We start from the raw sequence: 55,265 nt of genomic DNA on the forward strand, positions 1-55,265 counted from the left end.
CTTTCTAAGTCACCAGCTCTATTCGATATGCATAAACTAAAATGGGTGAACAACCAATACGTGAAAGCTCTTGATCTTGATCAGGTTGTGGCACTAACACTTCCACATCTTCAAAAGGCAGGCAAGGTAAGTGAGCAGCTGACTGAAGAAGAAAACACGTGGGTACGCAAGCTTATTTCTCTGTATCACGAACAATTAAGCTACGGAGCAGAAATTGTTGAGTTGACAGAGTTGTTCTTTAAGGAGCAAATTGAGTATAATCAAGAGGCAAAGGAAGTTCTAGCAGAGGAGCAAGTACCAGAAGTGATGGCATCTTTTGCAGGTCAGCTTGAACAGCTTGAGTCTTTCACACCTGATGAAATCAAGGCTGCCATTAAAGCGGTACAAAAAGAAACAGGGCATAAAGGCAAGAAACTATTCATGCCGATTCGTGTGGCTGTCACAGGACAAACGCATGGCCCAGAACTTCCGCAAAGTATTGAATTACTAGGTAAAGAAACGGTATTAAACCGCATTAAACAAATATAAAGAAATCGTTGCGAGGGAGAAGTACAATGTACTCGTCCATCACAGAAAGAGTCTCCACCGGCTGAAAGAGACTTATGGGCAGACATTGGAAATGCACCCTCAAGACCCTTGAGGAACACGTACGTTAGTATGCAAGGGCGGTACCCTCCGTTATGGGATTAAGTTGAGAAGGCTTCAAGATAAGTGGCTTTCTAAACAGAGTGGAACCGCGTTTTCAAAACGTCTCTGTCATTTGGCAGAGGCGTTTTTTATTTGTCCAAAAAAAGAGAGCAAGTCCTAAGAGAGATTCATGGGGAAGAACGGGGGGAGCATGTGTTTTTCAAAATGCTGAAAGAAGATATTGATACTGTGTTTGATCAAGATCCTGCTGCTAGAAGCTATATTGAAGTAGTGCTAACCTATTCAGGGCTTCATGCGATTTGGGCTCACCGTATTGCGCACGCATTTTATAAGCGGAAGCTGTATTTTATTGCGCGGATCATTTCTCAGGTCAGCCGCTTTTTCACAGGGGTGGAAATTCATCCGGCGGCAACCATTGGCAGGCGGTTCTTCATTGATCACGGCATGGGCGTCGTGATCGGGGAAACATGTGAAATTGGAGACAACGTCACTGTTTTCCAAGGCGTGACATTAGGGGGAACAGGGAAAGAAAAGGGAAAGCGGCATCCGACCATTTTAGACGATGCCCTCATTGCGACAGGTGCCAAGGTGCTAGGTTCCATTACAGTTGGAAAAGGAGCCAAGATTGGAGCAGGGTCAGTCGTGTTAAAGGACGTACCCGACCATTCCACCGTTGTCGGTATACCTGGGCGAGTCGTCGTTCAAAATGGAAAGAAAATCAATCGTGATCTCAATCATCAAGATTTGCCAGATCCAATTTCCGATCGTTTCAAAGAATTGGAACGAGAAATGGAAAAGCTAAAAGGTGAGCTGGCTTCATTGAGCAGAAAGGAAGAACAATCATGACAATCAATATTTATAATACATTGACACGTAAGAAGGAAGAATTTGTCCCGCTTGAGCCAGGAAAGGTCAAGATGTATGTGTGCGGACCAACCGTTTATAACTACATTCATATCGGGAATGCTAGACCTGCTATTGTTTATGACACTGTACGTAAGTATTTAGAATACAGCGGTTACGATGTGAACTTTGTATCAAACTTTACAGATGTGGATGATAAACTCATCAAAGCAGCCAACGAACTCGGAGAAGATGTGCCGACAATTGCTGACCGGTTTATCCAGGCCTACTTCGAAGACGTCAGTGCACTCGGCTGCAAAAAAGCAGACCTTCACCCGCGAGTGACGGAAAACATGGATGATATCATTGCGTTTATTGCCACATTGATTGAAAAAGGCTACGCCTATGAAGCAGATGGCGACGTGTATTACAGCACACGCTCATTTGAAGGTTATGGAAAGCTTTCTCACCAATCAATTGATGAACTGAAGACAGGTGCCCGTATTCGAGTAGGTGAAAAGAAACGAGATGCACTGGACTTTGCTCTTTGGAAGGCTGCAAAGGATCAGGAAATCTCTTGGGATAGCCCGTGGGGCGAAGGACGCCCAGGCTGGCACATTGAATGCTCGGCAATGGTCAAAAAATATTTAGGTGATACGATCGATATTCATGCTGGCGGACAGGATTTAACATTCCCTCACCATGAGAATGAAATTGCCCAATCTGAGGCTTTGACAGGGAAGCCTTTTGCGAAGTATTGGATGCATAACGGGTATATTAATATCGATAATGAAAAAATGTCAAAATCACTTGGCAACTTTGTGCTGGTGCATGACATTGTGAAAGAACAAGATCCTGATGTGCTTCGCTTCTTTATGTTGTCGGTGCACTATCGCCACCCAATTAATTACTCAATGGATTTATTAGAAAGTACAAAGAGTGCGTTTAACCGACTCAAAACATCGTATGCGAATTTACATCACCGTCTAGAGAGCAGCACAAATATCACGGAAGACAATGCTGAATGGCTGGCAAAAATTGAAGAGCAGCGTGCAACATTTATTTCCGAAATGAATGATGACTTCAATACGGCAAATGCGATCTCTGTTTTATTCGAATTAGCGAAACAGGCGAATTATTATATGGAAAATGATCATACTTCGGAGGAAGTGATCAAGGCATTTATCGGCTTGTTCCAAGAAATTACGTCTGTTCTCGGCTTCTCATTAGAAGAAAAGCACACGCTTGACGAAGAGGTAGAAGCGTTAATTGAAAAACGCAATGAAGCTAGAAGAAATCGTGACTTTGCCCTATCTGATCAAATTCGTGATCAATTAAAGAACATGAATATTGTGTTGGAGGACACTCCTCAAGGTACTCGCTGGAAAAGAGGAGAATAGGCAATGTTGAATTTTGAAAAGCTGAAAGACGGTAAACAGCTGAACGGACTTGCGCTGGCTTATATGGGTGATGCCATTTTTGAAGTATATGTGAGGCATCACCTCCTCCAAACGGGGGCGACAAAACCAAATGAGCTGCACAAACGAGCAAGCAAAATTGTTTCAGCTAAATCACAGGCTGCTATTTTATTTACGCTTCAGCAGCAAGGCTTTTTCACTGAAGCAGAAGAAGCGGTGCTGAAAAGAGGAAGAAATGCAAAATCAGGCACAGTGCCTAAAAACACAGACGTTCAAACGTATCGTTATAGTACAGCGTTTGAAGCGCTCATGGGTTATTTATTTATCGAAAAGCAGGACGAACGCTTAGAAGAGCTGATTGGTCAGGCGATTGAAATCGGAACGTCAGGGAGGAAGACAAATGAGTCAGCAACATGATTATGTCATTGGGAAAAATGCAGTGATTGAGACACTGAAGTCAGATCGGGAGTTATACAAGCTCTGGATGGCAGAAAACACTGTAAAAGGACAAGCCCAGCAGGTCATTGAACTCGCTAAAAAGCAAAATATCACCATTCAGTATGTTCCGAGGAAAAAGCTTGATCAAATGGTTACAGGTCAGCACCAGGGAATCGTTGCACAAGTAGCAGCATATGAATATGCAGAATTGGACGATCTGTATCAAATCGCTGAAAAGCGGAATGAGCAGCCTTTCTTTCTGATTTTAGATGAAATTGAAGACCCGCATAATTTAGGATCTATTATGCGTACAGCAGATGCTGTAGGTGCACATGGGATTGTCATTCCGAAAAGGAGAGCGGTCGGTCTAACAACAACAGTTGCTAAGGCATCCACTGGAGCAATTGAGCATATTCCTGTGGCAAAAGTGACCAATCTTTCAAGAGCCCTTGATGAAATGAAAGAAAGAGGAATCTGGGTTGCGGGAACAGATGCGTCTGCTAAACAGGATTACAGACAATTTGATGGCACGATGCCGCTGGCTCTTGTGATTGGCAGCGAGGGAAAAGGAATTGGCCGATTGATTAAGGAAAAGTGTGATTTTTTGATTAAACTGCCTATGGCCGGGAAGGTTACTTCGTTAAACGCATCAGTTGCCGCTGGTCTATTGATGTATGAAGTGTATCGAAAACGTTATCCGTTAGGAGAATAGAGATGGATATCCTCTTAGTCGATGGATACAACATGATAGGTGCATGGCCTCAGCTGCAGCACTTAAAGGAAAACAGCTTTGAAGAAGCCAGAGACGTGCTGATTCAACATTTAGCAGAATATCAAGCATACACAGGGTATCGAGTCATTGTCGTATTCGATGCCCATATGGTCAAAGGAATTGAAAAAAAGCGGACCAACCACCGAGTAGAGGTCATCTTTACGAGAGAGAATGAAACGGCGGATGAGCGGATTGAAAAGCTGGCGCAGGATTTGAATAATATACGAACGCAAATTCATGTGGCAACCTCAGATTTTACGGAACAATGGGCTATTTTTGGACAAGGAGCTCTTCGGAAGTCGGCTCGTGAGCTTTTAAGAGAGATTGAAGTGATAGAACGAAAGATTGAAACGAGGGTCAAAAAGATTACTTCTGATAAACCAGCATCTAAGATTGAATTGTCAGAAGATGTATTGAAAACGTTTGAAAAATGGCGGCGCGGGAATCTGGAATAGCTTGACGATATTTCAACCATTAATGTATAATATTTCTATCTAGGTGCGGTCGGGGGGATCGAAGTGAATCTAAACAACAGCAAGGGTAAGTCCATCAGAGAGCAATTTTGCCAGTTGGAAGATGAACAAGTCATTGAAAGGGTTCATGTCGGAGATAGTGATGCGCTAGATTATTTAATAACGAAATACCGCAATTTTGTACGTGCGAAAGCAAGATCTTATTTCTTGATAGGAGCGGATCGAGAGGACATTGTCCAAGAGGGAATGATCGGACTTTATAAGTCTATCCGCGATTTCAGAGAGGACAAGCTTACTTCATTTAAGGCTTTTGCAGAATTATGTATTACCCGCCAAATTATCACCGCAATTAAAACAGCTACTCGCCAAAAACATATCCCGTTAAATTCTTATGTATCATTAGACAAGCCGATCTACGATGAAGAATCGGACAGAACATTATTGGATGTCATTTCCGGTGCTAAAGCGCTTAACCCAGAAGACTTAATTATTAGCAAAGAAGAATTTGATGATATCGAAATGAAGATGGGTGAACTGCTAAGCGAGCTGGAAAGAAAGGTACTTGTGCTTTATCTTGATGGCAGATCCTATCAAGAGATTTCTGAAGATTTAAATCGTCATGTGAAATCAATTGATAACGCACTCCAAAGAGTAAAGAGAAAATTAGAGAAATATTTAGAGCTTCGCGAGATTAGTCTCTAATCAAACCTATATTGACAGCTTTTTCGACACTGTGATAAGGTACTAATGAAATGATGTCGAGAAAATAGGTGTAAATATGAGGAAAAAGATTACTCTAGCCTGTAAAGACTGCGGAAGCCGCAATTATACGACAATGAAAAGTGTTGCTTCAGCAGCTGAAAGATTAGAAGTTAAGAAATATTGCAAGACTTGTAATTCACATAAAACACATTTAGAAACGAAGTAAGATTTGCGTTCTTTAATCTGTGGAGGTCTTTTACATGCGTATTATCAGTTTCTTAAAAAGTGTCGGAAAAGAAATGAAAAAGGTCAGCTGGCCAAAGAAGAACGAAATGGTCCGCTACACAATCACTGTTATTTTAACAGTCGTATTCTTTGCCATCTTTTTCTCTTTTCTTGATATAGGAATCTCACAATTAATCGAATTAATTCATTAATACTTGAATAATGGTCTGCTGAACGTGCTATAATAGATCATAATATGACTTGCCAAAAAACCCGTTTTACGGGTTTTTTCAATTGCTTGAAAATATTTACCGTTACTCGAGATTCGTCAAATAGACATTATGAAATGTGGGGAGGGAAGGACTAAATAGTCCTGAACGAAAATGGAAAAGAATTGGTATGTTGTGCATACGTACTCTGGCTATGAAAACAAAGTAAAAGCGAATTTGGAAAAGCGTGTTGAATCAATGGGCATGCAGGATAAAATCTTCCGCGTCGTCGTACCAGAAGAAGAAGAAACGGATATTAAAAATGGTAAGAAAAAAGTCGTCAAAAAGAAAGTATTCCCTGGCTATGTCCTAGTGGAAATCGTGATGACTGACGACTCTTGGTATGTCGTTCGTAATACACCAGGTGTCACTGGATTCGTTGGATCAGCTGGATCAGGCTCAAAGCCGACTGCGCTGCTGCCAGGCGAAGCTGAAACCATTCTGAAGAGAATGGGTCTTGAAGAACGCAAAACAGAAATCGACTTTGAACTGAAAGAAACAGTTAAGGTCATCGATGGACCATTTGCTAACTTCACTGGCTCTATTGAGGAAATTGACTACGATAAAAGCAAAGTCAAAGTATTCGTTAATATGTTTGGTAGAGAAACACCTGTTGAACTTGAGTTCACGCAGATCGATAAATTGTAATTTAAAAGAGCTTGAAATGAGTGTATAGAAGTGGTAATATAGCAAAGGTACGTCTTGAGTTCACTCAAGATCGCTAGCTAGTTATTTCGTCATTCATATAAAGAATGAAGTTGTTGAGTGGGAGGGGGATTCCCCTATTACCACATCACGGACTTTAAGGAGGTGTGTCTCGTGGCTAAAAAAGTAGTTAAAGTTGTTAAATTGCAAATTCCTGCTGGAAAAGCTAACCCAGCTCCACCAGTTGGACCTGCACTAGGTCAAGCCGGTGTTAATATCATGGGATTCTGTAAGGAGTTTAACGCTCGTACAGCTGACCAAGCTGGTCTTATCATTCCTGTTGAAATTTCGGTTTTTGAAGACCGTTCATTTACATTTATTACTAAAACTCCACCTGCTGCAGTTTTACTTAAAAAAGCAGCTGGTATTGAGTCTGGTTCTGGTGAACCTAACCGTAATAAAGTGGCAACTGTTAAGCGTGATAAAGTACGCGAAATCGCGGAAACAAAAATGCCTGACTTAAACGCTGCTAGCGTTGAATCAGCTATGCGCATGGTTGAAGGTACTGCACGCAGTATGGGTATTGTCATCGAAGATTAATTTTTTGTCTTGTTGGGTTGCGAGTTTGGTTTTGACAAGTTCGCAACCCTTATTCGTGGGAGGTTATTCCGCTAAAACCACATAAGGAGGATTTTTATAATGGCTAAAAAAGGTAAAAAGTATGTAGAAGCTGCTAAGCTGATCGATCGTACTAAAGCGTATGATGTAGCTGAAGCTGTTTCTCTTACAAAAAAAGCAAATACAGCTAAATTTGATGCGACTGTAGAAGTTGCTTTTCGTTTGGGCGTAGACCCTCGTAAAAACGATCAACAAATCCGCGGTGCAGTTGTACTTCCTAACGGAACTGGTAAAACTCAACGCGTTCTTGTGTTCGCTAAAGGCGAAAAAGCAAAAGAAGCAGAAGCTGCTGGAGCAGACTACGTTGGAGATTCTGATTACATCACTAAAATCCAACAAGGCTGGTTCGAATTCGATGTAATCGTTGCGACACCTGACATGATGGGTGAAGTTGGTAAGATCGGTCGTGTACTTGGACCAAAAGGTCTTATGCCAAACCCTAAAACAGGAACTGTAACGTTCGAAGTTGAAAAAGCAATCAATGAAATCAAAGCTGGTAAAGTAGAATACCGCGTTGATAAAGCTGGTAACATCCACGCGCCAATCGGAAAGGTTTCTTTCGAGGACGAAAAGCTTGTTGAGAACTTTGCAACAATCTATGACACAATCCTTAAAGCAAAACCTGCAGCGGCTAAAGGTGTATACGTGAAAAACGTTTCTGTTACATCTACTATGGGCCCTGGCGTGAAAGTGGATCCATCTTCTTTCTCTGCAAAATAATTCTTGACTTATGACAACCATTTTGATAATATCAAAATGTTGTAAAATAGAATAATGTCCATTTATACCGTAGACAGCAGGGGCCTTATGGCTTAAATAACCCGCCGAGGTGTATATGTCACAGTCTTACGTTAACGTATGCTTGTATATACAGCCTCCATGTCTTAATGGAGGCTTTTTATATGGAGAACCGTTCGTTAGGAACGTGATGGCCTGATCGGTATAAGTGTTACACAAAGAATGTACAGGAGGTGTAACCATGAGCAATGCAATCGATACTAAAAAAGTTGTCGTTGATGAAATTACTTCTAAATTTAAAGATAGTATGTCTACTGTCATTGTAGATTACCGCGGTCTTTCTGTTTCTGAAGTGACTGAACTTCGTAAACAGCTTCGTGAAGCTGGCGTAGAATTCAAAGTTTACAAAAACACTTTGACTCGCCGTGCAGTTGAACAAGTTGAACTAACGGGTTTAAACGATTTCTTAACAGGTCCAAACGCTATCGCATTCAGTAACGAAGATGTTATCGCACCTGCGAAAATCATCAACGAATTTGCGAAAAGCCACGAAGCTTTAGAAATCAAAGCTGGTGTCATCGAAGGAAACGTAGCGACTGTAGAAGAAGTGAAGGCTCTTGCGGAACTTCCGTCTCGCGAAGGCTTACTTTCTATGTTGCTTAGCGTTCTTCAAGCTCCAGTTCGTAATCTTGCTCTTGCTACTAAAGCAGTTGCAGATCAAAAAGAAGAACAAGGCGCTTAATGCGTACTTTACGTTTACGTAAAAAAACTTAAAATGGAGGAATTACAAATGGCTTTAAATATCGAAGAAATCATTGCTTCAGTTAAAGAAGCAACTGTACTTGAGTTAAACGACTTAGTAAAAGCAATCGAAGAAGAATTTGGCGTAACTGCTGCTGCTCCTGTAGCTGTAGCTGCTGGTGGCGGTGCTGCTGCTGAAGAAAAAACTGATTTTGATCTAGTACTTGCTGGTGCTGGAGACCAAAAAATCAAAGTTATCAAAGTGGTTCGTGAAATCACTGGTCTTGGCTTGAAAGAAGCTAAAGAACTTGTTGACAACACTCCAAAACCACTTAAAGAAGGTATTGCTAAAGAAGAAGCTGAAGAACTTAAAGCTAAGCTTGAAGAAGTTGGCGCTTCTGTAGAAGTTAAGTAATCTTCGCCTAATCTTTTGGGAAAGCTCGCTTTTACTGGCGGGCTTTTTCTTTTCTAATCTCCTGAAACGATTGAATCCAGAGGAGGTCCATTCACCATGAGTGACCACTATTATACGGAAAAGCCATCAGTGAAAAGCAATAAACAGACATGGGACTTCACCTTGAGAAACCGTACCTTTACTTTTACAAGTGACAGTGGAGTGTTTTCTAAGAAAGAAGTCGACTTTGGTTCAAGGCTTTTAATTGAAGCTTTCGAAGAACCTGATTTGGATGGTGATGTCTTAGATGTCGGTTGCGGTTATGGACCGATTGGCTTATCGTTAGCAAACGAAATGACTAGCCGTACCATTCATATGATTGATGTGAACGAAAGAGCAGTCGAACTTTCAAAGGAAAACGCTAAACATAATCGCATTGATAATGTCCGCATCTATCAAAGTGATTTGTTCTCGAATGTTCATTCCTCAGCTGCTTTTGCCTCTATACTGACCAATCCCCCAATACGGGCAGGGAAGAAAGTTGTACATGCGATCTTTGAAAAAAGTGCTGATCATTTATTGCCGGAAGGTGAGTTGTGGGTGGTTATTCAGAAAAAGCAAGGTGGACCATCTGCGATTGAAAAATTAGAGCAGCTCTTTGAAGAAGTCGAGGTTGTGCTGAAAAAAAAGGGCTACTATATCATCAAAGCTAAAAAAGTTTGACGCAGTTTCCTAGCTGTGTTAACATTATAAAATGCCAATGTGTATATTTTGCTTGATAGGCTTAAAAAACAACTATTTTGTATAAATTATGCATACTTGGGAAAACTAATAAAATCGGTATTTGTTTTTGGATGTGGTTTTCTTATTTTAGAAACCCTTTTTTCTTTTGTCTTGTAAAAGTATTTCTTTACTGACATTTGAAAGACAGAAATACTTTTTACACATATAATACGCATGATTTGAGGGGTGAATCAGTTGACAGGTCAACTAGTTCAGTATGGACGACACCGCCAGCGCAGAAGCTACGCACGCATAAGCGAAGTGTTAGAATTACCAAATCTCATTGAAATTCAAACCTCTTCTTATCAGTGGTTTCTTGATGAGGGTCTTAGAGAGATGTTTCAAGATATATCCCCAATTGAGGATTTTACTGGTAACCTTTCTCTTGAATTCATTGATTACAGCCTAGGGGATCCTAAGTATCCTGTAGCAGAATCAAAAGAACGTGATGTAACTTACTCTGCTCCACTAAGAGTAAAAGTTCGTTTAATTAACAAAGAAACTGGAGAAGTAAAAGACCAAGATGTGTTTATGGGTGATTTCCCAATCATGACAGACACAGGTACTTTTATCATTAATGGTGCGGAACGTGTAATCGTTTCTCAGTTAGTGCGTTCTCCAAGTGTATATTTCAGTGGTAAAGTAGACAAAAACGGTAAAAAAGGTTTTACTGCGACTGTCATTCCAAACCGTGGCGCATGGTTAGAATACGAAACTGATGCGAAGGATGTAGTCTATGTACGCATCGATCGCACACGTAAGTTGCCGGTTACGGTTCTTTTGCGTGCTCTCGGCTTCAGCTCTGATCAAGAGATTCTTGACCTCATTGGCGAGAATGAATACTTACGCAACACGCTGGAAAAAGACAATACAGAGAATGCAGATAAAGCACTTCTCGAAATCTACGAGCGCCTCCGTCCTGGAGAGCCGCCAACTGTTGAAAATGCGAAAAGCTTGCTAGACTCTCGCTTCTTCGATCCGAAGAGATATGACCTAGCAAATGTTGGACGCTACAAGATTAATAAGAAGCTTCATATTAAAAATAGACTGTTCAATCAAAAATTGGCTGAAACGTTAGTTGACCCTGAAACAGGTGAAATTCTAGCAGAAAAAGGTCAAATTTTAGACAGAAGAGTTCTTGATAAAGTTCTTCCATACTTAGAAAACGGCATCGGATTTAGAAAGCTTTATCCTAATGGTGGCGTAGTAGAAGATGAAGTAGAACTTCAATCTATTAAGATTTATGCACCGACTGATCAAGAAGGCGAGCAAGTGATCAACGTGATTGGAAATGCATATGTAGAGGAAGCTGTGAAAAACATCACGCCTTCTGACATCATTGCATCAATCAGTTACTTCTTCAACCTTCTTCATGGTGTAGGTGACACAGATGATATCGACCACCTTGGTAACCGTCGTCTACGTTCTGTAGGTGAACTTCTGCAAAACCAATTCCGTATTGGTTTAAGCAGAATGGAGCGTGTTGTTCGTGAAAGAATGTCGATTCAAGACACAAACACGATCACACCTCAGCAGCTGATCAACATTCGTCCTGTGATCGCTTCTATCAAAGAGTTCTTTGGTAGTTCTCAGCTTTCTCAGTTCATGGATCAAACAAACCCGCTTGCTGAATTGACGCACAAACGTCGTCTGTCAGCGCTTGGACCGGGTGGTTTGACACGTGAGCGTGCAGGAATGGAAGTTCGTGACGTTCACTACTCTCACTATGGACGTATGTGTCCGATTGAAACACCAGAGGGTCCAAACATTGGTTTGATCAACTCTCTATCTTCATTTGCAAAAGTGAATCGCTTCGGATTTATCGAAACACCTTACCGCCGGGTTGATCCTGAAACTGGTAAAGTGACACCGAGAATCGATTACTTAACTGCTGATGAAGAGGATAACTACGTAGTAGCACAAGCGAACGCTCAGTTAGCTGATGATGGTTCGTTTATCGATGATAATATCATTGCTCGTTTCAGAGGGGAAAACACCGTTGTTCCTCGAAACCGCGTTGACTACATGGACGTTTCGCCAAAGCAGGTTGTTTCTGCAGCGACAGCATGTATCCCATTCTTAGAAAACGATGACTCTAACCGTGCTCTAATGGGAGCAAACATGCAGCGTCAGGCTGTGCCTTTGATGCAGCCGGAATCACCAATTGTTGGTACAGGGATGGAGTACGTATCAGGTAAAGACTCTGGTGCTGCTGTCATCTGCCGCTATCCAGGTGTTGTAGAACGTGTAGAAGCAAAAAATATTTGGGTTCGCCGTTATGAAGACGTTGACGGACAACAAGTCAAAGGAAACCTAGACAAATACAGCCTGCTGAAATTTGTCCGCTCTAACCAAGGGACTTGCTACAACCAGCGCCCTATCGTAAGTGTTGGAGATGAAGTCGTTAAAGGAGAAATTCTTGCAGACGGACCTTCTATGGAAAAAGGTGAATTGGCTCTAGGACGTAACGTTATGGTCGGATTTATGACTTGGGACGGTTACAACTACGAGGATGCGATCATCATGAGTGAGCGCCTTGTAAAAGATGACGTCTACACGTCTATTCATATTGAAGAATATGAATCAGAAGCTCGTGATACAAAGCTTGGACCAGAAGAAATCACTCGTGATATTCCAAACGTTGGGGAAGATGCTTTACGCAACCTTGACGAGCGCGGAATCATCCGTATTGGTGCAGAAGTAAAAGACGGAGACCTTCTTGTAGGTAAAGTAACGCCTAAAGGTGTAACTGAACTAACAGCTGAAGAACGTCTATTACATGCAATCTTCGGTGAAAAGGCTCGTGAAGTTCGTGATACGTCACTGCGTGTTCCACACGGCGGCGGCGGAATTATCCACGATGTAAAAGTCTTCAACCGTGAAGATGGAGATGAATTACCTCCAGGTGTAAACCAATTAGTCCGCGTATACATCGTTCAGAAACGTAAGATTTCTGAAGGTGACAAAATGGCCGGACGACATGGTAACAAAGGGGTTATCTCTAAAATCCTTCCAGAAGAAGATATGCCTTATCTTCCAGACGGAACACCGATCGATATCATGTTGAACCCTCTAGGGGTACCTTCTCGTATGAACATCGGTCAGGTACTTGAGCTTCATATGGGTATGGCTGCACGTTACCTTGGCATCCACATTGCGTCACCAGTATTTGATGGTGCGCGCGAGGAAGATGTTTGGGAAACGCTTGAAGAAGCAGGTATGTCCCGTGATGCGAAAACAGTCCTTTATGACGGTCGAACTGGTGAACCATTCGACAACCGTGTATCTGTCGGAATCATGTACATGATCAAACTGGCTCACATGGTTGACGATAAACTTCACGCTCGTTCAACTGGACCATACTCACTTGTTACGCAGCAGCCACTTGGCGGTAAAGCACAGTTTGGTGGTCAGCGTTTCGGAGAGATGGAAGTATGGGCACTTGAAGCTTACGGTGCAGCATATACACTTCAAGAGATCTTAACAGTTAAATCAGATGACGTTGTGGGTCGTGTGAAAACATACGAAGCCATCGTCAAAGGGGATAACGTACCTGAACCAGGTGTCCCTGAATCATTCAAAGTGTTAATCAAAGAACTTCAAAGTTTAGGTATGGATGTGAAAATCCTATCCGGCGATGAAGAAGAGATAGAAATGAGAGATTTAGAAGACGATGAGGAAACGAAGAAAGCAGACGGATTAGCGTTATCTAATGACGAAGATGCTGCAGACCTCGCACCTGTCGATCTTGAACGTGACGCAGTCACAAAAGAATAGCAGAAACGATTAGAGCAAGTGACTAGGGTATAACCCGAAGATTAAAAGGGAGGTAGGCCCCTTGCTAGATGTGAACAATTTTGAGTATATGAACATCGGTCTCGCATCACCTGATAAAATCCGTTCTTGGTCTTTTGGTGAAGTGAAAAAGCCTGAAACGATTAACTATCGTACACTGAAACCTGAAAAAGATGGTCTCTTTTGTGAACGTATCTTCGGACCGCAAAAAGACTGGGAATGTCATTGTGGGAAGTATAAACGCGTTCGGTATAAGGGTGTTGTATGTGACCGTTGTGGTGTAGAAGTAACACGGGCAAAAGTCCGTCGTGAGAGAATGGGGCATATCGAACTGGCTGCCCCAGTTTCCCACATTTGGTATTTCAAAGGTATCCCAAGCCGTATGGGTCTTGTTCTTGATATGTCACCACGTGCGTTAGAAGAAGTGATCTACTTCGCTTCTTACGTCGTGACAGATCCGGGCAACACACCGCTTGAGAAGAAACAACTTCTTTCTGAGAAAGAATTCCGTGCTTATTTAGATAAATACGGTAATACATTCCAAGCAGCTATGGGTGCAGAAGCAATCAACAAACTTCTTCAAGATATCGATCTTGTAAAAGAAGTAGATACACTGAAGGAAGAGCTGAAAACTGCTCAAGGACAGCGCCGTACACGTGCGATCAAACGCCTTGAAGTATTAGAAGCCTTCCGTAACTCAGGAAACAAACCATCTTGGATGATTCTTGATGTACTTCCGGTTATTCCGCCAGAATTACGTCCAATGGTTCAGCTTGATGGTGGACGTTTTGCTACTTCTGACTTGAACGACCTTTATCGTCGTGTCATCAACCGTAACAATCGTCTGAAGCGTTTATTAGATCTTGGCGCACCAAGCATCATCGTTCAGAACGAGAAGCGTATGCTTCAAGAAGCTGTCGATGCCTTGATTGATAATGGACGTAGAGGCCGACCAGTAACAGGACCAGGAAATCGACCATTGAAATCTCTTTCTCACATGCTGAAAGGGAAACAAGGGCGTTTCCGTCAAAACTTGCTTGGTAAACGTGTTGACTATTCTGGACGTTCCGTTATCGTCGTAGGACCACATTTGAAAATGTATCAGTGTGGACTTCCGAAAGAAATGGCTCTTGAATTATTCAAACCATTCGTGATGAAGGAGCTTGTTGAAAAAGGATTAGCTCACAACATCAAGAGTGCGAAGCGTAAAATTGAGCGCGTGCAGCCAGAAGTATGGGATGTATTAGAATCAGTTATTCGTGAGCATCCAGTCTTACTAAACCGTGCACCGACTCTTCACAGACTTGGTATTCAAGCGTTTGAACCTACACTTGTGGAAGGACGCGCAATTCGTCTTCATCCACTTGTATGTACAGCCTACAACGCTGACTTTGACGGTGACCAAATGGCGGTTCACGTACCATTATCTGCTGAAGCTCAAGCTGAAGCTCGTATCTTAATGCTTGCTGCTCAAAACATTTTGAACCCGAAAGATGGAAAACCAGTTGTTACGCCATCTCAGGATATGGTGCTTGGTAACTACTACCTTACACTTGAGCGCAAAGGTGCTATCGGAGAAGGTATGGTCTTCAAAGATACTGACGAAGCCCTTCTAGCTTATCAAAATGGTTATGTGCATCTTCATACACGTGTAGCTGTTGCAGCTAGCTCGTTGAAGAATGTGACATTCACTGATGAACAGCGTTCTAAATTGTTGATTACAACAGTTGGAAAACTGATCTTTAACGAAATCTTACCGGAATCATTCCCATACATGAATGAGCCGACAAAGAGCAATATTGAAGAAAAAACACCTGATCGTTTCTTCCTTGAAAAAGGTGAGGATGTAAAAGCTGCGATCGAGAAACAAGAAATCAATGCGCCGTTCAAAAAAGGTATTTTAGGGAAAATCATTGCGGAAATCTTTAAGAGATTTCATATCACTGAGACATCTAAAATGCTTGACCGCATGAAAAATCTTGGTTTCAGATACTCTACTAAAGCCGGTATTACGGTTGGTGTGTCTGATATCGTCGTATTAGATGATAAGCAGAAGATCCTTGAAGAAGCACAAGCAAAAGTAGATAACGTCATGAAGCAATTCAGACGTGGTTTGATTACTGAAGAAGAGCGTTATGAGAGAGTTATTTCAATCTGGAGTTCTTCTAAAGATGTCATCCAAGGTAAACTGATGAAGTCCCTTGATGAAGTCAACCCAATCTACATGATGAGTGACTCTGGAGCGCGTGGTAACGCGTCTAACTTCACTCAGCTGGCTGGTATGCGTGGTCTGATGGCCAACCCGGCTGGACGTATCATCGAACTTCCGATTAAATCTAGTTTCCGTGAAGGTTTAACCGTATTGGAATACTTTATTTCCACTCACGGTGCGCGTAAAGGTCTTGCCGATACAGCCCTTAAAACAGCTGACTCAGGTTACCTCACGCGTCGTCTCGTTGACGTTGCACAGGATGTTATCATCCGTGAAACAGATTGCGGTACAGACCGTGGAATCTTGGCGAAGTCCATTAAAGAAGGAAATGAAATTATTGAGAAACTTGAAGAACGTCTGATCGGACGTTTTGCGAGAAAACCAATTGTTCATCCTGAAACAGGCGAAGTCATTGTAGCCGAAAACGAACTAATTGATGAAGATAAAGCACTTGAAGTAGTTGAAGCAGGAATTGAGGAAGTATGGATCCGTTCAGCATTTACATGTAACACGCCTCATGGTGTATGTAAACGATGCTACGGCCGTAACCTTGCAACTGGTACTGACGTTGAAGTCGGTGAAGCGGTTGGAATCATCGCTGCACAATCAATCGGTGAGCCAGGAACACAGCTTACAATGCGTACGTTCCACACCGGTGGGGTAGCAGGAGACGATATCACTCAAGGTTTACCTCGTATCCAAGAGCTATTTGAAGCGCGTAATCCGAAAGGGCAAGCGACAATTTCTGAAATTGATGGTGTCGTTGCTGAAATTAACGATGTTCGTGACAAGCAGCAGGAAATTGTGGTTCAAGGCGAAGTTGAAACTCGCTCATACACAGCTCCTTACAATGCACGTCTGAAAGTTGTTGAAGGTGACGCAGTCACTCGTGGTCAAGTACTTACAGAAGGTTCAATCGATCCGAAAGAACTTCTTAAAGTGACTGACATGACAGCTGTTCAAGAATATCTGCTTCATGAAGTACAAAAAGTATACCGTATGCAAGGGGTAGAAATCGGAGATAAGCACGTAGAGGTAATGGTTCGCCAAATGCTTCGTAAAGTGCGTGTCGCTGATGCAGGGGATACAGATGTATTACCAGGCACACTTCTTGATGTACATCAATTCACTGAAGCGAACAAAAAAGTACTATTCGAAGGCAAACGTCCTGCAACAGGCCGTCCAGTTCTTCTTGGTATTACAAAAGCTTCACTTGAAACAGACTCATTCTTGTCTGCGGCATCCTTCCAAGAAACGACTCGTGTCCTAACAGATGCGGCGATCAAAGGAAAACGTGATGAACTGCTTGGCTTGAAAGAGAATGTGATCATCGGTAAACTTGTTCCTGCTGGAACGGGAATGCCAAACTACCGTAAAGTTAAGCCGGTTTCGCAAGTGCAGCCGTCTGACGACATGGTTCCTGTAGAGTAATCTTTCTCGTGAGATTCCTATAAAATCATCAAAAAATGGTGAAGGATGTCAAGATAATCTGTCATACGATATTGACATCCTTCTGCCATGATGATAATATAACCAAGGTGCTCAAAATAAAACCTGTTACTTTGGAGGATATTCGATGTCTTATGATAAAGTATCACAGGCTCAATCCATTATTATTGGTACGAAGCAAACAGTAAAAGCTCTGAAACGAGATTCAGTTAAGGAAGTCGTCGTAGCGAAAGATGCTGATCCTGCTTTAACCGCTAGTGTATTGAAACTAGCGCAAGAGAAGGGTGTAGACATCTTAGTGGTAGATTCCATGAAAAAGCTCGGCAAGGCCTGCGGAATTGAAGTTGGGGCAGCAGCTGTTGCCATTATGTTATAGCGTACTTGTTTTGTTTTTGCATGTATAAAATGCAAAAGCATTGTTTTTTGCCTTTTGATGAACCACCTGGGTATGTGGGTTATAAAAAAAGTAATGAAGGGAGGAATAACAACATGCCTACAATTAATCAGCTAATACGCAAAGGACGCGTGAGTAAAGTTGAAAACTCAAAGTCACCTGCACTTAACAAAGGATACAACAGTTTCAAAAAAGAGCACACTAACGTAACATCTCCACAGAAGCGCGGGGTTTGTACTCGTGTCGGTACAATGACACCGAAAAAACCAAACTCAGCACTACGTAAATATGCTCGTGTACGTTTGTCTAACCTGATTGAGGTAACAGCTTACATTCCTGGTATCGGACATAACCTACAAGAGCACAGTGTAGTACTTATCCGTGGCGGACGTGTAAAAGACTTACCGGGTGTACGTTACCACATCGTTCGTGGTGCGCTTGATACTGCCGGAGTTGACGGTCGTATGCAAGGACGTTCTAAATACGGAACAAAACGCCCTAAACAAAGCAAATAATACAAACAAACATAAGGGTTTTTAGAAGTTGATATCAGATCAGTGGAGTCAGGCAGCTGACAATGATATTGAGATGAGAGACAGATAGAAATCCTTTTAAAAGAGAAGGGAGGCTATTCAGATGCCACGTAAAGGTCCTGTAGCAAAAAGAGACGTATTGCCAGATCCAATTTACAATTCTAAACTTGTATCTCGTTTGATCAACAAAATGATGATCGACGGTAAAAGAGGAAAGTCACAAACAATCCTCTACAAGTCATTTGATATCATCAAAGAACGTACTGGTAATGAAGCGATGGAGGTTTTCGAACAAGCCTTGAAAAACATCATGCCAGTTCTTGAAGTTAAAGCACGTCGTGTAGGTGGAGCTAACTACCAAGTTCCTGTAGAAGTTCGCCCAGACCGCCGTACTACTTTAGGTCTTCGCTGGTTAGTAAACTATGCTCGTCTTCGTGGAGAAAAAACGATGGAAGAGCGTCTTGCTAACGAAATCCTTGACGCAGCTAACAACACTGGTGCTGCTGTTAAGAAACGTGAAGATACACACAAAATGGCAGAAGCGAACAAAGCATTCGCTCACTACCGCTGGTAGGATTTATACCAAACTAAAAAAACTATTCCCTAATGAGGAAGGAGAAATTACCCAATGGCAAGAGAGTTCTCCTTAGACAAAACTCGTAATATTGGTATCATGGCTCACATCGATGCCGGTAAAACGACAACGACTGAGCGTATCTTGTACTACACTGGTCGTATCCATAAAATTGGTGAAACTCACGAAGGAGCTTCACAAATGGACTGGATGGAGCAGGAGCAAGAACGTGGTATTACAATCACTTCTGCTGCTACTACAGCACAATGGAAGGGTTACCGTGTAAACATCATCGATACACCAGGACACGTAGACTTCACTGTTGAAGTTGAACGTTCTTTACGTGTACTTGATGGTGCGGTTGCTGTTCTTGATGCACAATCAGGTGTAGAGCCACAAACTGAAACAGTTTGGCGCCAAGCAACAACTTACGGAGTACCTCGTATCGTATTCGTTAACAAAATGGATAAAACTGGTGCGGACTTCCTTTACTCTGTAAGCACATTAAGAGATCGTCTTCAAGCGAACGCTCATGCAATTCAATTGCCGATCGGCGCTGAAGATCAATTCGAAGGAATCATCGACCTTGTAGAAAACGTAGCATACTTCTACGAAGATGACCTTGGAACTCGCTCTGATGCTAAAGAAATCCCTGCTGAGTATAAAGACAAAGCTGAAGAGCTTCGCAGCAGCCTAATTGAAGCTGTTGCTGAGCTTGATGAAGAGCTTATGGAAAAATACCTTGAGGGTGAAGAAATCACAATTCCTGAATTGAAAGCTGCAATCCGTAAAGGAACATTGAATGTTGAATTCTACCCAGTTCTTGTTGGATCTGCTTTCAAAAACAAAGGTGTTCAGCTTGTACTTGACGCTGTGCTTGACTACCTTCCTGCACCAACTGATGTTGCTGCAATTAAAGGTATCCTGCCAGATTCAAATGAAGAGGTTGTTCGTGAGTCTACTGATGACGCACCATTCGCAGCTCTTGCATTTAAAGTTATGACTGACCCTTATGTTGGGAAACTAACTTTCTTCCGCGTATACTCTGGAACACTTGATTCTGGTTCATACGTGAAGAACTCTTCTAAGAACAAGCGTGAACGTGTTGGACGTATCCTTCAAATGCACGCAAACAGCCGTGAAGAAATCTCTACTGTATATGCAGGGGATATCGCAGCAGCTGTAGGTCTTAAAGATACATCTACTGGTGATACTCTTTGTGACGAGAAAAATCTTGTTATCCTTGAGTCTATGGAATTCCCAGAGCCAGTTATCGATGTAGCTATCGAGCCTAAATCTAAGGCTGACCAAGATAAAATGAGTATCGCTTTAGCTAAACTAGCTGAAGAGGATCCAACATTCCGTACACAAACAAACCCTGAAACTGGTCAAACGATCATCTCTGGTATGGGTGAGCTTCACCTTGATATCATTGTTGACCGTATGAAGCGTGAGTTCAAGGTTGAAGCTAACGTAGGTGCTCCTCAAGTTGCGTACCGTGAAACATTCCGTTCTGGTGCAAAAGTTGAAGGTAAATTCGTACGTCAGTCTGGTGGACGCGGTCAGTTCGGACACGTTTGGATTGAATTCGAACCAAACGAAGAAGGCGCAGGATTCGAATTTGAAAATGCAATCGTCGGTGGGGTTGTTCCACGTGAATACATCCCAGCAATTCAAGCAGGTCTTGAAGATTCACTTGAAAATGGTGTATTAGCTGGATTCCCATTAATCGACATCAAAGCAAAATTATTTGATGGATCTTACCACGATGTTGACTCGAACGAAATGGCGTTCAAAATTGCTGCATCTATGGCATTGAAAAATGCTGTCAGCAAATGTAACCCAGTTCTACTTGAGCCAATGATGAAAGTGGAAGTTGTTATCCCTGAAGAATACATGGGAGACATCATGGGTGATATCACATCTCGTCGTGGACGTGTAGAAGGTATGGAAGCTCGTGGTAACGCTCAAGTTGTTCGCGCTATGGTTCCACTTTCTGAAATGTTCGGATATGCTACTGCACTCCGTTCTAACACACAAGGACGCGGTACTTTCACTATGCACATGGATCACTACGAAGAAGTGCCTAAGAGCATCAGTGAAGAAATCATCAAAAAAAATAAAGGTGAATAATTGATTTTGCCTTTAAACTAAAGTATAACTACTATTGAAGATCAGAAAGTGAGAGGTAACTCTTCACTTTCTATCACTCTATACCAAATACAATGAACCTTTAAGGAGGATTTTTAGAATGGCTAAAGAAAAATTCGACCGTTCCAAATCGCATGCTAACATTGGTACAATTGGACACGTTGACCATGGTAAAACAACTCTAACTGCTGCTATCTCAACAGTTCTTCATAAGAAATCTGGTAAAGGTACAGCTATGGCTTATGACCAAATCGATGGTGCTCCAGAAGAGCGCGAGCGTGGAATCACAATCTCAACTGCACACGTTGAGTATGAAACTGAAACTCGTCACTATGCACACGTAGACTGCCCAGGACACGCTGACTATGTTAAAAACATGATCACTGGTGCTGCTCAAATGGACGGCGCGATCTTAGTAGTATCTGCTGCTGATGGTCCAATGCCACAAACACGTGAGCACATCCTACTTTCTCGTAACGTAGGTGTACCATACATCGTAGTATTCCTTAACAAATGTGACATGGTTGACGATGAAGAGTTACTTGAACTTGTTGAAATGGAAGTTCGTGACCTTCTTTCTGACTATGACTTCCCTGGTGACGATGTACCAGTTATCAAAGGTTCTGCTCTTAAAGCTCTTGAAGGAGATGCTGATTACGAAGCAAAAATCTTTGAACTTATGGATGCGGTTGATGAGTACATCCCAACTCCAGAGCGTGACACTGAGAAGCCATTCATGATGCCAGTTGAGGACGTATTCTCAATCACTGGTCGTGGAACAGTTGCTACTGGTCGTGTTGAGCGTGGACAAGTTAAAGTCGGTGACGAAGTTGAAATCATCGGTCTTCAAGAAGAAAACGGTAAAACAACTGTTACAGGTGTTGAAATGTTCCGTAAACTTCTTGACTACGCTGAAGCTGGTGACAACATCGGTGCACTACTTCGTGGTGTATCTCGTGAAGATATCCAACGTGGTCAAGTACTTGCTAAACCAGGTACAATCACTCCACACAGCCGTTTCAAAGCTGAAGTTTATGTACTTTCTAAAGAAGAGGGTGGACGTCATACTCCATTCTTCGCTAACTACCGTCCGCAGTTCTACTTCCGTACAACTGACGTAACTGGTATCGTACATCTTCCAGAAGGTACTGAAATGGTAATGCCTGGCGATAACACTGAGATGGAAGTTGAACTTATCTCTACTATCGCTATCGAAGAAGGAACTCGTTTCTCTATCCGTGAGGGTGGACGTACTGTAGGTTCTGGTGTCGTTTCAACTATCATTAAGTAATAAACATACAAAAGAGACTCCTTGCAAAAGGGTCTCTTTTTTTGCTTTTCCAGATCAGAACGGCTACTATAAGCTATAGAATCTAAATGGAACCGAGAGGATCGCTGGAATGGTAAAGACATACTTGAAAAAATGGTCGATCGGCGGGATTGACCAATGGATTATGATGAAAGAAGACCAGACGAGTGAAACGAAGCCTGTACTTTTATTTTTGCACGGCGGGCCCGGCTCGGCTCAAATCAGTTATATTGATTCCTTTCACGGGGAACTTGATCAGGACTTTACAGTTGTCCATTGGGATCAGAGAGGTGCAGGACTTTCCTATCAAGAGAATCTTCCCGATGCATCGATGACCATTCAGCAATTTATTGAAGACACGATTGAACTGACAGAGAAGCTTCTAACTTATCTAGGTCATTCAAAATTGTATATCGCAGGATACTCGTGGGGATCATTAATTGCCATACAAGCAGTACATAAGCGTCCAGATCTTTATCATGCATATTACGGGATTAGTCAGGTAGTAGATGTGTTAAAGGAAGATATCGTATCGTACGAGCTCCTTTTGAAGAAATATCATCGCAATCGGCTGTTTACTGGGTGTCTGCGATTACTGACGCCTCCTCCATGGAAACGGACATCAGCTCATGCCTTGTTTTCTCTATATAAAGAGTTTGCGAGCGTAGGTCTCACACATAGATGGAAACCGGTTTTTCAAATGCTAAAAGGGTTTCTTTTTAGTAAGCAATATCAGCTTAAAGATAAATGGAAGTTCATGAAAGGACAGAAGTTTAGTCAAGACAAGCTATGGGATCAGCTAATGAATGAGAGTATTCAATTCCGAGTTTCTACTATATTAATACCGTGCTACTTTCTCATTGGCGATCACGACATGATTACACCAGCTGCTGTATCAAAACCATATGTTGATCAATTAAAAGCACCAATCAAAGAATGGTTTACCTTTAAAGACTCTGCACATTCCCCGCACATTGAGGAACCAGATGAATTTATACGTATCATAAGAAAGACTGCTATACATCATCTTCAGGGAAAGCTTGATTTATAGGCTGAATCCCTGTATAATATGAAAAGTGTGCAAATCATAAATTTATCCGATTTATTATTGCAACACGCAGGCCAATTTGGTACAATAGTGCATGTTGGTCTTTGACTGCGATGAAGTGAGAGGTTGCTGACACACCCGGCCGCTTTGCCATGGCGAGGTGATCAGGTTTTTCTCACGGAGAACTGTCTAACGTAAGTAGGCGAAAAGGAGGGAAAATAATGGCAAAACAAAAAATTCGTATTCGTTTAAAAGCATATGATCATAGAATTCTTGATCAATCTGCTGAGAAGATTGTTGAAACGGCTAAGCGTTCTGGTGCTAGTGTATCTGGTCCAATTCCGCTTCCAACTGAAAAATCAGTTTACACAATCCTTCGTGCGGTGCATAAGTACAAAGATTCTCGTGAGCAATTCGAGATGCGTACTCACAAACGTCTAATCGACATCGTGAATCCAACTCCGCAAACAGTTGATGCACTTATGCGTTTAGATTTACCATCTGGTGTAGATATCGAAATCAAACTTTAATTCAAATAGAAAACACATATTATAGGAGGTGTGACGAATGACCAAAGGAATCTTAGGTAGAAAAATTGGTATGACGCAAGTATTCGCAGAAAACGGTGATCTTATCCCTGTAACTGTTGTTGAGGCTGCTGCTAACGTTGTTCTTCAAAAGAAGACTGTTGACACGGATGGCTATGAAGCAATCCAAATCGGTTTTGATGACAAACGTGAAAAGCTTTCTAACAAACCAGAGAAAGGCCACGTTGCTAAAGCGGAAACTGCTCCTAAGCGCTTCGTAAAAGAATTACGCGGTGCGGAGTTAGATGCGTATGAAGTTGGTCAGGAAGTCAAAGTTGATATTTTCGCAAATGGAGATATCGTAGATGTAACAGGAACATCAAAAGGTAAAGGATTCCAAGGGGCTATCAAACGCCACGGACAATCACGCGGACCAATGACTCACGGTTCACGTTACCACCGTCGTCCTGGTTCAATGGGACCTGTTGATCCAAACCGTGTATTCAAAGGTAAACTTCTTCCAGGTCGTATGGGCGGAGAGCAAATTACTGTCCAAAACCTTGAGATCGTTAAAGTTGATGCAGAACGCAATCTTCTATTGATCAAAGGAAACGTACCAGGAGCTAAAAAATCTCTAGTAACTGTAAAGAGTGCAGTTAAATCTAAATAACTCTCTTAGGAAAGGAGGAAACAAGTCATGCCAAAAGTAGCATTATATAACCAAAACGGTTCTACTAACGGTGAAATCGAATTAAACGCTTCTGTGTTTGGAATCGAGCCAAACGAAAGCGTAGTATTCGATGCTATTCTTATGCAAAGAGCTTCCTTACGTCAAGGAACTCACAAAGTAAAAACTCGTTCTGAAGTACGTGGCGGAGGTCGTAAGCCTTGGAGACAGAAGGGTACAGGTCGTGCTCGTCAAGGTTCTATCCGTTCACCACAATGGCGCGGAGGCGGTATCGTATTCGGTCCAACACCACGCAGTTATTCTTATAAATTACCTAAAAAAGTTCGCCGCTTGGCTATCAAGTCAGTATTGTCTTCTAAAGTAATCGACAACAACATCATCGTTCTTGAAGATCTGACTCTTGATGCAGTGAAAACGAAAGAATTCGCAGGCATCCTTAAAGGATTATCTGTCGAGAAGAAAGCGTTGATCGTCACTGCGGATGCAAACGAAACAGTTGCTTTATCTGCTCGTAACATCCCTGGAGTAACAGTTGTTGAAGCTAACGGTATCAACGTTCTTGACGTTGTCAACCACGACAAACTTCTGATCACTAAAGCAGCGGTTGAAAAAGTAGAGGAGGGACTTGCATAATGAAAGATCCTCGTGATGTTCTAAAGCGCCCTATCATTACTGAACGTTCTGCTGATCTAATGACAGAGAAGAAGTACACGTTCGAAGTTGATGTCAGAGCTAACAAAACAGAAGTGAAAGACGCTGTTGAAGAAATCTTTGGAGTGAAAGTTGAGAAAGTCAACGTTCAAAACTACAAAGGAAAATCAAAACGCGTTGGACGCTACACTGGTATGACTAGCCGTCGCAGAAAAGCGATCGTGAAATTAACTGCTGACAGCAAAGAAATCGAAATTTTTGAAGCGTAAATCTTAAAAAGAAGGAGGGAAATTCAAAATGGCGATTAAAAAGTATAAACCAACCAGTAATGGTCGTCGTGGTATGACTACTTCAGATTTTGCTGAAATCACGACTGACAAACCAGAAAAATCGTTGCTTGCACCGCTACACAAAAAAGGCGGACGTAACAACCAAGGTAGATTGACTGTTCGTCATCAAGGTGGCGGTCACAAACGTCAATACCGTATCATCGACTTTAAGCGTGATAAAGACGGTATACCTGGACGCGTTGCTACAATCGAGTATGATCCAAACCGTTCAGCTAACATCGCTCTTGTAAACTATGCAGATGGTGAGAAACGTTACATTCTTGCTCCGAAAGGAATCCAAGTTGGTACTGAAGTTACTTCTGGACCAGAAGCTGACATCAAACCAGGTAATGCTCTTCCACTTATCAACATCCCAGTTGGTACAGTTGTGCATAACATTGAATTAAAACCAGGTAAAGGTGGACAATTAGTTCGTTCTGCTGGTACTTCTGCTCAAGTTCTTGGTAAAGAAGGTAAATACGTTCTTGTACGTTTGAACTCAGGAGAAGTTCGCATGATTCTTTCTGCTTGCCGTGCGACTATCGGTCAAGTTGGAAACGAGCAACACGAATTAATCAACATCGGTAAAGCTGGACGTTCTCGCTGGAAAGGCGTACGCCCAACAGTTCGTGGTTCTGTAATGAACCCTAACGATCACCCACACGGTGGTGGTGAAGGACGCGCTCCAATCGGACGTAAATCACCAATGTCTCCATGGGGTAAACCGACTCTTGGATTCAAGACTCGTAAGAAAACCAACAAGTCTGATAAATTCATTGTACGTCGTCGTAAAAACAAGTAACGGGGTTGTCTACGGTTCATTTAGGACCGTAGTTCAATCACGAAGGGAGGTTCCACAATGGCTCGCAGCTTAAAAAAAGGACCATTTGTTGATGATCATTTGATGGCTAAAGTCGAGAAATTGAATGAAACTGACAAAAAGCAAGTCGTAAAAACTTGGTCTCGTCGTTCTACAATTTTCCCACAATTCATCGGTCACACAATCGCTGTCTATGATGGACGCAAACATGTACCTGTTTTCATTTCTGAAGATATGGTAGGTCACAAATTGGGCGAATTCGCACCAAGCCGTACTTACAAAGGTCATGCTAGTGACGATAAAAAAACAAGACGCTAATGAGAGGAGGCTTTTAAATGCAAGCTAAAGCTGTCGCAAGAACAGTCCGTATTGCTCCTCGTAAAGCACGTCTAGTAATGGACCTGATCCGAGGTAAGCAAGTAGGAGAAGCAGTTTCTATCTTAAACCTTACACCTAAGGCTGCTTCACCAATTATTGAAAAAGTATTAAAATCTGCTATCGCAAACGCTGAGCACAACTACGAGTTGGACGCTAACAGCCTAGTGATTACTCAAGCATTCGTTGACGAAGGTCCAACACTTAAGAGATTCCGTCCACGTGCTATGGGTCGTGCGAGCGCAATTAACAAACGTACTAGCCACATTACAATCGTTGTATCAGAAAAGAAGGAGGGATAATCCGTGGGTCAAAAGGTAAATCCAGTAGGTCTTCGTATTGGCGTCATTCGTGATTGGGAATCTAAATGGTTCGCAGGAAAAGATTACGCTGACTTCCTACATGAAGACTTGAAAATCCGTGAATTCATCAGCAAGCGTTTGTCTGACGCGTCTGTTTCTAAAGTTGAAATCGAACGTGCTGCAAACCGCGTAAATATCACAATCCACACGGCTAAACCAGGTATGGTAATTGGTAAAGGCGGATCTGAAGTTGAAGCACTTCGTAAAGCTCTTAACAGCCTAACTGGCAAACGTGTACACATCAACATTCTTGAAATCAAGAGAGCAGATCTTGATGCTCAGCTAGTTGCTGAAAACATCGCTCGTCAACTTGAAAACCGTATTTCATTCCGTCGTGCACAAAAACAAACAATCCAACGCACAATGCGTGCTGGAGCACAAGGAATCAAAACAATGGTTTCTGGTCGTCTTGGCGGTGCAGATATTGCTCGTTCTGAATATTACAGTGAAGGTACTGTTCCATTGCACACACTTCGTGCTGACATCGACTATGCTACTGCTGAAGCTGACACTACTTATGGTAAGCTTGGCGTAAAAGTATGGATCTATCGTGGAGAAGTCCTTCCAACTAAGAAGAATACTGCGGAAGGAGGAAAATAATATGTTATTGCCAAAACGCGTGAAGTATCGCAGAGAACATCGTGGAAAAATGCGTGGTCGTGCAAAAGGCGGTACTGAAGTACATTTCGGTGAGTACGGTATCCAGGCTCTTGAAGCTTCTTGGATCACAAACCGTCAAATCGAAGCTGCTCGTATTGCTATGACTCGTTACATGAAACGTGGCGGTAAAGTTTGGATTAAAATTTTCCCTTCTAAGCCATACACAGCTAAACCTCTAGAGGTCCGCATGGGTTCCGGTAAAGGTGCTCCAGAAGGATGGGTAGCTGTAGTGAAACCGGGCAAAGTTTTATTTGAAATTTCTGGTGTGTCTGAAGAAGTTGCTCGTGAAGCTCTTCGTCTTGCATCTCACAAATTGCCAATTAAAACGAAGTTCGTAAAACGTGAAGAAATTGGTGGTGAATCAAATGAAAGCTAATGAAATTCGTGACCTTACCACTGCTGAAATTGAACAAAAAGTAAAGTCTCTTAAAGAAGAACTTTTCAATCTTCGTTTCCAATTAGCGACTGGGCAGCTTGAAAATACTGCTCGCATTCGTGAAGTGCGTAAATCAATCGCACGCATGAAAACTGTGATTCGTCAAAGAGAAATCGCTGCTAATAAATAATAATTAGAGGGGAGGCCCCGCAAACATGAGCGAACGTAACCAACGTAAAGTGTATCAAGGTCGTGTTGTTTCTGACAAAATGGATAAAACCATCACTGTTGTAGTTGAAACATACAAAAAGCATTCACTTTATGGCAAACGTGTAAGATACTCTAAGAAGTTCAAAGCACATGATGAAAACAACCAAGCAAAAATCGGAGACATCGTAAAGGTCATGGAAACTCGTCCTTTATCTGCGACTAAACGCTTTCGTCTAGTTGAAGTTGTCGAAGAAGCCGTTATTATCTAATAAAGTTCGGATTTCTTTTTCCGAAAGGAGGTAACATTAATGATTCAACAGGAGACTCGTTTAAAAGTAGCTGACAACTCTGGCGCACGCGAAGTACTAACGATTAAAGTTCTTGGTGGCTCTGGACGTAAAACGGCTAACATCGGTGATGTCATTGTTTGTACGGTTAAACAAGCAACACCTGGAGGCGTTGTCAAAAAAGGTGAAGTTGTGAAAGCAGTTATCGTTCGTACTAAGAGCGGAGCTCGCAGAAACGATGGATCTTACATCAGTTTCGACGAAAATGCATGTGTCATCATTCGTGACGACAAGAGCCCACGTGGAACTCGTATCTTCGGACCAGTAGCACGTGAACTTCGTGAAAACAACTATATGAAAATTGTTTCTCTAGCACCAGAAGTACTTTAATGAATACAATCCGCGACTCAAGGAGGTGCGATTAAATGCATGTTAAAAAGGGCGATAAAGTAGTGGTTATCTCTGGTAAAGATAAAGGTAAACAAGGTGTCATCCTTGCTGCTTTCCCTAAAAAGGAACGTGTTTTAGTAGAAGGTATTAACCTTGTGAAAAAACACTCTAAACCAACCCAAGCTAACCCTCAAGGCGGAATTTCTGAACAAGAAGCGCCGATCCACGTATCAAACGTAATGCCGCTTGATCCTAAAACGGGTGAAGTGACACGTGTTGGGTATAAAGTTGAGGACGGAAAGAAAGTCCGTGTAGCGAAAAAATCTGGGCAAGTTCTAGATAAATAGTAAATAAGGAAGGGAGGTCTTTCTCATGAACCGCCTTAAAGAAAAGTATGTAAAAGAAATTACACCTGCATTAGTTTCTAAGTTTGAATACAAATCAGTAATGCAAGTGCCAAAAATCGAAAAAATCGTGATCAACATGGGTGTTGGTGACGCTGTTCAAAACGCTAAAGCAATCGATACTGCTGTTGAAGAATTAACGTTTATCGCTGGTCAAAAACCTGTCGTTACTCGTGCGAAGAAGTCTATTGCTGGATTCCGTCTACGTGAAGGAATGCCAATCGGTGCGAAAGTAACACTTCGCGGAGAGCGCATGTATGATTTCCTTGATAAACTTATTTCTGTGTCTTTACCACGTGTACGTGACTTCCGCGGGATTTCTAAGAAATCTTTCGACGGTCGTGGAAACTACACGCTTGGTATTAAAGAACAGTTAATCTTCCCAGAAATTGATTACGATAAAGTAACAAAGGTCCGCGGTATGGATATCGTTATCGTTACTACTGCCAATACGGACGAAGAAGCACGTGAGTTATTAACTCAAGTAGGTATGCCGTTCCAGAAATAATCAATGAAAGGGAGGCGAAATCGTGGCTAAAAAGTCTATGATTGCGAAACAACAACGCAAACAAAAGTTTAAAGTTCAAGAGTATACGCGCTGCGAACGATGTGGTCGTCCACATTCAGTTATTCGTAAGTTTAAACTTTGCCGTATTTGTTTCCGCGAACTTGCATATAAAGGACAAATTCCTGGCGTTAAAAAAGCCAGCTGGTAATCCCCATAAATGGGAAGGAGGTTATTAAATAATGGTTATGACAGATCCGATTGCAGATTTGCTGACTCGTATTCGCAATGCGAACATGGTACGTCATGAGAAGCTAGAAGTACCGGCTTCAAAAATCAAAAGAGAAATTGCTGAAATCTTAAAGCGTGAAGGTTTTATCCGTGACGTTGAGTACGTCGAAGACAGCAAACAAGGAATTATCCGTTTGTTCCTTAAATACGGCCAAAACAACGAACGTGTTATCACTGGTCTTAAAAGAATCAGTAAACCTGGTTTACGCGTATATGCGAAATCAAATGAAGTACCACGTGTACTTAACGGACTTGGAATCGCAATTATTTCTACATCACAAGGTGTTTTATCGGACAAAGAAGCCCGTGCTAAACAAGCTGGTGGAGAAGTACTTGCTTACGTATGGTAAAAAAAGTTTAAGATGAATGGAGGTGCTTGGTATGTCTCGTATAGGTAAAAAACTAATCGAGATCCCTTCAGGAGTTACTGTGACAAACAACGATAACACAGTGACAGTAAAGGGACCAAAAGGTGAACTAACTCGTGCATTTCACCCTGATATGGAAATTAAAATTGAGGACAACGTCTTAACTGTAAGCCGTCCGTCTGAAAATAAAGAACACCGTGCATTACATGGTACAACACGCAGCTTGATTGCAAACATGGTTGAAGGTGTATCTAAAGGTTTCGAAAGAGGTTTAGAACTTATCGGTGTCGGTTACCGTGCAGCTAAATCTGGAAACAAACTTGTTCTTAACGTTGGATACTCTCATCCAGTTGAAATCGTTCCTGAGGCTGGAGTTGAAATCGAAGTTCCATCTCAAACGAAAGTAATCATTAAAGGTATCGATAAAGAGCGTGTAGGAGCTCTAGCTTCTAACATCCGCGCTGTCCGTGCTCCAGAGCCTTACAAAGGTAAAGGAATTCGTTACGAAGGTGAATTCGTTCGCCGTAAAGAAGGAAAAACTGGTAAGTAAGATCGCTTAATGTGAAGAAAGGAGTGACTCGGATGATTACGAAAACTAGCAAAAACGCTACTCGTCTTAAAAGACATGCTCGTGTTCGTGCGAAACTTTCAGGTACTGCTGAAAGACCTCGCCTTAACGTTTTCCGTTCTAACAAGAATATCTACGCTCAAGTAATTGATGATGTTAACGGTGTAACACTTGTAAGTGCTTCTACTCTTGATAAAGAGTTAAAGATCGAGAATAGTTCTGACACTGCAGCTGCTACGAAAGTTGGCGAACTTGTTGCAAAACGTGCTGTTGAAAAAGGAATCTCTAACGTGGTATTTGACCGCGGAGGATACCTATATCATGGACGTGTAAAAGCTCTAGCTGAAGCTGCTCGTGAGGCTGGACTTAAATTTTAATAAAAGAAGGAGGGACACATCCGAATGAGTCGTATTGACCCAAGCAAATTAGAGTTAGAAGAACGCTTAGTTACGGTTAACCGCGTAGCGAAAGTTGTTAAAGGTGGACGTCGTTTCCGTTTTGCAGCTTTAGTTGTTGTCGGTGACAAAAACGGTCATGTAGGTTTCGGTACTGGTAAAGCACAAGAAGTACCAGAAGCGATCCGCAAAGCTGTTGAAGATGCGAAAAAGAATTTAATTGAAGTACCAATGGTTGGAACTACAATTCCACATGAAATCATCGGTCGATTCGGTGCAGGAAACGTTCTATTGAAGCCTGCTTCAGAAGGTACAGGAGTTATCGCTGGAGGCCCAGTTCGTGCGGTACTTGAGCTTGCTGGTCTAGCTGATATCCTTTCTAAATCTCTAGGTTCTAATACACCGATCAACATGATCCGCGCAACACTTCAAGGTTTAAGTGAGCTTAAACGTGCTGAAGATGTAGCGAAGCTTCGTGGAAAATCTGTAGAAGACCTGTTAGGATAAGGAGGGAACAATAATGGCAAATAAATTAGAAATTACCCTCAAACGCAGTGTAATCGGTCGCCCTGAAGATCAGCGTGTCACTGTTCGTACTCTTGGTCTTAAGAAAACAAACCAAACAGTCGTACATGAAGACAATGCAGCGATCCGCGGCATGATTAACAAGGTGTCTCATTTAGTTTCTGTTAAAGAACAATAAAACATTTTTAATCGATAAGGAGGTGCCCAAATGAAACTTCATGAATTGAAGCCTTCAGAAGGTTCACGTAAAGTACGCAACCGTGTTGGTCGTGGTATTGGATCAGGTAACGGTAAAACTTCTGGTAAAGGTCATAAAGGTCAAAACGCTCGTTCTGGCGGCGGTGTACGCCCTGGTTTCGAAGGTGGTCAGATGCCTTTATTCCAACGCCTTCCAAAACGTGGTTTTACAAACATTAACCGTAAAGATTACGCGGTAATCAACTTAGACAGATTAAACAGTTTTGACGAAGGAACGGAAGTAACTCCTGAACTTCTTCTAGAGACTGGTGCAATAAGCAAGTTAAAAGCAGGAGTAAAAATTCTTGGCAACGGTAAATTAGAAAAAAAATTAACTGTAAAAGCCAATAAATTCTCTGCTTCTGCGAAAGAAGCGATTGAAGCTGCTGGCGGTACAGCCGAGGTGATCTAACTTGTTTAAGACAATCTCCAATTTTATGCGCGTGAAAGATATACGGAATAAGATTATATTCACACTTTTAATGTTAGTCGTCTTTCGTATAGGTGCTTTCATCCCTGTGCCTAATGTGAACGCCGAAGTTCTCCAGGCACAGGATCAAATGAGTGTTTTCGGAATCCTCAACACGTTTGGGGGCGGGGCACTTTTCCAATTCTCCATTCTTGCAATGGGGATTATGCCGTATATCACTGCTTCGATCATCATTCAGCTCTTGCAGATGGATGTTGTTCCGAAGTTTACTGAGTGGTCAAAGCAAGGAGAGGTTGGCCGCCGAAAATTAGCACAATTCACAAGGTATTTTACAATTGTTCTAGGATTTATCCAGGCGCTAGGAATGTCATATGGATTTAACAATATGGCAGGAGGCATGCTGATTGAAAACCCTGGTGTTTCAACGTATCTCTTAATTGCGGTCGTACTCACTGCGGGAACAGCATTTTTAATGTGGCTGGGTGAGCAGATTACTGCTCACGGTGTTGGTAACGGTATTTCGATTATTATCTTTGCCGGTATCATCGCTGGTATCCCTCAAACATTAAAACAAGTGTACGCTCAACAATTTGTAGGTGGAGATGGACAGCTGTTCATGCAAATCCTTAAAATTGCCCTTATTGTCATTGCCATTCTTGTCATTGTTATCGGTGTTATTTACATTCAAATGGCAGTGAGAAAGATTGCAATTCAATATTCAAAGGGAACTGGCCGTGCACAAATGTCTGCTAGTCAAGCAACGCACCTTCCATTAAAAGTGAATCCAGCAGGGGTGATTCCAGTCATCTTTGCCGTTTCTTTCATTATTACTCCGCAGACGATCGCATCGTTCTTCGGAACCAATAATGTGACAACTTGGATAACCAACAACTTTGACTATACTAAGCCAATCGGTATGACGATTTATGTAGCACTGATTGTTGCTTTCACATATTTTTATGCCTTTGTCCAAGTCAATCCTGAACAAATGGCTGAAAATCTGCAAAAGCAGGGTGGCTATATCCCGGGAGTTCGTCCAGGGAAAATGACTCAAGATAGAATTACGAGCATTTTGTACCGACTCACGTTTGTGGGCGCCATTTTCTTAGCCGTGATTTCAATACTTCCTATCTTTTTCATTCAATTCGCTGGATTACCTTCCGCTGCACAAATTGGCGGCACAAGTCTTCTCATTGTTGTAGGTGTTGCACTTGAAACAATGAAACAGCTTGAAAGCCAATTAGTGAAACGAAATTACCGTGGATTTATGAAATAAAACAGAGGGCTGGGCAGCTGCCCAACCTCTCTAAGTAAGGAAGGGGAAATCCGAAATGAACTTAGTCTTAATGGGGCTTCCGGGTGCTGGTAAAGGCACTCAGGCAGAACGAATTGTTGATGATTATGGGATCCCTCATATCTCAACAGGAGATATGTTCCGCGCTGCTATGAAAGAGGAGACACAACTTGGGCTCGAAGCAAAATCCTTTATCGATAAAGGAGAGCTTGTTCCTGATGAGGTCACAATCGGTATTGTTAGAGAAAGACTTGGCAAAAATGATTGTGAACAAGGTTTTCTTCTGGACGGATTTCCGCGAACAGTCGCTCAGGCTGAAGCTTTAGAAGAAATTCTAAAGGACCTTGGCAGAACGATTGATTATGTCATTAATATTAAAGTCGATAAAGATGCTTTGATGGAGCGTCTGACTGGCCGAAGAATTTGCAAAAATTGCGGAGCAACATATCATTTAGTATTCAATCCACCTGCGAAAGAAAATGTTTGCGACAAGTGTGGAGGCGAGCTTTATCAACGTGCAGATGATAATGCAGAAACCGTTTCGACTAGACTTGAAGTAAACTTAAAGCAGACTGAACCTTTACTGAACTTCTATTCAGAAAAAGGATATCTTGTAAACATTGATGGTGCGAAGCACATTAACGATGTATATGCAGATATCAAGGACCTGCTTGGAGGATTAAATAAATGATTATCTGTAAAACTCCTCGCGAGCTTGAGATTATGAGAGAAGCTGGACGTATTGTCGCACTGACTCATGAAGAGCTGAAGAAACATATAAAACCAGGTATTTCGACAAAAGAATTGGATCAAATTGCCGAACGTTTTATTACAAAGCAGGGTGCAATCCCATCTTTTAAAGGGTATAATGGTTTTCGCGGGAGCATTTGCGTTTCGGTGAATGAAGAACTCGTTCACGGTATTCCTGGTAAACGGGTTTTACGTGATGGTGACATCATTAGTATCGATATTGGCGCAAAGTTAAATGGCTATCATGGTGACTCTGCTTGGACTTATCCAGTTGGGGTAATCAGTGATGAAGACCGCAAACTACTGGAAGTCACAGAGGAATCTCTATATAAAGGCTTACAGGAAGCAAAGCCAGGCGAACGTCTGTCGAACATTTCCCATGCCATACAAACGTATGTTGAAAATGAAAATTTTTCAGTTGTTAGAGAATATGTTGGACATGGGGTCGGACAGGATCTTCATGAGGACCCTCAAATTCCTCATTATGGTCCGCCCAACAAAGGCCCGCGGCTAAAACCTGGGATGGTGTTGGCCATCGAACCGATGGTGAACGCAGGCAGCCGATATGTGAAAACATTGGCTGATAACTGGACGGTTGTAACGGTTGATGGGAAAAAGTGTGCTCACTTTGAGCATACGATTGCGATTACAGATACAGGTTTTGATATACTGACTAAGATTTAGGTCTTCACTGAAGCCTTTCAGGCCCAAATCGGGCAGGTTGTCTGTATAGTCCAAAGAAAGAACAAGATCAGTATACAGGTGTCATCGGCATGTTCGTTGGCTGCCATGTACTAATCGCAGACGGAGAAAAGCGTAAATTTCATTCTCCTAAGAAAAAATATCAATCATATAACCTTTTATGATTGCGTATCTCCGGAAGTTCAGAACAGTATATTCAAAACAGGTCGGGTGATAGATGGACAATTGAGAGATTCTCATTTGGACATTTGTCAGAGAGCAAGTTACTGATTTGAAGAAGGGAGAACACTTGAATGGCGAAAGACGATGTAATTGAAGTGGAAGGTACTGTAGCAGAAACTTTGCCAAACGCAATGTTCAAAGTTGAACTAGAGAATGGTCATACAGTTTTGGCTCATGTATCAGGAAAAATCCGTATGCACTTCATTCGCATTTTACCTGGAGACAAAGTTACGGTAGAATTATCTCCATATGACTTAACTCGTGGTAGAATTACGTACCGTTACAAATAAAGCAACTCCGGAAGAAGGAGGTTGGAAACACATGAAAGTGAGACCATCTGTTAAACCTATCTGTGAAAAATGTAAAGTGATTCGCAGAAAAGGAAAAGTAATGGTGATCTGTGAAAACCCAAAACATAAACAAAAACAAGGCTAATAACAAGGAGGTGCCCAAATCATGGCTCGTATTGCTGGTGTAGATATTCCACGTGATAAGCGTGTTGTCATTTCTTTAACATATGTTTTTGGAATTGGTCGTACGACTGCGCAACAAGTCCTTAAAGAAGCAGGTGTTTCTGAAGACACTCGCGTTCGCGATCTAACTGAAGACGAACTTGGTAAAATCCGTGATATCATTGACAAACTTAAAGTAGAAGGTGACCTTCGTCGTGAAGTTTCACTTAACATTAAGCGTCTAATTGAAATCGGAAGCTACCGCGGAATCCGTCATCGTAGAGGACTTCCTGTTCGTGGACAAAACACAAAAAACAACGCGCGTACTCGTAAAGGTCCGCGTCGTACTGTAGCTAACAAGAAAAAATAAGTAAAGGAGGTAGTTAAAGAATGGCTGCTGCTCGTAAACAAAATACGCGTAAACGTCGCGTGAAAAAGAATATTGAAGCTGGAATCGCTCATATCCGTTCCACTTTCAACAACACGATTGTAACGATTACTGATGTTCATGGAAACGCAATTTCTTGGTCAAGTGCTGGTGCATTAGGATTCAGAGGTTCTCGTAAATCTACTCCTTTCGCTGCACAAATGGCTGCTGAAACTGCTGCTAAAGGTTCTATCGAACACGGTCTTAAAACACTTGAAGTAACTGTTAAAGGTCCTGGTTCTGGTCGTGAAGCTGCAATTCGTGCACTTCAAGCTGCAGGTCTTGAAGTTACTGCAATTAGAGACGTAACTCCAGTTCCTCATAACGGATGCCGTCCACCAAAACGTCGCCGCGTGTAATTTGTTTGTATAGATTTTGTGTCCCTGTCAATAATGGGTTATGATACAGTTATTTATGAGACGAATACACGACTCGTTGCCTGAGCACATACGGGACTAAACAATGAGGAATTTCGGATGGAATCTCATATGATTCTATTCGAGGTTTCGACGTTTTGAAGGAGGGTTTTATTAGATGATCGAAATTGAAAAACCAAAAATCGAAACGGTTGAAATCAGCGACGATGCCAAGTATGGCAAATTTGTCGTAGAGCCACTTGAGCGTGGATATGGTACCACTTTAGGGAACTCCCTTCGTCGTATCCTTTTATCCTCACTTCCTGGTGCAGCTGTAACATCGATCCAGATAGATGGTGTCTTACACGAATTCTCAACGATCGAAGGCGTGGTTGAAGATGTTACAACGATTATCTTAAACATTAAAAAGCTTGCACTCAAAATCTACTCTGAAGAAGAGAAGACGCTTGAAATTGATGTACAAGATGAAGGTACTGTAACAGCTGCTGATATTACACACGACAGCGATATTGAAATCTTAAATCCAGATCTTCACATCGCAACTCTTGGCAAGAATGCGAGCTTCCGTGTTCGCTTAACTGCACAAAGAGGTCGCGGGTATAATCCTGCTGATGCAAACAAAAGAGACGATCAGCCAATCGGTGTGATTCCGATCGACTCAATCTATACACCTGTATCTCGTGTGACTTATCAAGTGGAGAACACCCGTGTTGGGCAAATCACAAACTATGATAAATTAACACTAGATGTATGGACTGATGGAAGCACAGGACCGAAAGAAGCGATCGCTCTAGGTTCTAAGATTTTAACTGAACACTTGAATATTTTCGTTGGGTTAACTGACGAAGCTCAGCATGCTGAAATCATGGTTGAGAAAGAAGAAGACCAAAAAGAAAAAGTGCTTGAAATGACAATTGAAGAGCTTGATCTTTCTGTTCGTTCTTACAACTGTTTGAAGCGTGCGGGTATTAACACTGTTCAAGAGCTTGCTAACAAGACAGAAGAGGATATGATGAAAGTTCGTAACCTTGGACGTAAATCTCTTGAAGAAGTGAAAGCGAAACTAGAAGAACTTGGACTGGGTCTTCGTAAAGACGATTGACTAGTTTCATTGTGAACTAGGATTTTCGTGTGTTTTTTATTCATACAGCATCTCTAATTAAGGAGGGGACATCACATGGCATACAGAAAGCTAGGACGCACTAGTGCACAACGTAAAGCAATGCTTCGTGACCTAACGACTGATTTGATCATCAACGAACGCATCGAAACAACTGAAACACGTGCGAAAGAACTTCGCTCTGTAGTTGAAAAAATGATCACTCTTGGCAAACGCGGAGATCTTCATGCTCGCCGTCAAGCTGCAGCTTACATTCGTAATGAAGTAGCTAACGCTGAAACAAACCAAGATGCACTTCAAAAATTATTCGCTGACGTTGCAACTCGCTACGAAGATCGCCAAGGTGGATACACTCGTATCATGAAGCTTGGACCTCGTCGCGGCGATGGCGCACCAATGGCTGTCATTGAATTAGTTTAATCACATATCGTGTATCTAAGAAAGGGCGGGACAGTTCATAACTGGATCTATGCCCTTTTTTAGGTACTACGGCTTTTTTAGGAATAAGCAAAGAAGAGGTTGAGCTGAGAGGAGGTCCGGTAGAGATGGGGAAGACATTAATTGACGTAAAGGACATTGTATTTCGTTATCACAAGGATGCGGACAAGCCCGCTTTAGATCAAGTGTCACTGCATGTGAATCAAAATGAATGGCTCGCCATTGTTGGTCATAACGGTTCAGGTAAATCCACACTTGCCCGTGTGCTGAATGGGCTCATTTTACCGGATGCTGGTACGGTCAAGGTTGGAGAGATTGAGCTCAAAGAAGAAAGTGTTTGGGATATTCGCAAAAAGGTCGGAATGGTCTTTCAAAACCCAGATAACCAATTTGTGGGCTCAACAGTTCGTGATGATGTGGCTTTTGGTTTAGAAAATAACGGGGTTGAGCGGGAATTGATGATAGAACGTGTAGATTGGGCTGTCAAACAGGTCAATATGCAGGAGTTTCTTGATCAAGAGCCGCACCATCTATCAGGCGGGCAGAAGCAGAGAGTCGCCATTGCAGGTGTGCTTGCCGCAAGCCCTGACATCATGATCTTGGATGAAGCAACATCAATGCTTGATCCGATTGGCCGTGAAGAAGTGTTAGAGACTGTTAGACTATTGAAGGAACAAGGAACAGTCACAGTCATTTCCATCACACATGATTTAGACGAGGCTGCCAAAGCAGACCGCGTCATTGTGATGAATGGCGGGAAGAAATTTGCTGAGGGAACGCCAGAGGAAGTATTTGAACTAGATGAACAGCTGGTTCAGATTGGACTTGATCTGCCATTCTCCTATCGATTGAGCAAGCAATTGAAGCAGCAAGGTGTGCCGCTTGCAAATGCCCATTTGACACAAGAAGGATTGGTGAAAGAGCTATGGACATTACGATCAAAGAATTAGAGCATCGTTATCAAATGAAAACGCCGTTTGAGCGTCTCGCTTTGTATGATGTCAATGCTTCCATCAAAGAGGGCAGCTATGTCGCTGTCATTGGTCATACGGGCTCTGGTAAGTCTACATTGCTGCAGCATTTAAACGGATTGCTCAAACCAACGAAGGGGAGCATTGCGCTTGGAAAGACAGTTTTACAAGCCAATAAAAAGCAGAAGGATATGAAACCCCTCCGGAAAAAGGTAGGCATCGTGTTTCAGTTTCCTGAGCATCAGCTCTTTGAGGAAACCATCCTCAAGGATATCTGCTTTGGCCCGATGAACTTCGGCGTTCCTCAAGAGAAGGCAGAAGCGAAGGCGAAGGAGATGCTGAAACTGGTTGGTCTTCCTGAGTCCCTATTATCTCGATCTCCCTTTGAACTAAGCGGCGGTCAAATGAGACGTGTGGCGATTGCAGGCGTTTTAGCGATGGAGCCAGAGGTGCTTGTGCTTGATGAGCCGACTGCTGGGCTGGATCCACGCGGGCGGAAGGAAATCATGGACATGTTCTATGACCTTCATCAAAAGGCAAACCTCACCACGATTCTGGTCACACACAGTATGGAAGATGCCGCTCATTATGCGGATCAAATGATTGTGATGCATAAAGGGACAGTGAAGGCGACAGGTACGCCGAGAGAGTTGTTTGCCAATCGTACAGACATGTCTTCGTTTGGTCTCGACCTCCCAGAAACGATTAAATTCCAGCAGACTGTAGAAGAAAAGCTTGGTATTACGTTTCCAAGGCCGCTTCTGACCATGGATGAAATGGCAGAAGCCTTAACAGCTCTTTATCAGGAGGACACGACATCATGATGGATAGTATGATTATCGGCAAATATGTGCCAGGTTCATCCTTTGTCCATCGTCTTGATCCAAGGACAAAGCTGTTATCAATTTTCTTTTTTGTCTTTATTGTTTTTTTTGCTAATAATTACATCACTTACGGGCTTTTAGGTGTCTTTACCATCCTTGTGGTGATGGTTTCTCAGGTGCCACTATACTTTATTCTCAAGGGAATGAAGCCGATCCTATGGATTGTCCTGTTTACCTTTATTCTGCATATTTTCATGACAAAGGATGGCGCCTTGCTATTCCACTTTGGTTTTCTGAATATTTATGAAGAAGGTTTAAAGCAAGGAATATTCATTTCACTCCGTTTTGTCTATCTCATTATGATGACGACACTTCTTACGTTAACCACAACGCCTATAGAAGTGACAGACGGGATGGAGAAGCTTCTGCACCCATTCCGTAAAATCAAACTGCCTGTTCATGAGCTTGCTCTCATGATGTCCATCTCTCTTCGGTTTATTCCGACGTTATTAGAAGAGACGGATAAAATCATGAAGGCACAAATGGCACGAGGTGTTGATTTTACAAGCGGGCCTTTAAAGGATCGCATGAAAGCCATCGTTCCTTTGCTTGTTCCGCTTTTCGTCAGTGCGTTTAAGCGTGCAGAAGAACTGGCGACCGCGATGGAAGCGAGAGGCTACCGCGGGGGAGAAGGACGGACGAAGTACCGTCAGCTTGTCTGGGGCATGAAGGACACGTTCACGCTGCTTTTATTCATCTTGTTAACAGCACTCCTTGTGCTGCTTAGAAATTAGGTGATTCCTAGATGAAGGTCAAATGTACCGTATCCTACGATGGGACACATTTTAAAGGCTATCAGGTGCAGCCAGGGCAGCGAACCGTTCAGACGGAGATAGAGTCAGCCCTTGCAAGAATGCACAAACAGGATGAACTGATTCCGATTGTGGCTTCCGGCCGGACGGACAGCGGTGTCCATGCAAAGGGACAGGTCATCCATTTTGACACCCCGCTCTCGATCCCGATGGAGAGATGGCCTTTTGCCCTTAACAGCTTGCTGCCGGATGATATCCGTGTTCTAAAGGCTGAGGAGGTCGATGACTCGTTTCATGCCAGATTTGGTGTTGTTTCGAAGGAGTACCGTTATAAGGTCTCAACGGAAACACACCAAAATGTGTTCACGAGACAGTATGCCTGCCACTATCCTTACCGGCTGGATATCGATAAAATGAGAGAAGCCGCTGAGCACCTGATTGGGACGCATGACTTTACAAGCTTCTGTGCGGCCAATACGGAGGTTCAGGACAAGGTGAGGGTTATTTATGCCCTTGAGTGGAAAAACGTCTCAGACGGGCTTGAAATGCGTGTGAGAGGGAATGGCTTTTTATACAACATGGTGCGGATTATCGCTGGAACGTTGCTTGAAATCGGTTCTGGTAAATTTCACCCTGAGGAGATAAAAGCTATGCTTGCCGCCCGAAATCGCGAAGCGGCAGGCAAGACTGCGCCTAGTCACGGACTGTATTTATGGGAAGTTTTCTATGACAACTAAACCAGGTGTAACATGTTCTTGACACAGGAAGCAGAAAGTTATAAGATATCATATGGTATGTATTTCAACCCCACAAATAAGCCCCGGAAGACTTATCTTGTGTTTTGAAATAGAACGTAGCATTTGATTCAAGGAAAATTCATTGATTTATTTAGGAGGGAAACTCATGCGTACAACACCAATGGCGAACGCAAGCACAATTGAGCGCAAATGGCTAGTTGTTGATGCGGCAGGCAAGACTCTAGGTCGTCTTTCTACTGAAGTAGCATCACTTTTGCGCGGTAAGCACAAACCAACTTATACACCACACGTTGATACAGGTGATCACGTCATCATCATCAATGCTGAGAAAATTGAATTAACAGGTAAGAAATTGACGGACAAAATTTACTACCGTCACACGATGCACCCAGGCGGTTTGAAACAAAGAACTGCTCTTGAGATGCGTACAAACTACCCTGAGAAAATGTTGGAGCTTGCTATCAAAGGTATGCTTCCAAAGGGTCCACTAGGTCGTCAAATGTTCAAAAAATTAAATGTGTACCGTGGTTCTGAGCATCCACATCAAGCACAACAACCTGAAGTTTACGAACTTCGCGGTTAATTATAAGGGAGGTTAACAATTTGGCACAGGTTCAATATTACGGTACAGGTCGTCGTAAAAGTTCTGTAGCGCGCGTTCGCTTAGTTCCAGGTGAAGGCCGTATCGTCGTTAATAATCGTGAAATTACTGAATACATTCCATTCGCTGCTTTAATCGAAGACGTGAAACAGCCTTTGAACATCACAGAAACAGCTAACAGCTACGATGTTCTTGTAAATGTTCACGGTGGTGGATTCTCTGGTCAAGCTGGAGCAATTCGTCACGGTATCTCTCGTGCTCTTCTAGAAGTAGATCCTGAGTACCGTACATCACTTAAACGTGCTGGACTTCTTACTCGTGACCCTCGTATGAAAGAGCGTAAGAAATACGGTCTTAAAGGCGCACGTAGAGCTCCTCAGTTCTCAAAACGTTAATCAATTTTATATTGTATGGACGTTTTACAAAGGTTTGTTACAGACAAACCTTATAAAAAAAGCATCAGCATCCTGCTGGTGCTTTTTTATTTGTGTTTTTTTCTGTTTGGAAACATATAAAATAGGATCATAGCAAGGTTTCTGTTTAAAAAACGAAGTCTATGGAGGTGTCATATGAATCTAACAACAGAAAGGTGTTTCATTCGATCATTTGCTGAGGATGATTGGCATGATGTTTATGCATATACATCTGATCCGGCGGTGATGAAGTATATTCCGGAAGGTGTTTTTTCTAAAGAAAATGCGAAGGAATTTGTTAAAAATAATCGTCTTAAAAAAGCCAAGAATTTTGCTGTTCTATTAAAAGAAGATCAGATATGCATCGGACATATCGTGTTTCATTCTTACTTTGGTGAGCACACATATGAGATTGGCTGGGTCTTCAATCCTGCCTATCAAAACAAGGGCTATGCATCAGAAGCGGCGTATGCTGTCTTGCATCATGGTTTTCACACACTAAACTTACATCGGATCATTGCCACTTGTCAGCCTGAGAATGTGCCATCGTGGAGAGTGATGGAGAAAATGGGGATGAGGAGAGAGGGGTATTTTAAAAAATGTATACCACAAGGAAATGAGTGGTGGGATGAGTTTTACTATGCCATCTTACAAGAGGAATGGTTCGTGAAGAGGGCTTGATAAGTTTTCATGATATGAAGTAATTCACCATTTCAAATATCACTCCGCTTTCGATGTTGATATAATCAGATCAAATAAGCAGAAGAGGGACTTCGCCATGAGGATCTTTGAAGCATTTCTTATCATTGAGTTTTCCCATTCAAGAAAACCAAGGGTACACACTGCCGCCTAGTTATGTTGTTAAAAAAAGCAGCTGATCAAATCTTATAGAAAAACGGCTGCAATTGGTATTTTGGTAAGTGAAGATAGTTTACGTCCATCCCAGGAGGTGCTTTCATTGAATTTAAATCAATTAACATGTAGAGAAGCCGTGCAAGAAGATCTCGACAGGATCATCTTCATGCTTTCAGATGATAAGTTAGGTCAAAAGAGAGAGCGTTACACTCGCCCGTTATTAGAGAGCTATATCAAAACCTTTCATTCAATTGATGCTGATCCAAATATTGAACTCATTGTTGCGTGTGACCAGGAAGAAGCAATTGGTGTTCTTCAGTTAACCATGACGCCATTTCTTACACATCAAGGGGGATGGAGAGCATCCATCGAAGGAGTTCGTACGGCTTCGAGTCATAGAGGAAAAGGAGTCGGTTCGCTGCTTATAAAGTGGGCTATTCAACGCGCAAGCGACCGCGGCTGTCATATAATTCAACTGACAACAGATAAACAGAGGCCAGAAGCACGCCATTTTTATGAGAAATTAGGATTTGAAGCCACTCATGAAGGAATGAAGCTGCATTTGCCTCATGAATAAGGATATCAAGAAGCGGAGGATTCACGTACCTCTGCCTTTTTTGTGCCTTTATTTGAAATATTTGTTATATTGAATGTGTACATCCTCTGTTATTGAGAAAGGAGAAACATGTTATTCAAAATCGGTCTAATTGTCATATGTGTGGTCATACTTTACGTGGTGGTTCAAGTCTTGCTGTATAAAAGAGATATGAAGAAAACGAAGGAAGATCTTTTGACATTTGTCACAAAAAACAAAAAGGACGTTTCAGTGACAATCATTGAAAATGATGATGTGGTGTTAGAATGGAATGCTGATCAAAAAACGCCACTTGCAAGTACGGTGAAATTAGTGGTTTTATTTCATTTTGTTAAAGCTGTATCGAGCGGCGCCATCAAGCTAGAGGAAAAAGTGGCATTGTCTGATATAGAGCGGTTTTATATTGATAGAACAGACGGTGGTGCGCACGCGTACTGGCTGGAGGTCAATGATTTTTCTGAGCATGCGACTTTATTAGATGTTGCCAAAGGGATGATGCAATTCAGTTCGAATGCTTGTACGGATTATTTGATTGACCGGCTGGGCTTAGAAAAGATCAATGATCAGATGAAACAAGCAGGTCTTACAGAACATGATGAACTCATGCCGCTCACGCCAATGATTTTGTGGTCCGCTTATGTATCTGATCGTCGGCGGAATGCATTCAAGAAAATGAGCGGTGTATCCGAAGAACAATACAAATCTCTAATGAATGAGATTTTTAATATCATGAAAAATGACCCAGAGCATAAAAAGGCGTTAGAAGAAAAAATGAAAAAAAATAACTTATTAGGCTGGCGTATTCAATCATTACTGACGCAAAAGTTGACAAAGTCTACAACCAATCAATATGCACATTTTATGAAACGTCTCCAGGATGAGCTGTTAACAATAGAAGAAAAGAGTCTTTTTAGCCAAATCGTACTGGGAGAAACATTGAAAAAGGAAACAGATCAATATTTTTGGTATAAAGGCGGAGCAACATTGTTTGTTTTCACAGGTGCTTTATATCGAAGAACAGATACATCCTCTATCTCCATCTCTCTTTTTATCAATGATCCGAAAGCGAACAATTCTCATTGGATTGGGGAAGTATTCAACGAATTTATGCTTACTGCAGCAGTGAATCAAAACTTTCGACAACGATTGATTCAGGCATTCACTACATAAACATCAAAAAACATAGGGAAACTTCCCTCTGTTTTATTATTTCTGCATTGGAAACGCTTTGTATACATCTTGGCGTTTCTTTTTTGACTTCACAACTCCATCAACCAGTTCCTTTTGCCAAAGCGCTGTATCGTCTTTGTACTTTTTAAAAGGGTGAGGGAGCTCTTTTTCTAGCTGTTTTCTTTTAAACGTGACGGACGGCTCGTCTTTAGAGCTCATGTTAAGTGTCACTTGCTCTACGTTATCGACCAGAATAAAAAGTGCGATGGCGTTGTATAAATACGTTTTTTCGATCGTATCCTTTTGATCAAACCAGAAGGCGTCAAACTGTTCTTCTGTATAGCCTGCATTTTCTTTTACTCCATACGTGACGTCTAATGCTTTCCCATCGATGATTTCAAATTCACGTATTACGCCTCCAGGAAGATCTGATAAGATTTCACGAATGGCTGAATTGTCACCGAGATACGTGTTTTTGTGTGTTGAAAGTTGTTTTAAGGATATGTCTGCTATTCCTTTCATATCGCTCTTTTTCTCGCTGGCTTGACTGCTGCATGCAGATAGGACGACTGTAAGTAGCAGCAGGATATACATCCATTTCATCATTGATTTTGCCCCTTTATCATTCTTTCTATATGTAAATGTCTATTTTATCACAATTTTCCATTCCGATCGTTCACAGGCCGTCATTTCCATTTACTGAACTGCATGTTTTGTTCAAACCAACGAACAATACAAAGAAAAAAGGAGTTCAGTCCATGGCAGAAGTGCTTTCATTTTATCAACTGAAAACAAAACGAGATGTCACGCTTGAAAAGAAGCTTTTGCGTACATTGTCTCTTCAACAAGTAACGGCTGCTTCCGAGAAATTCACAAAGAAGCTGTTTCCATTTGCAGATGATCCAGCGGGTATTATGAGTGATGGCTGCATCGATTTCGCCATTGAAGCTTTCTTAGCTGGCGGGAGATACGGTGAGTCGAGTAAATACGGCGAATCATTCGACGATATCAAAAAGCGGTCCTTCCAGGAGGAAGCTGAGCTGATTGAAGAGCTGGCAGGATGCTTGCAATCGTGGGGGAATATGTTCCGTATGGAGCGGAAGATGTCATGTTTATATCCATTTGCAAGGGATTTTTTAAGCATGTGGTGGCAGGAAGGCTTTCGTGAATCAGAAAAAAGACACAAGCTTCGGCTGCACTAAGCATATTTCCAGTCCTTGTCCCATATCTATAAAATAATGGTGTATGGGAGGGACAGGGATGAAAAGAAAGCTGAAGTGGACAGGGTTTTTAATTGGGTTTATTGTCCTCTTATTCTTATTCAGGTTTCAATTTCTAAATGATGATTCATGGAAATCGTGGAATTTGCCTCTAAGCGGGAAGATCATCTATTTAGATCCGGGGCACGGCGGTCCAGATGGAGGGGCTGTAGGAGGAGAACTGCTTGAGAAAGAGATTGCACTGGATGTATCCATGAAGATACGTGACTATTTGCAGGAGCAGGGAGCGCTTGTTCTCATGACCCGAGAGGATGATTCTGATTTATCATCAAAGAATACAAGGGGATATGCCCGGAAGAAAGCGGAGGATTTAAGGAACCGCGTCAAAGTCATCAATGAATCTGAAGCGGATCTCTATTTAAGCATTCATTTAAATGCGATACCATCAAACAAATGGAGCGGGGCTCAGACGTTTTTTTACGGAAAGTATGAAGAAAATGAAAAGGCAGCGAAGTTCATTCAAGATGAATTGCGCAGGAATCTTGAAAACACAGATCGAAAGGCGAAGCGGATCAACGGCATTTATTTAATGCAAAATGTCACAAAGCCAGGAGCTCTTGTGGAAATTGGATTTCTCTCCAACCCGAAAGAGGCTGGCCAGCTGGCAACACCTAAATATCAGGATCAAATTGCTGCCTCTATTTATAAAGGGATTTTAAGATATTTAACAGAGCAAAAAGAGCCTCCTGAATAAGGGGCTTTTTCCTTTTGATCGCAGGCAAACAGGACAGACATTGTAAGGATATGTATGATATACTTGGATTGTAAACGAATTCAATAAAGGGTGAGGTTCTGCTATGATCGGACAAGATGATGTGAGAAAACTAGTTGGGAAGATGGACGAACCTTTCCTTCATATACCGCTTGGTGAGCTGGATGCCATCAAGGAAATCAGCCTAAAGCCTGAGAAAGAGCATGTGAGCCTAAAGGTGGCTATTGCCAAAACAGGCACTGCTGAGCAGATGAAGCTGCAGCAAGACATCGTACAAGCCTTGAAAGCAGCAGGCGCTAACACAGTAGGACTTCGTTTTGAGGAACTGCCTCAGGAAACACTTGAAAAGTTTATGCCATCACAAGATGAGGAAGAAACCTTGCTTAACTCTAAAAATCCGCCTGAGTTCTTAGCGATTGCGAGTGGAAAGGGCGGCGTTGGTAAATCGACTGTTTCTGTTAACCTTGCTGTAGCGCTCGCTCGTCTAGGGAAAAAAGTCGGGCTGATTGATGCTGATATTTATGGCTTTAGTGTACCGGATATGATGGGAATCACTGTCAGACCAACAGTTAAAGGGGAAAAAATTATTCCTGTGGAGCGCTTTGGTGTCAAAGTGATTTCAATGGGCTTTTTTGTTGAAGAAAATGCACCGGTTATTTGGAGAGGACCGATGCTTGGAAAAATGTTAAATAACTTCTTCCACGAAGTTGAGTGGGGAGAATTAGATTACTTACTATTAGACCTTCCGCCTGGAACGGGAGATGTGGCGCTTGATATTCATACAATGCTGCCTAGCTGTAAAGAAATCATTGTCACTACACCGCATCCGACGGCTGCCTTCGTTGCAGCAAGAGCAGGCGCAATGGCACTGCAAACAGATCATGAGGTGCTCGGGGTCGTTGAGAATATGAGCTATTATGAAAGCAAAAAAACAGGTGAAAAGGAATACGTCTTTGGAAAAGGCGGCGGGGACAAGCTGGCTGAAGAGCTGCGTGTATCAGTCCTTGGCCAAATTCCTTTAAGACAGCCTGATTGGAATGAGGATGATTTCGCGCCCTCTGTCTATGATGCGAGTCATCCGACAGGAGAAGTGTATCAACACATTGCAAATAAAGTCATTGAACAATTAGCAGTGAAAGCATAATGAAAGCCCGAGTGGATGAATGCCACTCGGGTGATGTTTAACTGTCGCTTCCTTGTGATCCGGATTCACTGCTGCTTTCGGATGCTGCCTTTTTGAGCTCATCTTCGAATTTCTTCTTATAAAGAGGGCTGCTTAATGTTTCCGTAATGACTTTTTCTAAGTGTTTTCTAAACTCTTTGCTTTTTACCAGTTCACCGTATTTCTTTTCCATTTCAGGATCCTTGAGAATATCCATCATCAGCTGTTGATAGTCAGGATCCTTCATTAATTGTTTTAACATTCTTTCATGCTGTTGCTGCATGGATTTTGCGAAAGTCTCGGCAAATTTAGAATCCTCAAAGACCTTCTTCCAGAACTCTTTGCCTTTATCAGAAGTCAGTGTTTTCTCTATCGTTTTTTTCACAGTTTGTTCATCCATTACCAAAGCTTCATTCATTGCCTCGTCATTTAATAACTGTTGAATGGCCTTTTTACCGTCATCTGTCTTTAATATATCGACGACCATTTTTTTTGTTTCGTCATAGTCCATATTAGATGAGGATTGGGTTTTGGGAGCACAAGCTGTTAGAGATAAAAGAAGAAAACAGCTCATTATACGCAAGATGCCTTTTGACATACTGTGGCTCCTTTCGTTACATGTCTTACTTTTAATATGAATGTTTCACGTAAATTTATACATAACAAAAATAGGGGTTGGATCAATTCAATGAAAAGTCGGGATTTAGTTCGTTTTTTCTTCTCTGTGCTAGCTGTTGGAGCGGTCATTACAAGCGTGGTAGGCTTTGCGCTGGAGTGGGGGAAATATCAGAAGCTTTTTATATCGTTTGAAATTCTAGAGATCGCATCTGTGTTGTTTTGGTTCATTGGTGTAGGGATGATCTTTAGTGTCATTAGCCAGATGGGGTTTGTTGTCTTCTTGACGGTGCACCGGTTTGCGTTAGAGATTTTCCGGTCACATTCTTTATGGAATACCATTCAGCTGTTTCTTGTGATTTTTGTGCTGTTTGATTTAGCTTACTTGCGATTTTTGTTTTTCGGGGAGAATGATTCATTTCTTCCATACTTGTGGCTGCCTGTTTTTATCGGTGTGTTTGCATTGATCGTGGCTTATTTTAAACAGCAGCAGTCCTCTAAGAAAACATTTGTTTCTGCAATGTTTCTCATGGTTGTCATCACGTCGTTAGAATGGTTCCCGGCGCTCAGAGTCAATGAAGAGGACTGGCTGTATTTAATGCTGTTCCCGCTATTAGGCTGTAATGCGTTTCAGCTGTTAGCGATGCCGCGGTTTTCAAAAGCGAAAGCTACTTAACTTCTGATGACTTTGTTTTCGTGTTGGAGATCAGTTCGCCAACTGTCACATTTTTTAAATGCTTTTCTTTTATTTGTTTCAAAATAGCTGGTAAGGCTTGAGCGGTTTGGGTTGCTGAATCTGAGGCGTGAAGGAGAACAATGTCTCCGCTTTTCATTCGATCATTTACATTTTGAACAATTTGGTCGACACCCGGATTCAGCCAATCCTGTGAATTGATGCTGTAATGAACAACGGTATAACCGTACTGTGTGGCAATTTTCAGTGCTGTTTCGTTAAACTGTCCAGTTGGCGGTCTTAATAGTTGAATGTCATCTAGTCCAAGCTTTTGAAATGTATTTTGTGCACGGACAAGATCTTGCTTGATTTCACTATCTTCAAGCTGGCTATAATTTTTATAAGCATAGCCGAGGCTTCCAATTTGATGGCCGTCCTCCCTAATTTGTTTCACGATATCAGGATGACGCTCAGCCCAAGAAGCAGACAGAAAGAAAGTGGCGTTCTTTATACCGTACTTTCGAAGGACATTTAAAATAGGAACAGCCTTCTCATCCCCCCAGCCAATATTAAAAGTGAGAGAGACATGTTTTGATGAAGTCTCTCCTTTATAAATGGCTCGGGGTCCATGTTCAGTTTTAAATACCGACAGCGGCGGTGCCTTTTGTACATAAAAAAAGGTTGCAGCTGCAAGGGCTGCTACAAGAATAATGACAACTTGCTTCAGCCGTTTAATAGGCAACACATATAATCGACTCAATTCAAACACTCCTGCCTTGTCCAAGATTGTTACTTGATTGTATGCAGGACAAGGGTTTAAGATGCTTAATAAAACTATTTCAAAAAAAGTTTCGAAAAGGCGTTGACCGATAGAATGTTTTCGTGATATATTATTAATCGTCGCTGACACACAGTGACAAACACAAAACGCTTCGGGAAATAAACTTGAAAAAAGTTGTTGACATAAGATGAAGCGAAATGTTATATTATTAAAGCCGCTAAGAACGGCGGAGATGATCTTTGAAAACTAAACAAGACAAAACGTACCTGTTAATTCGAGTTTTTATAAAAAAATCCTATGAAACTTCATAGGTAGTCAGTCAAACTGGCGAAAAGCAAAACTTCGGTTTTGTACTTTTTCGGAGAGTTTGATCCTGGCTCAGGACGAACGCTGGCGGCGTGCCTAATACATGCAAGTCGAGCGGACAGAAGGGAGCTTGCTCCCGGATGTTAGCGGCGGACGGGTGAGTAACACGTGGGTAACCTGCCTGTAAGACTGGGATAACTCCGGGAAACCGGAGCTAATACCGGATAGTTCCTTGAACCGCATGGTTCAAGGATGAAAGACGGTTTCGGCTGTCACTTACAGATGGACCCGCGGCGCATTAGCTAGTTGGTGGGGTAATGGCTCACCAAGGCGACGATGCGTAGCCGACCTGAGAGGGTGATCGGCCACACTGGGACTGAGACACGGCCCAGACTCCTACGGGAGGCAGCAGTAGGGAATCTTCCGCAATGGACGAAAGTCTGACGGAGCAACGCCGCGTGAGTGATGAAGGTTTTCGGATCGTAAAGCTCTGTTGTTAGGGAAGAACAAGTGCGAGAGTAACTGCTCGCACCTTGACGGTACCTAACCAGAAAGCCACGGCTAACTACGTGCCAGCAGCCGCGGTAATACGTAGGTGGCAAGCGTTGTCCGGAATTATTGGGCGTAAAGGGCTCGCAGGCGGTTTCTTAAGTCTGATGTGAAAGCCCCCGGCTCAACCGGGGAGGGTCATTGGAAACTGGGAAACTTGAGTGCAGAAGAGGAGAGTGGAATTCCACGTGTAGCGGTGAAATGCGTAGAGATGTGGAGGAACACCAGTGGCGAAGGCGACTCTCTGGTCTGTAACTGACGCTGAGGAGCGAAAGCGTGGGGAGCGAACAGGATTAGATACCCTGGTAGTCCACGCCGTAAACGATGAGTGCTAAGTGTTAGGGGGTTTCCGCCCCTTAGTGCTGCAGCTAACGCATTAAGCACTCCGCCTGGGGAGTACGGTCGCAAGACTGAAACTCAAAGGAATTGACGGGGGCCCGCACAAGCGGTGGAGCATGTGGTTTAATTCGAAGCAACGCGAAGAACCTTACCAGGTCTTGACATCCTCTGACAACCCTAGAGATAGGGCTTTCCCTTCGGGGACAGAGTGACAGGTGGTGCATGGTTGTCGTCAGCTCGTGTCGTGAGATGTTGGGTTAAGTCCCGCAACGAGCGCAACCCTTGATCTTAGTTGCCAGCATTCAGTTGGGCACTCTAAGGTGACTGCCGGTGACAAACCGGAGGAAGGTGGGGATGACGTCAAATCATCATGCCCCTTATGACCTGGGCTACACACGTGCTACAATGGACAGAACAAAGGGCTGCAAGACCGCAAGGTTTAGCCAATCCCATAAATCTGTTCTCAGTTCGGATCGCAGTCTGCAACTCGACTGCGTGAAGCTGGAATCGCTAGTAATCGCGGATCAGCATGCCGCGGTGAATACGTTCCCGGGCCTTGTACACACCGCCCGTCACACCACGAGAGTTTGCAACACCCGAAGTCGGTGAGGTAACCTTTATGGAGCCAGCCGCCGAAGGTGGGGCAGATGATTGGGGTGAAGTCGTAACAAGGTAGCCGTATCGGAAGGTGCGGCTGGATCACCTCCTTTCTAAGGATATATGGAGCAGCGTACGTTTTCGTCTTGTTTAGTTTTGAAGGATCATTCCTTCAAAACATGTCTCTAGCGAGACAGGATTGTTCTTTGAAAACTAGATAACAATAAGTAATACATTCACATTGAATGCAATGCAAAGTTCATCACACATAGTGATTCTTTCTAAAGTAAGAAATGGTTAAGTTAGAAAGGGCGCACGGTGGATGCCTTGGCACTAGGAGCCGATGAAGGACGGGACGAACACCGATATGCTTCGGGGAGCTGTAAGCAAGCTTTGATCCGGAGATTTCCGAATGGGGAAACCCACTGCTCGTAATGGAGTAGTATCCATACTTGAATACATAGAGTATGAGAAGGCATACCCGGGGAACTGAAACATCTAAGTACCCGGAGGAAGAGAAAGCAAATGCGATTCCCTGAGTAGCGGCGAGCGAAACGGGAACAGCCCAAACCAAGAGGCTTGCCTCTTGGGGTTGTAGGACACTCTATACGGAGTTACAAAGGAATGATATAAGCGAAGAGGTCTGGAAAGGCCCGCCAAAGAAGGTAACAGCCCTGTAACTGAAATGTCGTTCTCTCCAGAGTGGATCCTGAGTACGGCGGAACACGTGAAATTCCGTCGGAATCCGGGAGGACCATCTCCCAAGGCTAAATACTCCCTAGTGACCGATAGTGAACCAGTACCGTGAGGGAAAGGTGAAAAGCACCCCGGAAGGGGAGTGAAATAGATCCTGAAACCGTGTGCCTACAAGTAGTCAGAGCCCGTTAACGGGTGATGGCGTGCCTTTTGTAGAATGAACCGGCGAGTTACGATCCCGTGCAAGGTTAAGCAGAAGATGCGGAGCCGCAGCGAAAGCGAGTCTGAATAGGGCGCATGAGTACGTGGTCGTAGACCCGAAACCAGGTGATCTACCCATGTCCAGGGTGAAGTTCAGGTAACACTGAATGGAGGCCCGAACCCACGCACGTTGAAAAGTGCGGGGATGAGGTGTGGGTAGGGGTGAAATGCCAATCGAACCTGGAGATAGCTGGTTCTCTCCGAAATAGCTTTAGGGCTAGCCTCAAGGTAAGAGTCTCGGAGGTAGAGCACTGATTGGACTAGGGGCCCCTACCGGGTTACCGAATTCAGTCAAACTCCGAATGCCGATGACTTATCCTTGGGAGTCAGACTGCGAGTGATAAGATCCGTAGTCGAAAGGGAAACAGCCCAGACCGCCAGCTAAGGTCCCAAAGTATACGTTAAGTGGAAAAGGATGTGGAGTTGCTTAGACAACCAGGATGTTGGCTTAGAAGCAGCCACCATTTAAAGAGTGCGTAATAGCTCACTGGTCGAGTGACTCTGCGCCGAAAATGTACCGGGGCTAAACGTATCACCGAAGCTGCGGACTGTTCTTACGAACAGTGGTAGGAGAGCGTTCTAAGGGCTGTGAAGCCAGACCGGAAGGACTGGTGGAGCGCTTAGAAGTGAGAATGCCGGTATGAGTAGCGAAAGACGGGTGAGAATCCCGTCCACCGAATGCCTAAGGTTTCCTGAGGAAGGCTCGTCCGCTCAGGGTTAGTCGGGACCTAAGCCGAGGCCGAAAGGCGTAGGCGATGGACAACAGGTTGATATTCCTGTACCACCTCCTCACCATTTGAGCAATGGGGGGACGCAGGAGGATAGGGTAAGCGCGGTATTGGATATCCGCGTCCAAGCAGTTAGGCTGGGAAATAGGCAAATCCGTTTCCCGTAAAGGCTGAGCTGTGATGGCGAGCGAAATTTAGTAGCGAAGTTCCTGATTCCACACTGCCAAGAAAAGCCTCTAGCGAGGTGAGAGGTGCCCGTACCGCAAACCGACACAGGTAGGCGAGGAGAGAATCCTAAGGTGATCGAGAGAACTCTCGTTAAGGAACTCGGCAAAATGACCCCGTAACTTCGGGAGAAGGGGTGCTTCTTAGGGTGTTAAAGCCCCGAGAAGCCGCAGTGAATAGGCCCAGGCGACTGTTTAGCAAAAACACAGGTCTCTGCGAAGCCGTAAGGCGAAGTATAGGGGCTGACGCCTGCCCGGTGCTGGAAGGTTAAGAGGAGCGCTTAGCGTAAGCGAAGGTGCGAATTGAAGCCCCAGTAAACGGCGGCCGTAACTATAACGGTCCTAAGGTAGCGAAATTCCTTGTCGGGTAAGTTCCGACCCGCACGAAAGGCGCAACGATCTGGGCACTGTCTCAACGAGAGACTCGGTGAAATTATAGTACCTGTGAAGATGCAGGTTACCCGCGACAGGACGGAAAGACCCCGTGGAGCTTTACTGCAGCCTGATATTGAATGTTGGTACAGCTTGTACAGGATAGGTAGGAGCCTTGGAAACCGGAGCGCTAGCTTCGGTGGAGGCATCGGTGGGATACTACCCTGGCTGTATTGACCTTCTAACCCGCTGCCCTTATCGGGCAGGGAGACAGTGTCAGGTGGGCAGTTTGACTGGGGCGGTCGCCTCCTAAAATGTAACGGAGGCGCCCAAAGGTTCCCTCAGAATGGTTGGAAATCATTCGCAGAGTGTAAAGGCACAAGGGAGCTTGACTGCGAGACCTACAAGTCGAGCAGGGACGAAAGTCGGGCTTAGTGATCCGGTGGTTCCGCATGGAAGGGCCATCGCTCAACGGATAAAAGCTACCCCGGGGATAACAGGCTTATCTCCCCCAAGAGTCCACATCGACGGGGAGGTTTGGCACCTCGATGTCGGCTCA

Annotated in this window: 69 protein-coding genes, 2 rRNA genes, 1 pseudogene and 2 other annotated features (2 of these 74 running past the window's edge); of the genes and pseudogenes, 69 read left to right on the forward strand and 3 right to left on the reverse strand. The window is 42.9% G+C overall.

Annotated features, from left to right (window positions below; genetic code table 11):
* The 63 genes and pseudogenes from gltX to MHB69_RS00925 all read left to right on the forward strand — a co-directional run.
* Positions 1–528 carry the final stretch of a glutamate--tRNA ligase gene (gene gltX / locus MHB69_RS00615; RefSeq protein ID WP_046314367.1) on the forward strand. 924 nt of this gene lie to the left of the window's left edge, so only the last 528 of its 1,452 coding nucleotides appear in the window; its start codon lies beyond the left edge, outside the window; its stop codon occupies positions 526–528.
* Positions 528–758: a binding site (T-box leader), on the forward strand. (Overlaps the previous gene by 1 nt.)
* 82 nt (positions 759–840) lie before the next feature.
* Positions 841–1,494 (forward strand): serine O-acetyltransferase, encoded by a 654-nt coding sequence (gene cysE / locus MHB69_RS00620; RefSeq protein WP_034283914.1) that lies wholly within the window; start codon positions 841–843, stop codon positions 1,492–1,494.
* A complete protein-coding gene (gene cysS, locus MHB69_RS00625) occupies positions 1,491–2,891 on the forward strand; it encodes a cysteine--tRNA ligase (RefSeq protein WP_034283904.1) in 1,401 nt (466 codons plus the stop codon). Before cysE ends, cysS begins: the two co-directional genes overlap by 4 nt.
* 3 nt (positions 2,892–2,894) lie before the next feature.
* On the forward strand, positions 2,895–3,326 hold the full coding sequence (locus tag MHB69_RS00630; RefSeq protein ID WP_024425587.1) for a Mini-ribonuclease 3: 432 nt from the start codon (positions 2,895–2,897) through the stop codon (positions 3,324–3,326).
* On the forward strand, positions 3,310–4,059 hold the full coding sequence (gene rlmB / locus MHB69_RS00635; protein WP_024425588.1) for a 23S rRNA (guanosine(2251)-2'-O)-methyltransferase RlmB: 750 nt from the start codon (positions 3,310–3,312) through the stop codon (positions 4,057–4,059). The genes MHB69_RS00630 and rlmB overlap by 17 nt, the downstream gene beginning before the upstream one ends.
* 2 nt (positions 4,060–4,061) lie before the next feature.
* Positions 4,062–4,574: a ribosome-dependent mRNA decay endonuclease Rae1/YacP gene (rae1, locus tag MHB69_RS00640; protein WP_024425589.1), complete on the forward strand. Its 513-nt coding sequence runs from the start codon at positions 4,062–4,064 to the stop codon at positions 4,572–4,574.
* A 63-nt stretch (positions 4,575–4,637) separates the two neighbouring features.
* Positions 4,638–5,294, forward strand: a complete 657-nt coding sequence (gene sigH, locus MHB69_RS00645) for an RNA polymerase sporulation sigma factor SigH (RefSeq protein ID WP_008345424.1) — start codon at positions 4,638–4,640, stop codon at positions 5,292–5,294.
* 76 nt (positions 5,295–5,370) lie between these two features.
* Complete coding sequence (gene rpmG, locus MHB69_RS00650; RefSeq protein WP_008356502.1) at positions 5,371–5,520, forward strand: 50S ribosomal protein L33; 150 nt, start codon at positions 5,371–5,373, stop codon at positions 5,518–5,520.
* Positions 5,521–5,554: 34 nt separating this feature from the next.
* Entirely contained in the window at positions 5,555–5,731 is a 177-nt protein-coding gene (gene secE, locus MHB69_RS00655; RefSeq protein WP_008345422.1) for a preprotein translocase subunit SecE, read from the forward strand.
* A 171-nt stretch (positions 5,732–5,902) separates the two neighbouring features.
* Positions 5,903–6,436 (forward strand): transcription termination/antitermination protein NusG, encoded by a 534-nt coding sequence (nusG, locus tag MHB69_RS00660; protein ID WP_003217197.1) that lies wholly within the window; start codon positions 5,903–5,905, stop codon positions 6,434–6,436.
* A gap of 171 nt (positions 6,437–6,607) precedes the next feature.
* Entirely contained in the window at positions 6,608–7,033 is a 426-nt protein-coding gene (rplK, locus tag MHB69_RS00665; RefSeq protein WP_003216956.1) for a 50S ribosomal protein L11, read from the forward strand.
* Between the two features lie 99 nt (positions 7,034–7,132).
* Positions 7,133–7,831 carry a 50S ribosomal protein L1 gene (gene rplA, locus MHB69_RS00670; RefSeq protein WP_017359164.1) on the forward strand — a complete coding sequence of 233 codons (699 nt, stop codon included), beginning with the start codon at positions 7,133–7,135 and terminating at the stop codon, positions 7,829–7,831.
* A gap of 49 nt (positions 7,832–7,880) precedes the next feature.
* Positions 7,881–8,021: a sequence feature (ribosomal protein L10 leader region), on the forward strand.
* Between the two features lie 69 nt (positions 8,022–8,090).
* Positions 8,091–8,591, forward strand: a complete 501-nt coding sequence (gene rplJ / locus MHB69_RS00675) for a 50S ribosomal protein L10 (protein WP_024425590.1) — start codon at positions 8,091–8,093, stop codon at positions 8,589–8,591.
* 48 nt (positions 8,592–8,639) lie between these two features.
* On the forward strand, positions 8,640–9,005 hold the full coding sequence (gene rplL, locus MHB69_RS00680; protein WP_008345418.1) for a 50S ribosomal protein L7/L12: 366 nt from the start codon (positions 8,640–8,642) through the stop codon (positions 9,003–9,005).
* A 96-nt stretch (positions 9,006–9,101) separates the two neighbouring features.
* A complete protein-coding gene (locus MHB69_RS00685; RefSeq protein WP_034283897.1) occupies positions 9,102–9,707 on the forward strand; it encodes a class I SAM-dependent methyltransferase in 606 nt (201 codons plus the stop codon).
* 255 nt (positions 9,708–9,962) lie between these two features.
* Positions 9,963–13,544, forward strand: coding sequence for a DNA-directed RNA polymerase subunit beta (gene rpoB, locus MHB69_RS00690; protein ID WP_024425866.1), 3,582 nt, complete (start codon positions 9,963–9,965; stop codon positions 13,542–13,544).
* A gap of 61 nt (positions 13,545–13,605) precedes the next feature.
* On the forward strand, positions 13,606–17,205 hold the full coding sequence (gene rpoC, locus MHB69_RS00695) for a DNA-directed RNA polymerase subunit beta' (RefSeq protein WP_081123878.1): 3,600 nt from the start codon (positions 13,606–13,608) through the stop codon (positions 17,203–17,205).
* A gap of 145 nt (positions 17,206–17,350) precedes the next feature.
* Positions 17,351–17,599 carry a 50S ribosomal protein L7ae-like protein gene (locus tag MHB69_RS00700; protein ID WP_024425593.1) on the forward strand — a complete coding sequence of 83 codons (249 nt, stop codon included), beginning with the start codon at positions 17,351–17,353 and terminating at the stop codon, positions 17,597–17,599.
* 113 nt (positions 17,600–17,712) lie between these two features.
* On the forward strand, positions 17,713–18,132 hold the full coding sequence (gene rpsL / locus MHB69_RS00705; RefSeq protein ID WP_003216962.1) for a 30S ribosomal protein S12: 420 nt from the start codon (positions 17,713–17,715) through the stop codon (positions 18,130–18,132).
* Between the two features lie 121 nt (positions 18,133–18,253).
* On the forward strand, positions 18,254–18,724 hold the full coding sequence (gene rpsG / locus MHB69_RS00710) for a 30S ribosomal protein S7 (protein ID WP_003216884.1): 471 nt from the start codon (positions 18,254–18,256) through the stop codon (positions 18,722–18,724).
* A 54-nt stretch (positions 18,725–18,778) separates the two neighbouring features.
* The gene (gene fusA, locus MHB69_RS00715) at positions 18,779–20,857 is read left to right on the forward strand and encodes an elongation factor G (RefSeq protein ID WP_024425594.1); all 2,079 of its coding nucleotides are present in this window, start codon (positions 18,779–18,781) and stop codon (positions 20,855–20,857) included.
* Positions 20,858–20,975: 118 nt separating this feature from the next.
* Positions 20,976–22,166 (forward strand): elongation factor Tu, encoded by a 1,191-nt coding sequence (gene tuf / locus MHB69_RS00720; RefSeq protein WP_034283892.1) that lies wholly within the window; start codon positions 20,976–20,978, stop codon positions 22,164–22,166.
* A gap of 109 nt (positions 22,167–22,275) precedes the next feature.
* Positions 22,276–23,235 (forward strand): alpha/beta hydrolase, encoded by a 960-nt coding sequence (locus MHB69_RS00725; RefSeq protein WP_034283889.1) that lies wholly within the window; start codon positions 22,276–22,278, stop codon positions 23,233–23,235.
* 218 nt (positions 23,236–23,453) lie between these two features.
* Complete coding sequence (gene rpsJ / locus MHB69_RS00730; RefSeq protein ID WP_003156464.1) at positions 23,454–23,762, forward strand: 30S ribosomal protein S10; 309 nt, start codon at positions 23,454–23,456, stop codon at positions 23,760–23,762.
* 37 nt (positions 23,763–23,799) lie between these two features.
* Positions 23,800–24,429 carry a 50S ribosomal protein L3 gene (gene rplC, locus MHB69_RS00735; protein ID WP_024425597.1) on the forward strand — a complete coding sequence of 210 codons (630 nt, stop codon included), beginning with the start codon at positions 23,800–23,802 and terminating at the stop codon, positions 24,427–24,429.
* Between the two features lie 27 nt (positions 24,430–24,456).
* The gene (rplD, locus tag MHB69_RS00740) at positions 24,457–25,080 is read left to right on the forward strand and encodes a 50S ribosomal protein L4 (protein WP_024425598.1); all 624 of its coding nucleotides are present in this window, start codon (positions 24,457–24,459) and stop codon (positions 25,078–25,080) included.
* Positions 25,080–25,367, forward strand: a complete 288-nt coding sequence (gene rplW / locus MHB69_RS00745) for a 50S ribosomal protein L23 (RefSeq protein WP_003217016.1) — start codon at positions 25,080–25,082, stop codon at positions 25,365–25,367. The genes rplD and rplW overlap by 1 nt, the downstream gene beginning before the upstream one ends.
* Before the next feature lie 28 nt (positions 25,368–25,395).
* Positions 25,396–26,229, forward strand: a complete 834-nt coding sequence (gene rplB / locus MHB69_RS00750) for a 50S ribosomal protein L2 (RefSeq protein ID WP_024425599.1) — start codon at positions 25,396–25,398, stop codon at positions 26,227–26,229.
* A gap of 57 nt (positions 26,230–26,286) precedes the next feature.
* Positions 26,287–26,565 carry a 30S ribosomal protein S19 gene (gene rpsS, locus MHB69_RS00755; protein WP_003216920.1) on the forward strand — a complete coding sequence of 93 codons (279 nt, stop codon included), beginning with the start codon at positions 26,287–26,289 and terminating at the stop codon, positions 26,563–26,565.
* 17 nt (positions 26,566–26,582) lie between these two features.
* On the forward strand, positions 26,583–26,924 hold the full coding sequence (rplV, locus tag MHB69_RS00760; protein ID WP_007496316.1) for a 50S ribosomal protein L22: 342 nt from the start codon (positions 26,583–26,585) through the stop codon (positions 26,922–26,924).
* A 3-nt stretch (positions 26,925–26,927) separates the two neighbouring features.
* On the forward strand, positions 26,928–27,584 hold the full coding sequence (gene rpsC / locus MHB69_RS00765; RefSeq protein WP_003217241.1) for a 30S ribosomal protein S3: 657 nt from the start codon (positions 26,928–26,930) through the stop codon (positions 27,582–27,584).
* Position 27,585: 1 nt separating this feature from the next.
* Entirely contained in the window at positions 27,586–28,020 is a 435-nt protein-coding gene (gene rplP / locus MHB69_RS00770; RefSeq protein ID WP_003156478.1) for a 50S ribosomal protein L16, read from the forward strand.
* Positions 28,010–28,210, forward strand: a complete 201-nt coding sequence (gene rpmC, locus MHB69_RS00775; RefSeq protein WP_003217155.1) for a 50S ribosomal protein L29 — start codon at positions 28,010–28,012, stop codon at positions 28,208–28,210. The genes rplP and rpmC overlap by 11 nt, the downstream gene beginning before the upstream one ends.
* 25 nt (positions 28,211–28,235) lie before the next feature.
* Positions 28,236–28,499 carry a 30S ribosomal protein S17 gene (gene rpsQ / locus MHB69_RS00780; protein ID WP_003216906.1) on the forward strand — a complete coding sequence of 88 codons (264 nt, stop codon included), beginning with the start codon at positions 28,236–28,238 and terminating at the stop codon, positions 28,497–28,499.
* A gap of 39 nt (positions 28,500–28,538) precedes the next feature.
* Entirely contained in the window at positions 28,539–28,907 is a 369-nt protein-coding gene (gene rplN / locus MHB69_RS00785) for a 50S ribosomal protein L14 (protein ID WP_003216882.1), read from the forward strand.
* Between the two features lie 35 nt (positions 28,908–28,942).
* Complete coding sequence (gene rplX, locus MHB69_RS00790) at positions 28,943–29,254, forward strand: 50S ribosomal protein L24 (protein ID WP_008356538.1); 312 nt, start codon at positions 28,943–28,945, stop codon at positions 29,252–29,254.
* A 25-nt stretch (positions 29,255–29,279) separates the two neighbouring features.
* Entirely contained in the window at positions 29,280–29,819 is a 540-nt protein-coding gene (gene rplE, locus MHB69_RS00795) for a 50S ribosomal protein L5 (protein WP_003217159.1), read from the forward strand.
* Positions 29,820–29,841: 22 nt separating this feature from the next.
* Positions 29,842–30,027 (forward strand): 30S ribosomal protein S14, encoded by a 186-nt coding sequence (rpsN, locus tag MHB69_RS00800; RefSeq protein WP_008356542.1) that lies wholly within the window; start codon positions 29,842–29,844, stop codon positions 30,025–30,027.
* A gap of 31 nt (positions 30,028–30,058) precedes the next feature.
* Positions 30,059–30,457, forward strand: a complete 399-nt coding sequence (gene rpsH, locus MHB69_RS00805) for a 30S ribosomal protein S8 (RefSeq protein WP_007496327.1) — start codon at positions 30,059–30,061, stop codon at positions 30,455–30,457.
* 31 nt (positions 30,458–30,488) lie between these two features.
* Complete coding sequence (gene rplF, locus MHB69_RS00810; RefSeq protein ID WP_024425602.1) at positions 30,489–31,025, forward strand: 50S ribosomal protein L6; 537 nt, start codon at positions 30,489–30,491, stop codon at positions 31,023–31,025.
* Positions 31,026–31,057: 32 nt separating this feature from the next.
* A complete protein-coding gene (gene rplR / locus MHB69_RS00815) occupies positions 31,058–31,420 on the forward strand; it encodes a 50S ribosomal protein L18 (protein WP_008356544.1) in 363 nt (120 codons plus the stop codon).
* 24 nt (positions 31,421–31,444) lie between these two features.
* On the forward strand, positions 31,445–31,945 hold the full coding sequence (gene rpsE, locus MHB69_RS00820) for a 30S ribosomal protein S5 (protein WP_007496332.1): 501 nt from the start codon (positions 31,445–31,447) through the stop codon (positions 31,943–31,945).
* 13 nt (positions 31,946–31,958) lie between these two features.
* Positions 31,959–32,141, forward strand: coding sequence for a 50S ribosomal protein L30 (gene rpmD / locus MHB69_RS00825; RefSeq protein ID WP_003217067.1), 183 nt, complete (start codon positions 31,959–31,961; stop codon positions 32,139–32,141).
* Between the two features lie 30 nt (positions 32,142–32,171).
* Positions 32,172–32,612, forward strand: a complete 441-nt coding sequence (gene rplO / locus MHB69_RS00830) for a 50S ribosomal protein L15 (protein WP_003216888.1) — start codon at positions 32,172–32,174, stop codon at positions 32,610–32,612.
* Position 32,613: 1 nt separating this feature from the next.
* The gene (secY, locus tag MHB69_RS00835) at positions 32,614–33,906 is read left to right on the forward strand and encodes a preprotein translocase subunit SecY (protein ID WP_007496334.1); all 1,293 of its coding nucleotides are present in this window, start codon (positions 32,614–32,616) and stop codon (positions 33,904–33,906) included.
* A gap of 55 nt (positions 33,907–33,961) precedes the next feature.
* Positions 33,962–34,615: an adenylate kinase gene (locus MHB69_RS00840; protein WP_034283883.1), complete on the forward strand. Its 654-nt coding sequence runs from the start codon at positions 33,962–33,964 to the stop codon at positions 34,613–34,615.
* On the forward strand, positions 34,612–35,358 hold the full coding sequence (gene map / locus MHB69_RS00845) for a type I methionyl aminopeptidase (protein WP_003217210.1): 747 nt from the start codon (positions 34,612–34,614) through the stop codon (positions 35,356–35,358). The genes MHB69_RS00840 and map overlap by 4 nt, the downstream gene beginning before the upstream one ends.
* A 45-nt stretch (positions 35,359–35,403) precedes the next feature.
* A pseudogene (locus tag MHB69_RS00850) lies at positions 35,404–35,692 on the forward strand (RNA-binding protein).
* The gene (gene infA, locus MHB69_RS00855; protein WP_003217190.1) at positions 35,670–35,888 is read left to right on the forward strand and encodes a translation initiation factor IF-1; all 219 of its coding nucleotides are present in this window, start codon (positions 35,670–35,672) and stop codon (positions 35,886–35,888) included. The pseudogene MHB69_RS00850 and the gene infA overlap by 23 nt, the downstream one beginning before the upstream one ends.
* A 31-nt stretch (positions 35,889–35,919) precedes the next feature.
* Entirely contained in the window at positions 35,920–36,033 is a 114-nt protein-coding gene (gene rpmJ / locus MHB69_RS00860) for a 50S ribosomal protein L36 (RefSeq protein WP_003156543.1), read from the forward strand.
* 21 nt (positions 36,034–36,054) lie between these two features.
* The gene (gene rpsM, locus MHB69_RS00865; RefSeq protein ID WP_003217023.1) at positions 36,055–36,420 is read left to right on the forward strand and encodes a 30S ribosomal protein S13; all 366 of its coding nucleotides are present in this window, start codon (positions 36,055–36,057) and stop codon (positions 36,418–36,420) included.
* 20 nt (positions 36,421–36,440) lie between these two features.
* Positions 36,441–36,836 carry a 30S ribosomal protein S11 gene (gene rpsK / locus MHB69_RS00870; protein ID WP_003217231.1) on the forward strand — a complete coding sequence of 132 codons (396 nt, stop codon included), beginning with the start codon at positions 36,441–36,443 and terminating at the stop codon, positions 36,834–36,836.
* A 175-nt stretch (positions 36,837–37,011) separates the two neighbouring features.
* Positions 37,012–37,956: a DNA-directed RNA polymerase subunit alpha gene (locus MHB69_RS00875; protein WP_003217009.1), complete on the forward strand. Its 945-nt coding sequence runs from the start codon at positions 37,012–37,014 to the stop codon at positions 37,954–37,956.
* A 75-nt stretch (positions 37,957–38,031) separates the two neighbouring features.
* Positions 38,032–38,394 (forward strand): 50S ribosomal protein L17, encoded by a 363-nt coding sequence (gene rplQ, locus MHB69_RS00880; protein ID WP_003216944.1) that lies wholly within the window; start codon positions 38,032–38,034, stop codon positions 38,392–38,394.
* A 125-nt stretch (positions 38,395–38,519) separates the two neighbouring features.
* Positions 38,520–39,362 (forward strand): energy-coupling factor ABC transporter ATP-binding protein, encoded by an 843-nt coding sequence (locus MHB69_RS00885; RefSeq protein ID WP_008356549.1) that lies wholly within the window; start codon positions 38,520–38,522, stop codon positions 39,360–39,362.
* On the forward strand, positions 39,338–40,207 hold the full coding sequence (locus tag MHB69_RS00890) for an energy-coupling factor ABC transporter ATP-binding protein (RefSeq protein ID WP_046314386.1): 870 nt from the start codon (positions 39,338–39,340) through the stop codon (positions 40,205–40,207). Before MHB69_RS00885 ends, MHB69_RS00890 begins: the two co-directional genes overlap by 25 nt.
* Complete coding sequence (locus MHB69_RS00895; protein ID WP_034283880.1) at positions 40,204–41,001, forward strand: energy-coupling factor transporter transmembrane protein EcfT; 798 nt, start codon at positions 40,204–40,206, stop codon at positions 40,999–41,001. Before MHB69_RS00890 ends, MHB69_RS00895 begins: the two co-directional genes overlap by 4 nt.
* A gap of 11 nt (positions 41,002–41,012) precedes the next feature.
* Positions 41,013–41,756 carry a tRNA pseudouridine(38-40) synthase TruA gene (gene truA / locus MHB69_RS00900; protein WP_034283879.1) on the forward strand — a complete coding sequence of 248 codons (744 nt, stop codon included), beginning with the start codon at positions 41,013–41,015 and terminating at the stop codon, positions 41,754–41,756.
* A gap of 166 nt (positions 41,757–41,922) precedes the next feature.
* Positions 41,923–42,360 (forward strand): 50S ribosomal protein L13, encoded by a 438-nt coding sequence (rplM, locus tag MHB69_RS00905; protein WP_003217042.1) that lies wholly within the window; start codon positions 41,923–41,925, stop codon positions 42,358–42,360.
* Between the two features lie 20 nt (positions 42,361–42,380).
* Positions 42,381–42,773: a 30S ribosomal protein S9 gene (rpsI, locus tag MHB69_RS00910; protein ID WP_039175996.1), complete on the forward strand. Its 393-nt coding sequence runs from the start codon at positions 42,381–42,383 to the stop codon at positions 42,771–42,773.
* A 174-nt stretch (positions 42,774–42,947) separates the two neighbouring features.
* On the forward strand, positions 42,948–43,472 hold the full coding sequence (locus MHB69_RS00915) for a GNAT family N-acetyltransferase (RefSeq protein ID WP_034283874.1): 525 nt from the start codon (positions 42,948–42,950) through the stop codon (positions 43,470–43,472).
* Positions 43,473–43,749: 277 nt separating this feature from the next.
* The gene (locus tag MHB69_RS00920) at positions 43,750–44,223 is read left to right on the forward strand and encodes a GNAT family N-acetyltransferase (RefSeq protein ID WP_342495891.1); all 474 of its coding nucleotides are present in this window, start codon (positions 43,750–43,752) and stop codon (positions 44,221–44,223) included.
* Between the two features lie 108 nt (positions 44,224–44,331).
* Positions 44,332–45,411 carry a serine hydrolase gene (locus MHB69_RS00925; protein WP_342495892.1) on the forward strand — a complete coding sequence of 360 codons (1,080 nt, stop codon included), beginning with the start codon at positions 44,332–44,334 and terminating at the stop codon, positions 45,409–45,411.
* Between the two features lie 36 nt (positions 45,412–45,447).
* On the opposite strand, the gene MHB69_RS00930 is transcribed toward MHB69_RS00925, so the two are convergent.
* On the reverse strand, positions 45,448–46,017 hold the full coding sequence (locus tag MHB69_RS00930) for a DUF4825 domain-containing protein (RefSeq protein WP_342495893.1): 570 nt from the start codon (positions 46,015–46,017) through the stop codon (positions 45,448–45,450).
* A 152-nt stretch (positions 46,018–46,169) separates the two neighbouring features.
* Between MHB69_RS00930 and MHB69_RS00935 the strand changes: the two genes are divergently transcribed.
* From MHB69_RS00935 to MHB69_RS00945, 3 genes are all read left to right on the forward strand, one after another.
* On the forward strand, positions 46,170–46,613 hold the full coding sequence (locus MHB69_RS00935; RefSeq protein ID WP_342495894.1) for a DUF2521 family protein: 444 nt from the start codon (positions 46,170–46,172) through the stop codon (positions 46,611–46,613).
* A 58-nt stretch (positions 46,614–46,671) separates the two neighbouring features.
* Positions 46,672–47,385 (forward strand): N-acetylmuramoyl-L-alanine amidase CwlD, encoded by a 714-nt coding sequence (gene cwlD / locus MHB69_RS00940; RefSeq protein WP_034283867.1) that lies wholly within the window; start codon positions 46,672–46,674, stop codon positions 47,383–47,385.
* A 103-nt stretch (positions 47,386–47,488) separates the two neighbouring features.
* On the forward strand, positions 47,489–48,547 hold the full coding sequence (locus MHB69_RS00945) for an Mrp/NBP35 family ATP-binding protein (RefSeq protein WP_024425873.1): 1,059 nt from the start codon (positions 47,489–47,491) through the stop codon (positions 48,545–48,547).
* 37 nt (positions 48,548–48,584) lie between these two features.
* Here MHB69_RS00945 and gerD read toward each other — a convergent pair whose 3' ends face one another.
* The gene (gene gerD, locus MHB69_RS00950; protein WP_065215438.1) at positions 48,585–49,163 is read right to left on the reverse strand and encodes a spore germination lipoprotein GerD; all 579 of its coding nucleotides are present in this window, start codon (positions 49,161–49,163) and stop codon (positions 48,585–48,587) included.
* A gap of 90 nt (positions 49,164–49,253) precedes the next feature.
* On the opposite strand from gerD, the gene MHB69_RS00955 reads away from it, so the two are divergent.
* On the forward strand, positions 49,254–49,856 hold the full coding sequence (locus tag MHB69_RS00955; protein WP_034283864.1) for a KinB-signaling pathway activation protein: 603 nt from the start codon (positions 49,254–49,256) through the stop codon (positions 49,854–49,856).
* Here MHB69_RS00955 and pdaB read toward each other — a convergent pair.
* Positions 49,849–50,613 carry a polysaccharide deacetylase family sporulation protein PdaB gene (pdaB, locus tag MHB69_RS00960; protein ID WP_342495895.1) on the reverse strand — a complete coding sequence of 255 codons (765 nt, stop codon included), beginning with the start codon at positions 50,611–50,613 and terminating at the stop codon, positions 49,849–49,851. The two genes, MHB69_RS00955 and pdaB, sit on opposite strands and share 8 nt — an antisense overlap.
* A gap of 376 nt (positions 50,614–50,989) precedes the next feature.
* On the opposite strand from pdaB, the gene MHB69_RS00965 reads away from it, so the two are divergent.
* Together MHB69_RS00965 and MHB69_RS00970 are read left to right on the forward strand one after the other, a co-directional pair.
* Positions 50,990–52,538, forward strand: a 16S ribosomal RNA gene (locus MHB69_RS00965).
* Positions 52,539–52,720: 182 nt separating this feature from the next.
* Positions 52,721–55,265, forward strand: a 23S ribosomal RNA gene (locus MHB69_RS00970); it runs 386 nt beyond the window's last position.
* The 16S and 23S rRNA genes sit together here, the layout of an rRNA operon.

The organism is Bacillus sp. FSL K6-0994 (genome assembly GCF_038630815.1).
GTDB lineage: Bacteria > Bacillota > Bacilli > Bacillales > Bacillaceae > Bacillus > Bacillus safensis.

What these genes read in the sequence shown, in the direction of transcription:
- cysS (WP_034283904.1), top strand. Translation starts at nt 1,491, where the DNA reads ATGACAATCAATATTTATAATACATTGACACGTAAGAAGGAAGAATTT.
- MHB69_RS00630 (WP_024425587.1), top strand. Translation starts at nt 2,895, where the DNA reads ATGTTGAATTTTGAAAAGCTGAAAGACGGTAAACAGCTGAACGGACTT.
- rlmB (WP_024425588.1), top strand. Translation starts at nt 3,310, where the DNA reads ATGAGTCAGCAACATGATTATGTCATTGGGAAAAATGCAGTGATTGAG.
- rae1 (WP_024425589.1), top strand. Translation starts at nt 4,062, where the DNA reads ATGGATATCCTCTTAGTCGATGGATACAACATGATAGGTGCATGGCCT.
- rpmG (WP_008356502.1), top strand. Translation starts at nt 5,371, where the DNA reads ATGAGGAAAAAGATTACTCTAGCCTGTAAAGACTGCGGAAGCCGCAAT.
- secE (WP_008345422.1), top strand. Translation starts at nt 5,555, where the DNA reads ATGCGTATTATCAGTTTCTTAAAAAGTGTCGGAAAAGAAATGAAAAAG.
- nusG (WP_003217197.1), top strand. Translation starts at nt 5,903, where the DNA reads ATGGAAAAGAATTGGTATGTTGTGCATACGTACTCTGGCTATGAAAAC.
- rplA (WP_017359164.1), top strand. Translation starts at nt 7,133, where the DNA reads ATGGCTAAAAAAGGTAAAAAGTATGTAGAAGCTGCTAAGCTGATCGAT.
- rplJ (WP_024425590.1), top strand. Translation starts at nt 8,091, where the DNA reads ATGAGCAATGCAATCGATACTAAAAAAGTTGTCGTTGATGAAATTACT.
- rplL (WP_008345418.1), top strand. Translation starts at nt 8,640, where the DNA reads ATGGCTTTAAATATCGAAGAAATCATTGCTTCAGTTAAAGAAGCAACT.
- MHB69_RS00685 (WP_034283897.1), top strand. Translation starts at nt 9,102, where the DNA reads ATGAGTGACCACTATTATACGGAAAAGCCATCAGTGAAAAGCAATAAA.
- MHB69_RS00700 (WP_024425593.1), top strand. Translation starts at nt 17,351, where the DNA reads ATGTCTTATGATAAAGTATCACAGGCTCAATCCATTATTATTGGTACG.
- rpsL (WP_003216962.1), top strand. Translation starts at nt 17,713, where the DNA reads ATGCCTACAATTAATCAGCTAATACGCAAAGGACGCGTGAGTAAAGTT.
- rpsG (WP_003216884.1), top strand. Translation starts at nt 18,254, where the DNA reads ATGCCACGTAAAGGTCCTGTAGCAAAAAGAGACGTATTGCCAGATCCA.
- fusA (WP_024425594.1), top strand. Translation starts at nt 18,779, where the DNA reads ATGGCAAGAGAGTTCTCCTTAGACAAAACTCGTAATATTGGTATCATG.
- tuf (WP_034283892.1), top strand. Translation starts at nt 20,976, where the DNA reads ATGGCTAAAGAAAAATTCGACCGTTCCAAATCGCATGCTAACATTGGT.
- MHB69_RS00725 (WP_034283889.1), top strand. Translation starts at nt 22,276, where the DNA reads ATGGTAAAGACATACTTGAAAAAATGGTCGATCGGCGGGATTGACCAA.
- rpsJ (WP_003156464.1), top strand. Translation starts at nt 23,454, where the DNA reads ATGGCAAAACAAAAAATTCGTATTCGTTTAAAAGCATATGATCATAGA.
- rplC (WP_024425597.1), top strand. Translation starts at nt 23,800, where the DNA reads ATGACCAAAGGAATCTTAGGTAGAAAAATTGGTATGACGCAAGTATTC.
- rplD (WP_024425598.1), top strand. Translation starts at nt 24,457, where the DNA reads ATGCCAAAAGTAGCATTATATAACCAAAACGGTTCTACTAACGGTGAA.
- rplW (WP_003217016.1), top strand. Translation starts at nt 25,080, where the DNA reads ATGAAAGATCCTCGTGATGTTCTAAAGCGCCCTATCATTACTGAACGT.
- rplB (WP_024425599.1), top strand. Translation starts at nt 25,396, where the DNA reads ATGGCGATTAAAAAGTATAAACCAACCAGTAATGGTCGTCGTGGTATG.
- rpsS (WP_003216920.1), top strand. Translation starts at nt 26,287, where the DNA reads ATGGCTCGCAGCTTAAAAAAAGGACCATTTGTTGATGATCATTTGATG.
- rplV (WP_007496316.1), top strand. Translation starts at nt 26,583, where the DNA reads ATGCAAGCTAAAGCTGTCGCAAGAACAGTCCGTATTGCTCCTCGTAAA.
- rplP (WP_003156478.1), top strand. Translation starts at nt 27,586, where the DNA reads ATGTTATTGCCAAAACGCGTGAAGTATCGCAGAGAACATCGTGGAAAA.
- rpmC (WP_003217155.1), top strand. Translation starts at nt 28,010, where the DNA reads ATGAAAGCTAATGAAATTCGTGACCTTACCACTGCTGAAATTGAACAA.
- rpsQ (WP_003216906.1), top strand. Translation starts at nt 28,236, where the DNA reads ATGAGCGAACGTAACCAACGTAAAGTGTATCAAGGTCGTGTTGTTTCT.
- rplN (WP_003216882.1), top strand. Translation starts at nt 28,539, where the DNA reads ATGATTCAACAGGAGACTCGTTTAAAAGTAGCTGACAACTCTGGCGCA.
- rplX (WP_008356538.1), top strand. Translation starts at nt 28,943, where the DNA reads ATGCATGTTAAAAAGGGCGATAAAGTAGTGGTTATCTCTGGTAAAGAT.
- rplE (WP_003217159.1), top strand. Translation starts at nt 29,280, where the DNA reads ATGAACCGCCTTAAAGAAAAGTATGTAAAAGAAATTACACCTGCATTA.
- rpsH (WP_007496327.1), top strand. Translation starts at nt 30,059, where the DNA reads ATGGTTATGACAGATCCGATTGCAGATTTGCTGACTCGTATTCGCAAT.
- rplF (WP_024425602.1), top strand. Translation starts at nt 30,489, where the DNA reads ATGTCTCGTATAGGTAAAAAACTAATCGAGATCCCTTCAGGAGTTACT.
- rplR (WP_008356544.1), top strand. Translation starts at nt 31,058, where the DNA reads ATGATTACGAAAACTAGCAAAAACGCTACTCGTCTTAAAAGACATGCT.
- rpsE (WP_007496332.1), top strand. Translation starts at nt 31,445, where the DNA reads ATGAGTCGTATTGACCCAAGCAAATTAGAGTTAGAAGAACGCTTAGTT.
- rpmD (WP_003217067.1), top strand. Translation starts at nt 31,959, where the DNA reads ATGGCAAATAAATTAGAAATTACCCTCAAACGCAGTGTAATCGGTCGC.
- rplO (WP_003216888.1), top strand. Translation starts at nt 32,172, where the DNA reads ATGAAACTTCATGAATTGAAGCCTTCAGAAGGTTCACGTAAAGTACGC.
- MHB69_RS00840 (WP_034283883.1), top strand. Translation starts at nt 33,962, where the DNA reads ATGAACTTAGTCTTAATGGGGCTTCCGGGTGCTGGTAAAGGCACTCAG.
- map (WP_003217210.1), top strand. Translation starts at nt 34,612, where the DNA reads ATGATTATCTGTAAAACTCCTCGCGAGCTTGAGATTATGAGAGAAGCT.
- infA (WP_003217190.1), top strand. Translation starts at nt 35,670, where the DNA reads ATGGCGAAAGACGATGTAATTGAAGTGGAAGGTACTGTAGCAGAAACT.
- rpmJ (WP_003156543.1), top strand. Translation starts at nt 35,920, where the DNA reads ATGAAAGTGAGACCATCTGTTAAACCTATCTGTGAAAAATGTAAAGTG.
- rpsM (WP_003217023.1), top strand. Translation starts at nt 36,055, where the DNA reads ATGGCTCGTATTGCTGGTGTAGATATTCCACGTGATAAGCGTGTTGTC.
- rpsK (WP_003217231.1), top strand. Translation starts at nt 36,441, where the DNA reads ATGGCTGCTGCTCGTAAACAAAATACGCGTAAACGTCGCGTGAAAAAG.
- MHB69_RS00875 (WP_003217009.1), top strand. Translation starts at nt 37,012, where the DNA reads ATGATCGAAATTGAAAAACCAAAAATCGAAACGGTTGAAATCAGCGAC.
- rplQ (WP_003216944.1), top strand. Translation starts at nt 38,032, where the DNA reads ATGGCATACAGAAAGCTAGGACGCACTAGTGCACAACGTAAAGCAATG.
- MHB69_RS00885 (WP_008356549.1), top strand. Translation starts at nt 38,520, where the DNA reads ATGGGGAAGACATTAATTGACGTAAAGGACATTGTATTTCGTTATCAC.
- MHB69_RS00890 (WP_046314386.1), top strand. Translation starts at nt 39,338, where the DNA reads ATGGACATTACGATCAAAGAATTAGAGCATCGTTATCAAATGAAAACG.
- MHB69_RS00895 (WP_034283880.1), top strand. Translation starts at nt 40,204, where the DNA reads ATGATGGATAGTATGATTATCGGCAAATATGTGCCAGGTTCATCCTTT.
- truA (WP_034283879.1), top strand. Translation starts at nt 41,013, where the DNA reads ATGAAGGTCAAATGTACCGTATCCTACGATGGGACACATTTTAAAGGC.
- rplM (WP_003217042.1), top strand. Translation starts at nt 41,923, where the DNA reads ATGCGTACAACACCAATGGCGAACGCAAGCACAATTGAGCGCAAATGG.
- MHB69_RS00915 (WP_034283874.1), top strand. Translation starts at nt 42,948, where the DNA reads ATGAATCTAACAACAGAAAGGTGTTTCATTCGATCATTTGCTGAGGAT.
- MHB69_RS00925 (WP_342495892.1), top strand. Translation starts at nt 44,332, where the DNA reads ATGTTATTCAAAATCGGTCTAATTGTCATATGTGTGGTCATACTTTAC.
- MHB69_RS00930 (WP_342495893.1), bottom strand. Translation starts at nt 46,017, where the DNA reads ATGATGAAATGGATGTATATCCTGCTGCTACTTACAGTCGTCCTATCT.
- MHB69_RS00935 (WP_342495894.1), top strand. Translation starts at nt 46,170, where the DNA reads ATGGCAGAAGTGCTTTCATTTTATCAACTGAAAACAAAACGAGATGTC.
- cwlD (WP_034283867.1), top strand. Translation starts at nt 46,672, where the DNA reads ATGAAAAGAAAGCTGAAGTGGACAGGGTTTTTAATTGGGTTTATTGTC.
- MHB69_RS00945 (WP_024425873.1), top strand. Translation starts at nt 47,489, where the DNA reads ATGATCGGACAAGATGATGTGAGAAAACTAGTTGGGAAGATGGACGAA.
- gerD (WP_065215438.1), bottom strand. Translation starts at nt 49,163, where the DNA reads ATGTCAAAAGGCATCTTGCGTATAATGAGCTGTTTTCTTCTTTTATCT.
- MHB69_RS00955 (WP_034283864.1), top strand. Translation starts at nt 49,254, where the DNA reads ATGAAAAGTCGGGATTTAGTTCGTTTTTTCTTCTCTGTGCTAGCTGTT.